The organism is Undibacterium sp. TJN25 (genome assembly GCF_049339885.1).
In the GTDB taxonomy this organism is placed as follows: domain Bacteria; phylum Pseudomonadota; class Gammaproteobacteria; order Burkholderiales; family Burkholderiaceae_D; genus Undibacterium.
Map to the genome: position 1 here is coordinate 172,680 of NZ_JBMPPM010000008.1, position 57,671 is coordinate 230,350.

General features: G+C 56.8%; 45 protein-coding genes and 1 tRNA gene (1 of these 46 only partly in view). 21 read left to right on the forward strand and 25 right to left on the reverse strand.

Features of this window, described 5'->3' with window-relative positions:
• The 4 genes from ACO0LO_RS20435 to ACO0LO_RS20450 form a co-directional block, all read left to right on the forward strand.
• Nucleotides 1-919 carry the 3' portion of an efflux RND transporter periplasmic adaptor subunit gene (locus tag ACO0LO_RS20435; protein WP_422966844.1) on the forward strand. 308 nt of this gene lie to the left of the window's left edge, so only the last 919 of its 1,227 coding nucleotides appear in the window; the start codon falls outside the window, past its left edge; the stop codon is at nucleotides 917-919.
• A gap of 3 nt (nucleotides 920-922) precedes the next feature.
• Complete coding sequence (locus ACO0LO_RS20440; protein ID WP_422966846.1) at nucleotides 923-4,063, forward strand: efflux RND transporter permease subunit; 3,141 nt, start codon at nucleotides 923-925, stop codon at nucleotides 4,061-4,063.
• Between the two features lie 329 nt (nucleotides 4,064-4,392).
• Nucleotides 4,393-5,922, forward strand: coding sequence for an alpha/beta hydrolase family protein (locus ACO0LO_RS20445; protein ID WP_422966848.1), 1,530 nt, complete (start codon nucleotides 4,393-4,395; stop codon nucleotides 5,920-5,922).
• Nucleotides 5,923-5,940: 18 nt separating this feature from the next.
• Nucleotides 5,941-6,621 carry an OmpW/AlkL family protein gene (locus ACO0LO_RS20450; protein ID WP_422966850.1) on the forward strand — a complete coding sequence of 227 codons (681 nt, stop codon included), beginning with the start codon at nucleotides 5,941-5,943 and terminating at the stop codon, nucleotides 6,619-6,621.
• A 105-nt stretch (nucleotides 6,622-6,726) separates the two neighbouring features.
• On the opposite strand, the gene ACO0LO_RS20455 is transcribed toward ACO0LO_RS20450, so the two are convergent.
• The 4 genes from ACO0LO_RS20455 to ACO0LO_RS20470 form a co-directional block, all read right to left on the reverse strand.
• The gene (locus ACO0LO_RS20455) at nucleotides 6,727-8,991 is read right to left on the reverse strand and encodes an AsmA family protein (RefSeq protein ID WP_422966852.1); all 2,265 of its coding nucleotides are present in this window, start codon (nucleotides 8,989-8,991) and stop codon (nucleotides 6,727-6,729) included.
• Nucleotides 8,992-9,113: 122 nt separating this feature from the next.
• Complete coding sequence (locus tag ACO0LO_RS20460; protein ID WP_422966854.1) at nucleotides 9,114-10,094, reverse strand: diguanylate cyclase; 981 nt, start codon at nucleotides 10,092-10,094, stop codon at nucleotides 9,114-9,116.
• Nucleotides 10,095-10,275: 181 nt separating this feature from the next.
• Entirely contained in the window at nucleotides 10,276-11,139 is an 864-nt protein-coding gene (locus ACO0LO_RS20465; protein WP_422966855.1) for an HDOD domain-containing protein, read from the reverse strand.
• The gene (locus ACO0LO_RS20470) at nucleotides 11,136-11,456 is read right to left on the reverse strand and encodes a hypothetical protein (protein WP_422966857.1); all 321 of its coding nucleotides are present in this window, start codon (nucleotides 11,454-11,456) and stop codon (nucleotides 11,136-11,138) included. Before ACO0LO_RS20470 ends, ACO0LO_RS20465 begins: the two co-directional genes overlap by 4 nt.
• 281 nt (nucleotides 11,457-11,737) lie before the next feature.
• Here ACO0LO_RS20470 and ACO0LO_RS20475 point away from each other — a divergent pair, with 281 nt between their 5' ends.
• A complete protein-coding gene (locus ACO0LO_RS20475) occupies nucleotides 11,738-12,391 on the forward strand; it encodes a DUF1345 domain-containing protein (RefSeq protein ID WP_422966859.1) in 654 nt (217 codons plus the stop codon).
• Nucleotides 12,392-12,527: 136 nt separating this feature from the next.
• Nucleotides 12,528-13,766, forward strand: a complete 1,239-nt coding sequence (locus ACO0LO_RS20480) for a nucleoside recognition domain-containing protein (protein ID WP_422966861.1) — start codon at nucleotides 12,528-12,530, stop codon at nucleotides 13,764-13,766.
• Nucleotides 13,767-13,785: 19 nt separating this feature from the next.
• Here ACO0LO_RS20480 and ACO0LO_RS20485 read toward each other — a convergent pair whose 3' ends face one another.
• Nucleotides 13,786-15,018, reverse strand: a complete 1,233-nt coding sequence (locus tag ACO0LO_RS20485) for a citrate synthase (protein WP_422966863.1) — start codon at nucleotides 15,016-15,018, stop codon at nucleotides 13,786-13,788.
• A 105-nt stretch (nucleotides 15,019-15,123) separates the two neighbouring features.
• Here ACO0LO_RS20485 and ACO0LO_RS20490 point away from each other — a divergent pair, with 105 nt between their 5' ends.
• The 3 genes from ACO0LO_RS20490 (at nucleotide 15,124) to ACO0LO_RS20500 (ending at nucleotide 18,181) form a co-directional block, all read left to right on the forward strand.
• The gene (locus ACO0LO_RS20490; protein ID WP_422966865.1) at nucleotides 15,124-16,521 is read left to right on the forward strand and encodes a CoA transferase; all 1,398 of its coding nucleotides are present in this window, start codon (nucleotides 15,124-15,126) and stop codon (nucleotides 16,519-16,521) included.
• 266 nt (nucleotides 16,522-16,787) lie between these two features.
• On the forward strand, nucleotides 16,788-17,588 hold the full coding sequence (locus ACO0LO_RS20495; protein ID WP_422966867.1) for a substrate-binding periplasmic protein: 801 nt from the start codon (nucleotides 16,788-16,790) through the stop codon (nucleotides 17,586-17,588).
• 143 nt (nucleotides 17,589-17,731) lie between these two features.
• Nucleotides 17,732-18,181: a hypothetical protein gene (locus ACO0LO_RS20500; RefSeq protein WP_422966869.1), complete on the forward strand. Its 450-nt coding sequence runs from the start codon at nucleotides 17,732-17,734 to the stop codon at nucleotides 18,179-18,181.
• Nucleotides 18,182-18,183: 2 nt separating this feature from the next.
• Here the strand turns inward: ACO0LO_RS20500 and ACO0LO_RS20505 are convergent, their stop codons facing one another.
• From ACO0LO_RS20505 to urtA, 10 genes are all read right to left on the reverse strand, one after another.
• Entirely contained in the window at nucleotides 18,184-19,506 is a 1,323-nt protein-coding gene (locus ACO0LO_RS20505) for a TRZ/ATZ family hydrolase (protein ID WP_422966870.1), read from the reverse strand.
• A gap of 102 nt (nucleotides 19,507-19,608) precedes the next feature.
• On the reverse strand, nucleotides 19,609-21,306 hold the full coding sequence (ureC, locus tag ACO0LO_RS20510; protein ID WP_422966872.1) for an urease subunit alpha: 1,698 nt from the start codon (nucleotides 21,304-21,306) through the stop codon (nucleotides 19,609-19,611).
• Nucleotides 21,303-21,608, reverse strand: coding sequence for an urease subunit beta (locus ACO0LO_RS20515; protein ID WP_422966874.1), 306 nt, complete (start codon nucleotides 21,606-21,608; stop codon nucleotides 21,303-21,305). The genes ureC and ACO0LO_RS20515 overlap by 4 nt, the downstream gene beginning before the upstream one ends.
• A 9-nt stretch (nucleotides 21,609-21,617) precedes the next feature.
• Nucleotides 21,618-21,920: an urease subunit gamma gene (locus ACO0LO_RS20520; protein WP_422966876.1), complete on the reverse strand. Its 303-nt coding sequence runs from the start codon at nucleotides 21,918-21,920 to the stop codon at nucleotides 21,618-21,620.
• Nucleotides 21,921-21,964: 44 nt separating this feature from the next.
• Nucleotides 21,965-22,858, reverse strand: coding sequence for an urease accessory protein UreD (locus ACO0LO_RS20525; RefSeq protein ID WP_422966878.1), 894 nt, complete (start codon nucleotides 22,856-22,858; stop codon nucleotides 21,965-21,967).
• 7 nt (nucleotides 22,859-22,865) lie between these two features.
• Nucleotides 22,866-23,564, reverse strand: coding sequence for an urea ABC transporter ATP-binding subunit UrtE (gene urtE / locus ACO0LO_RS20530; RefSeq protein ID WP_422966880.1), 699 nt, complete (start codon nucleotides 23,562-23,564; stop codon nucleotides 22,866-22,868).
• Between the two features lie 50 nt (nucleotides 23,565-23,614).
• Nucleotides 23,615-24,529, reverse strand: coding sequence for an urea ABC transporter ATP-binding protein UrtD (gene urtD / locus ACO0LO_RS20535; RefSeq protein ID WP_422966882.1), 915 nt, complete (start codon nucleotides 24,527-24,529; stop codon nucleotides 23,615-23,617).
• Complete coding sequence (urtC, locus tag ACO0LO_RS20540; RefSeq protein ID WP_422966884.1) at nucleotides 24,526-25,680, reverse strand: urea ABC transporter permease subunit UrtC; 1,155 nt, start codon at nucleotides 25,678-25,680, stop codon at nucleotides 24,526-24,528. The genes urtD and urtC overlap by 4 nt, the downstream gene beginning before the upstream one ends.
• Entirely contained in the window at nucleotides 25,677-27,287 is a 1,611-nt protein-coding gene (gene urtB, locus ACO0LO_RS20545) for an urea ABC transporter permease subunit UrtB (RefSeq protein WP_422966886.1), read from the reverse strand. The genes urtC and urtB overlap by 4 nt, the downstream gene beginning before the upstream one ends.
• Nucleotides 27,288-27,522: 235 nt before the next feature.
• Nucleotides 27,523-28,776 (reverse strand): urea ABC transporter substrate-binding protein, encoded by a 1,254-nt coding sequence (gene urtA, locus ACO0LO_RS20550; protein ID WP_422966887.1) that lies wholly within the window; start codon nucleotides 28,774-28,776, stop codon nucleotides 27,523-27,525.
• Nucleotides 28,777-29,141: 365 nt separating this feature from the next.
• Between urtA and ACO0LO_RS20555 the strand changes: the two genes are divergently transcribed.
• From ACO0LO_RS20555 to maiA, 3 genes are all read left to right on the forward strand, one after another.
• Nucleotides 29,142-31,733: a DUF349 domain-containing protein gene (locus tag ACO0LO_RS20555; RefSeq protein WP_422966889.1), complete on the forward strand. Its 2,592-nt coding sequence runs from the start codon at nucleotides 29,142-29,144 to the stop codon at nucleotides 31,731-31,733.
• Nucleotides 31,734-31,859: 126 nt separating this feature from the next.
• Nucleotides 31,860-32,552 (forward strand): fumarylacetoacetate hydrolase family protein, encoded by a 693-nt coding sequence (locus tag ACO0LO_RS20560; RefSeq protein ID WP_422966891.1) that lies wholly within the window; start codon nucleotides 31,860-31,862, stop codon nucleotides 32,550-32,552.
• Between the two features lie 12 nt (nucleotides 32,553-32,564).
• Nucleotides 32,565-33,221 carry a maleylacetoacetate isomerase gene (gene maiA / locus ACO0LO_RS20565; protein WP_422966893.1) on the forward strand — a complete coding sequence of 219 codons (657 nt, stop codon included), beginning with the start codon at nucleotides 32,565-32,567 and terminating at the stop codon, nucleotides 33,219-33,221.
• 133 nt (nucleotides 33,222-33,354) lie between these two features.
• Here the strand turns inward: maiA and ACO0LO_RS20570 are convergent, their stop codons facing one another.
• Nucleotides 33,355-34,005, reverse strand: coding sequence for a response regulator (locus tag ACO0LO_RS20570; RefSeq protein WP_422966895.1), 651 nt, complete (start codon nucleotides 34,003-34,005; stop codon nucleotides 33,355-33,357).
• A gap of 432 nt (nucleotides 34,006-34,437) precedes the next feature.
• On the opposite strand from ACO0LO_RS20570, the gene ACO0LO_RS20575 reads away from it, so the two are divergent.
• A complete protein-coding gene (locus ACO0LO_RS20575) occupies nucleotides 34,438-37,980 on the forward strand; it encodes a PAS domain S-box protein (protein ID WP_422966897.1) in 3,543 nt (1,180 codons plus the stop codon).
• Here ACO0LO_RS20575 and ACO0LO_RS20580 read toward each other — a convergent pair.
• Both ACO0LO_RS20580 and ACO0LO_RS20585 read right to left on the reverse strand, forming a co-directional pair.
• On the reverse strand, nucleotides 37,977-39,416 hold the full coding sequence (locus ACO0LO_RS20580; RefSeq protein WP_422966899.1) for a diguanylate cyclase domain-containing protein: 1,440 nt from the start codon (nucleotides 39,414-39,416) through the stop codon (nucleotides 37,977-37,979). The genes ACO0LO_RS20575 and ACO0LO_RS20580 overlap by 4 nt on opposite strands.
• Nucleotides 39,417-39,675: 259 nt before the next feature.
• A complete protein-coding gene (locus ACO0LO_RS20585; protein WP_422966901.1) occupies nucleotides 39,676-40,617 on the reverse strand; it encodes a bestrophin family protein in 942 nt (313 codons plus the stop codon).
• A gap of 132 nt (nucleotides 40,618-40,749) precedes the next feature.
• Here ACO0LO_RS20585 and hpaR point away from each other — a divergent pair, with 132 nt between their 5' ends.
• Complete coding sequence (gene hpaR / locus ACO0LO_RS20590) at nucleotides 40,750-41,253, forward strand: homoprotocatechuate degradation operon regulator HpaR (RefSeq protein WP_422966903.1); 504 nt, start codon at nucleotides 40,750-40,752, stop codon at nucleotides 41,251-41,253.
• Between the two features lie 27 nt (nucleotides 41,254-41,280).
• Here hpaR and ACO0LO_RS20595 read toward each other — a convergent pair whose 3' ends face one another.
• Together ACO0LO_RS20595 and ACO0LO_RS20600 are read right to left on the reverse strand one after the other, a co-directional pair.
• The gene (locus ACO0LO_RS20595) at nucleotides 41,281-42,486 is read right to left on the reverse strand and encodes an MFS transporter (protein WP_422966905.1); all 1,206 of its coding nucleotides are present in this window, start codon (nucleotides 42,484-42,486) and stop codon (nucleotides 41,281-41,283) included.
• Nucleotides 42,487-42,568: 82 nt separating this feature from the next.
• Nucleotides 42,569-43,318: an SDR family oxidoreductase gene (locus ACO0LO_RS20600; protein WP_422966907.1), complete on the reverse strand. Its 750-nt coding sequence runs from the start codon at nucleotides 43,316-43,318 to the stop codon at nucleotides 42,569-42,571.
• 165 nt (nucleotides 43,319-43,483) lie between these two features.
• Here ACO0LO_RS20600 and ACO0LO_RS20605 point away from each other — a divergent pair, with 165 nt between their 5' ends.
• Nucleotides 43,484-44,038: a TetR/AcrR family transcriptional regulator gene (locus ACO0LO_RS20605; RefSeq protein WP_422966909.1), complete on the forward strand. Its 555-nt coding sequence runs from the start codon at nucleotides 43,484-43,486 to the stop codon at nucleotides 44,036-44,038.
• A 92-nt stretch (nucleotides 44,039-44,130) separates the two neighbouring features.
• On the opposite strand, the gene ACO0LO_RS20610 is transcribed toward ACO0LO_RS20605, so the two are convergent.
• Both ACO0LO_RS20610 and ACO0LO_RS20615 read right to left on the reverse strand, forming a co-directional pair.
• Nucleotides 44,131-44,400, reverse strand: coding sequence for a hypothetical protein (locus tag ACO0LO_RS20610; RefSeq protein WP_422966911.1), 270 nt, complete (start codon nucleotides 44,398-44,400; stop codon nucleotides 44,131-44,133).
• A 60-nt stretch (nucleotides 44,401-44,460) separates the two neighbouring features.
• Nucleotides 44,461-45,390: a LysR family transcriptional regulator gene (locus ACO0LO_RS20615; protein ID WP_422966913.1), complete on the reverse strand. Its 930-nt coding sequence runs from the start codon at nucleotides 45,388-45,390 to the stop codon at nucleotides 44,461-44,463.
• Nucleotides 45,391-45,617: 227 nt separating this feature from the next.
• Between ACO0LO_RS20615 and ACO0LO_RS20620 the strand changes: the two genes are divergently transcribed.
• Both ACO0LO_RS20620 and ACO0LO_RS20625 read left to right on the forward strand, forming a co-directional pair.
• Entirely contained in the window at nucleotides 45,618-46,964 is a 1,347-nt protein-coding gene (locus ACO0LO_RS20620; RefSeq protein ID WP_422967044.1) for an MFS transporter, read from the forward strand.
• A 112-nt stretch (nucleotides 46,965-47,076) separates the two neighbouring features.
• Nucleotides 47,077-47,745 (forward strand): DNA-binding protein, encoded by a 669-nt coding sequence (locus ACO0LO_RS20625; protein ID WP_422966915.1) that lies wholly within the window; start codon nucleotides 47,077-47,079, stop codon nucleotides 47,743-47,745.
• Between the two features lie 127 nt (nucleotides 47,746-47,872).
• On the opposite strand, the gene ACO0LO_RS20630 is transcribed toward ACO0LO_RS20625, so the two are convergent.
• On the reverse strand, nucleotides 47,873-49,261 hold the full coding sequence (locus tag ACO0LO_RS20630; RefSeq protein WP_422966917.1) for an SIR2 family protein: 1,389 nt from the start codon (nucleotides 49,259-49,261) through the stop codon (nucleotides 47,873-47,875).
• A gap of 455 nt (nucleotides 49,262-49,716) precedes the next feature.
• Between ACO0LO_RS20630 and ACO0LO_RS20635 the strand changes: the two genes are divergently transcribed.
• Nucleotides 49,717-50,325: a hypothetical protein gene (locus ACO0LO_RS20635; protein ID WP_422966919.1), complete on the forward strand. Its 609-nt coding sequence runs from the start codon at nucleotides 49,717-49,719 to the stop codon at nucleotides 50,323-50,325.
• A 194-nt stretch (nucleotides 50,326-50,519) separates the two neighbouring features.
• Nucleotides 50,520-51,434 (forward strand): hypothetical protein, encoded by a 915-nt coding sequence (locus ACO0LO_RS20640; protein WP_422966921.1) that lies wholly within the window; start codon nucleotides 50,520-50,522, stop codon nucleotides 51,432-51,434.
• Nucleotides 51,435-51,662: 228 nt separating this feature from the next.
• Here ACO0LO_RS20640 and ACO0LO_RS20645 read toward each other — a convergent pair.
• Nucleotides 51,663-51,737, reverse strand: a tRNA-Arg gene (locus tag ACO0LO_RS20645).
• A gap of 256 nt (nucleotides 51,738-51,993) precedes the next feature.
• On the opposite strand from ACO0LO_RS20645, the gene ACO0LO_RS20650 reads away from it, so the two are divergent.
• Nucleotides 51,994-53,886 (forward strand): ATP-binding cassette domain-containing protein, encoded by a 1,893-nt coding sequence (locus ACO0LO_RS20650; protein ID WP_422966923.1) that lies wholly within the window; start codon nucleotides 51,994-51,996, stop codon nucleotides 53,884-53,886.
• A 167-nt stretch (nucleotides 53,887-54,053) separates the two neighbouring features.
• Nucleotides 54,054-55,727, forward strand: coding sequence for a hypothetical protein (locus ACO0LO_RS20655; protein WP_422966924.1), 1,674 nt, complete (start codon nucleotides 54,054-54,056; stop codon nucleotides 55,725-55,727).
• Between the two features lie 96 nt (nucleotides 55,728-55,823).
• Here ACO0LO_RS20655 and murJ read toward each other — a convergent pair whose 3' ends face one another.
• Nucleotides 55,824-57,377 (reverse strand): murein biosynthesis integral membrane protein MurJ, encoded by a 1,554-nt coding sequence (murJ, locus tag ACO0LO_RS20660; protein WP_422966926.1) that lies wholly within the window; start codon nucleotides 57,375-57,377, stop codon nucleotides 55,824-55,826.
• Nucleotides 57,378-57,671: the final 294 nt, after the last annotated feature.

Below are 57,671 nucleotides of genomic sequence, written 5' to 3' on the forward strand. Positions count from 1 at the left end.
GGTGCAGGAAGGTATGCCTGTCAAAAAAGGGCAGGTCATCGCCCGTTTCGACGGCGCCGACCTGCGCGCCCGTTTGACGACGCAGGAAGCGCTGGTGGATGAAGCCAAGGCAAAATTGTCGTTGGCGCAGAAAAACCGCCAGAATAATGAAACCCTGTTGCAGCAAAAATATATTTCACAGAATGCATTTGATACGATGCACAACGGCGTGGAACTGGCACAGGCCAGTTTGAAATCCGCGCTGTCGCAGCGTGAGGTCGCGCAGATCGCAGTTACAGATACGCTGATCAAGGCGCCCGTGGATGGCATTGTCAGCAAGCGCAGCGTGCAGGCCGGTGAAAAAGTATCGCCTGATAGTGCTTTGTTTACAATCGTCAACCTGTCGCAGCTGATCCTGGAGGCACAGGTGCCTTCCAGTGAAATTCCGCGCATCAGGATAGGCCAGACCGTCAGTTTCAATGTGGATGGCTTTAATAACCGCGGTTTCAGCGGCAAGGTAGCGCGCGTGAATCCGGCAGCCGAGGCCGGTTCGCGCTCCATGCTCGTGTATATCGAAGTTAACAATACAGACGGCGCCTTGAAAGGCGGCATGTTTGCCAAAGGCAACCTGACGCTGGAGAAAACCGGCGCCTTCCCTGTCATGCCGCTGAGTGCCATGCGCCTGCAAAACGGCAAGGACGTTGTCTACAAGGTTGTCAACAACCAGATCGAGCAGCAGCCCGTGCGGCTGGGCCTGCGTAATGAAGACGAAGGTATCGTGCAAGTGCTGGAGGGCTTGCAGGCCGGCGCCCAGGTCATCTCCGCCAAGCTCGATGAGATCAAGCCGGGCAGCAAGGTGACAATGCCGAAATTGCCGTCAGCGGCGGCCGTCGCCGGTTCGGCATCTCCCGTAGTTCCCGCGTCTTCGACAAAGGGTTAAGCCATGTGGATCACTAAAATCAGCATACAGAATCCGGTCTTCGCCACCATGCTGATGGTAGCGCTGGTGGTGCTGGGCCTGTTTTCCTACCGCGGCCTGGGGCTGGAACAGATGCCGGACGTGCAGTCGCCGGGTGTGTGGATGGAAGTTGCCTATCCGGGCGCGTCGCCGGAAATCGTCGAGAATGACCTGACCAAGCCGCTGGAACAGGTGTTGAACACGATTAGCGGCGTCAAACGTATCCTGGCCAGCTCGTACGAAGGCCGGGTCGGCATCTGGACTGAATTTGAGCTGACTGTCAGCCCTGATAAGGCAATCCAGGAAGTGCGCGACAAGGTAGCGCAGATACGCACGGGATTTCCGAAGGAAGCCAAGGAGCCTTTGATCGTCAAAGGTGGCAGTGACGGTAATGAACAGCCGGTAGTGCAGCTGTCGATCAGCTCTAAGACCCGCAGCCTGCGTGAGTTGTCGACGATGACGGACCAGATCATCAGCAAGAAGCTGCAGGGGGTGCAGGGTGTGGGCAGGGTGGACGTGCGCGGTGCGGTAGTACGCCAGGTGCAGGTGTCGCTGAACCCGGACCGCATGTCGGCCAATAATGTCGGCGTCAATGAAGTGCTGACGGCGATCCAGTCGACCAACCAGAATATGCCGGCTGGCCTGATTACCCAGGGCTCCAAGGATCAGCTGGTGCGGCTGGAGGGCAAGATCTCCGACCCGCGCGGCTTCAACAAGATCATCGTCGCCCGCCATGCCGGGGCGCCGGTTTATCTGGAGCAGGTGGCGGATGTATCGGATGGCGAGCGCGAGGAAACTTCGATCTCGCGCGTCAACGGCCAGCGTGCGATTGGCGTGGCTATTACCAAGATCCAGGACGCGAATATCGTCAAGGTCGGCGACGGCATCATGGAGGCGATCAGCGACCTGCGCAGCCGTCTGCCCAAGGACGTGAACATCGTCGTCAACTATAACAATGCCGACAACGTCAAGAAATCGCTGGCCGGCGTCAAGGAAACGATACTGGAGGGCGCAGGCCTGACAGTGCTGATTGTTTTCCTGTTCCTGCATTCATGGCGCAGCACGATCATCACTGGCCTGACATTGCCGATTTCGGTGATTGCAACCTTCATCGCGCTGAAGGCGTTTGGCTTTACGCTGAACTTTCTCACGCTGATGGCGCTGTCGCTGTGCATAGGCTTGCTGATCGACGATGCGATCGTGGTCAGGGAAAACATCGTGCGCCATCTCGGCATGCGCAAGGATCACAGGCGCGCGGCGGAAGACGGAACCAACGAGATCGGCCTGGCGGTGATGGCGACGACTTTTGCGATTGTTGCGGTGTTCGTGCCGGTGGCTTTCATGGATGGCATGATAGGCCGCTTCTTCTTCCAGTTTGGCGTGACGGTGACCGTTGCGGTGCAGGTGTCGCTGTTTGTCAGCTTCACGCTGGATCCTATGCTGTCTTCGGTATGGCATGACCCTGTCGAGAATCGCTTTAAACGCCTGCCGTGGCTGAAAAAAATGATGGACGGCATGGAGCATGGGCTGGACAAGGTGCATGTGTTGTACGGGCGCATGCTGGAAGGCGTGCTGGCGTGGAAAAAAACTACGCTGCTGGTGGCGTTTGCACTGTTTGCCGGCAGCTTTTTCCTGTTGCCGATGATAGGCACTGAATTCACGCCCGACACCGATGACAGCCAGATTTCACTGAACCTGAAGACGCCAGTAGGTTCCAGCCTCATCTATACGGATGGCAAGGCGCACCAGGTGGAAGAGTCGCTGAAGGGCATGCCTGAGATTGTGTCGGTCAATACCAGCATTGGCATTGACGGCGAACGCAATACCGCCCAGGTGGCGCTGAAGCTCACTGATCCGCGCGTGACACACAGGAAATCGCAGAAGGAACTGGAAATGGTGATACGCCAGCGTCTGAAAAATATACCAGGCATAGAGTTGGGCGTAGGTTTCAACAAGCCGATTTACGTTGCGATCCTCGGACCCGAAGCGGACAAGCTGCAGGAAGTGGTGAACAGGATCATCCTGAAGATGGGTGCTATCAAGGGCATCGCCGATCTGGAAAGCAGCCTGACAGGCGCCAATCCTACCGTGCTGGTCAAGGTCAACAATGAACTGGCGAACGATCTCGGCCTGTCGGTGCAGCAGATCGGCTCGGCGTTGCGTCCTTTCGTTGCTGGCGATACGCTGGGTCAGTGGCTCGCGCCTGATGGGCAGAACTATGAAATCAATGTGCAACTGCCCAAATCAGGCCGCCAGAAGATATCCGACCTTGGCGAGCTGTCGATTGCCAGCGACAGGCTGGATGCTACCGGCAAGCCCATCATGGTGCCGTTGCGTCAGGTCGTGCAGTTTATTCCCGGCACCAGCCCGCGCGTGATCAAGCGGCAGGATCTGGAGCGGCGCGCTGCAATCTACGCCAACGTCGAAGGCCGCCCGGCCGGCGACGTGGGCGGCGACGTGCAGAACCTGATCAAGACCATAGAGCTACCGCCCGGCTACCGTTTTGATGTCGGCGGACAGACCAAGGACATGCAGGATTCTTTCAGCTCGGCGGTGGCGGCCCTGGGGATTGCAGTGATCTTCATCTACCTGATCCTGGCCTCGCAGTTCGGCAGTTTCCTGCAGCCGCTGGCGATCATGACGTCGCTGCCGTTCTCGCTGATCGGCGTTTTGCTGGCGTTGCTGGTAACGGGAAGCACGCTGAACATCTTCTCCATTATTGGCTTCATCATGCTGATGGGGCTTGTGACCAAGAACGCGATCCTGCTGGTGGATTTCATCAACCAGTCGCAGAAGAAAGGCATGTCGCAGCATGATGCGATCATGGCCGCCGGACAGGTACGCCTGCGGCCCATCCTGATGACCACGCTGGCGATGATCTTCGGCATGCTGCCGATGGCGATAGGCCTGAGCGACGGCGCCGAATCACAGGCGCCGATGGGCAGGGCGGTGATAGGCGGGATCATCACCTCCACCATGCTGACGCTGCTGGTGGTGCCCATCGCCTATTCGTATATGGACAAGCTGGGCTTATGGGGCAAGAAATACTTCGGCGGCAAAACCCACGTTGCGCCTGTCACTTCTCCTGGTTCCGGGGCGGCGCATACCGAGGCGGATGCCGCTTGACGAAAAGCAACAGATCGGTAAGAATCGCAGCCCGTTTGGTCGTTCTGCCGGTTTGCTGTAGCGATGCAGGAAGGATTCTGCAATGAAAGGCCGGGGTTTGCAGGTAGTTGATTTGAAATAGCTATTTCATTTAAATGATATGTTTGCTTGCCCTGAAACGCACTACCGGCGCTGCCCGTAGTGCGTTGTTTTTTCCAGAAGGTTTACTCTAGAATTGTATGGAATTGTATTTTTCACTATGCGCCATATTACTCAAATGACATACTAATGGATAAGTTTTAGAACGACCGTTCCATTACTTGCATAAAATCTATCATAGGAGACAAAAGATGCGTCAATACACCCTTGCGCTGGGCGTGCTCTCAGCTGCTGTTTTGACCGCCTGCGGCGGCGGAGACGGTACTCCCGGCCCGACACTGGACACCACACTGGCGCGCGGCTCGCTCGTTGCGAACCCGCCTAACCTGGTGCCTATCCCGCAGGCTGACGGAACGGCTGTCACCAAACTCGATCCGGTTGTGTTCAAGGCCATGCTCGAAGCCGGCCAGCCGGGCATTACCCAGGTTACCGGTGTGCCGAAATGCGCGATCACCACCTATTACATGAAGTACGGCACTGTCGGCGGCGCCAACGAAGCGACCGATGCGACCGGCGCCATCATGGTGCCGTCAGGCACCGATCCTGCCTGCGCAGGCCCGCGCCCAGTCGTCCTGTATGCACACGGCACCACGGTTGAAAAATCTTTCAACATGGCTAACCTTCGCGACAACGCAGAATCCTCACTGGTTGCTGCGATGTATGCTGCACAGGGCTTTATCGTTGTTGCTCCGAACTATGCCGGCTACGACGTTTCCTCGCTGCCTTACACACCTTACCTGAACGCTGAACAGTCCGCCAACGATATGGTGGATTCGCTGCGCGCCGCGCGCAAGGCATTCGCGACCATTGGCGCTTCCGATTCCGGCAAGCTGGTCATCGCCGGTTACTCGCAAGGCGGCCACGTTGCGATGGCAACGCAACGCGCAATGCAGACTACTTACGCCAGTGAATTCAAAGTGACGGCGCTGGCCGGCATGTCCGGCCCGTATGCGCTGGGCTTGCTGGGCGACACCGTGTTCAGCGGCGCTCCCAATGCCGGCGGCACGGTATTCATCCCGCTGATCACCACCAGCTGGCAGAAATCCTATGGCGGCCTGTATTCCTCGCCTAGCGACATCTATGAAGCCAAGTATGCGACAGGTATCGAAACGCTGATGCCAGGCCCGTTGACGCTGACCGGCCTGTTCACGTCGGGCAAATTGCCGCAGACCGCGCTGTTTGCAAAAGATTCGCTGCCAGGCCCTGCCACACCGGCATTTGCTGCTTTCTTCGGCGACGGCAATCTGGTCAAGACTAGCTTCCGCAATGCCTATCTGGCGGATATGCAGGCTAATCCTTGCGGCGCCAATCCGGCAGATCCTCTGAACTGCACACCGGCCAGCCCTTTCCGCAAAGACGGCCTGAAAAACGATCTGCGCAATTATGTACCTAACGTTCCTGTGATGATGTGCGGCGGCAATGGCGACCCTACCGTGTTCTTCGCGAGCACCCAGGCTACCGCCGGCTTCTTCCTGGCCAAAGGCTATCCGGCTGCAGGCCTGACGGTACTGGATGTGGATTCCGCTCCTACCAGCGCTGCCGATCCTTTTGCCGCAGCCAAGGTAGGCTTCGCCCAGGCTAAGGCTGGCGTGATTGCTGCTGCCACTGCCGCCGGTCAAAACCCTGCAGTTGCGGTAGCTGGCGCTTACCACGCCACACTGGTGCCACCGTTCTGCAATGCAGCGGCGCGTGGGTTCTTCCAACAAGTTCTGGCACGTTAAGGCGAGGATAAAAAGATCATGAAAAAAACACAAATCGCTATTGCTTCCGTGCTTGCGCTGGCTTCCCTGTCAGCACTGGCGGATGAAAATTTCCCTAATACCGTCCGCATCGGTTACGCGCACATCGCCGTTCACTCCGACGCGCCCAGCCTGTCCAGCAACGGCCCGGATTTCCTGACGCCGCAGCCTGCCGGCCTGACGGTGGAAAACGCCAATACCGTCTACATCGGCTATACACGCAGGCTGACAGCCAACGTGGATATCGATCTGGCGCTGGGCATTCCACCTGAGCACAACAACCGCGGCACGGGCACGCTGGCGCCATTCGGCGTCATCGCCAAGGTCAAGCAGCGCGCGCCGACGATGTTCGTCAATTACTACTTTGGCGATGAAGCGAATGCTTTCCGTCCTTTCGTCGGCCTGGGCCTGAATTACACCCAGTTCTACGATGCGCGTTCGACGCCTTCCGGCGATCTGGCTGCCGGCGGTCCGACCAAGATCAAGCTGCAGGATTCTGCCGGCTGGGCTGCGCAGGTTGGCGCCAAGTACAACATTACCAACCGCTGGTTCCTGCTGGGCTCCATCGCAACGGCAGACGTCAAGTCTCCGCTGACGGCAACCACAGGCAGCATAGAACGCAAGACCATCATCAACTTCAGCCCTGTCGTGTTCACGATGACAGCTGGATATAGTTTCTAAGAGCTTTTTAAAAAGCTGAATCGACGCTGTTGTTAAAACGGGATCCGGAGCAAGCTCCGGATCCCGTTTTTTTATGTGCAAGGCATTTTTATGCGGAGCATATGCCTACCTGCCGAGCAAGCCTTTCAACTTATCCTGCAGTTTGCTTTTCAGTTCCTGTTTCTTTTCATCCAGCACGGGTTTCGCTTTTTCGGCAATCGCGGATTTCAGCGCATCGCCGGCAATCGCGCTCCACTGTATGTTGTAGCCCAGTGCGGTCAGAGGGCCGCTGATGTGCACCGGTACCGTGATGTTTTTCAGCTGCGCCAGCTCTGCGCCGCCTTGCCCGGCGGCCGTATTGACGGCAATGACGTTGGCCGTGTAGTCCAGGCTGCCGTTGACGACGTTCAGCGTACCGTTGCCTCCCGCCCGCAGGAACGGGGATTTGAGTGAAAGATCGTCGCTTTTCCCTATGCCGTCCTGAAGATGCATGGATGCCGACAATGAGGAGAAATCGGTTTTCTCCGCGGTGCTGGCAGCTTGGTGTTGATCTGATTTTGCCAATATCCTGTTCTTGAAATCGCGTAGCGATTTAGCCAGGTTGATGCCCTTCACCGCGCCGTCATGCAGTTCCGCGGATATGTCCCCCTCCAATGCCCGCTTCATTGCACTGGCGGTTGTACCCGCGGTATTCAGGTTCAGCACCAGCTTGCCGCGCCCTTCAAGGATGTCATGGCCCAGCGCATCTTTCAGCAAGGGATTGACGCTGACGTCCGTCAGTGTCGTGCGCAGTGCAAAGTGGTTGGTGTTGGCGTCAACGACGGCGCTGCCGGAGAGTGCTCCCTGGTACAGCCGGGCGGACAGCGGCGCCATTTCCAGCTTGCCCTGGCTGGCTTTGAGCGGCAAGGACACATCGCTAAACCTGATCTTTTTCAACTGCAACTGGCCGATCTGCACATTGCCGTTCAACTGCAGGGTTTTCAGCGCCGACAAGTCCAGAGGTTTTTCCGGCTGCGCTATTGCTGGTGGCGCCGATGCGGGTATTTTCTCCGCCGCAGCGGGTGCCATATAGCGGTCCAGGTTCAATCTGTCTATCGCCAGTTCAAACTGTGTGCCGGCCCGGCCGAACTGCGCCGCGGCGAAACTGCCGTTGATGGTGCTGTCGTCAAAGCGACTGTGGAGACTGCCGGCCAGCGTCTGCTTTTTAAGATCTATATCAAGCTTGCCGGTCACTGGCAAGGCTAGCGTTTTTTGCGGCATGCCGGGATCTTCCACTTTCAGACTGGCATTGATATCCGGCAAGCTGGCATAGCGCAGCCCGGGCTGGGCGCGCACCGTGCTTTCTATCTTGCCCGAGATGGTGCGCGCGCCTTGCTTTTGGCTTAGGTTCAGTGCCAGGTTTTTTATCGTCAGTTCCCGCGAGGTGCCGCTGATGCCGCTGAGCTGGTAGCCCAGCTCCAGACTGCGTGTTCCGCTTAGCGTAAAATTGCCTTTGACTGTATCGCCGCCAGCGCTGTTCTGGTCTATGGCGAGCCTGGGCGCTTCCAGGTTCAGTTCCGCCTTGTCTTGCCCCAGTGGGGCCTTGGCAGTCAACGCCAGGCCGACTACTGTCAGCGCAGGAGTTTTCCCGTTATATTTCAGGTCGTCTGCCTTGGCGACGATGTCGAAAGCCTTGCCGGCATCGTTATCCATGCTGCCTTTTGCAAACAGATCCAGATTACTGAGTTCTGCCATGCCTGTTTCCAGATCAAACAGCAGACCGGTTTGCGCGGTGATTTTTCCTTGCAGCGCCGGTTGCCGGAAATCCAGTTCGGTAGAAAATTTCAGTTCCGTCGCGACCTTGTCGGTCAGCCTGCCGCTGCTGAAATCCAGCTTGTTCAGGCTGCCCGATACGTGATTGACGGTATCCTCAATGTGGATGGTGGCGCCGGTCAGCGCGATGCCCTTGATGTCGAATTTCATTGCATCGCCGGCTGCTTCGTCCTTGTGCAGCAGGTCGTCTGCATTGCCGGATGCCGCATCATCTTCTGCATGCCGTTCCAGCGTCAGTTCCAGCCCGTCTATCGCTATGCTGTCGAGTACGATCTCTTTCCGCAGCAGGGGCAGCAGCGCCAGCGAGATGTGCGCGGATTTCAGCATGGCGAAGCCGGCCTCGCTGTCGCGCGCGGACAGGCTGGTTTTGCCTAGGTCCACGCCCAGGCTGGGGAACACGCTGAGTTTGATGTCACCGTCGATGCTGAGCGTGCGCTGCTTCTTGTCTTTGACGAGCTGGACGATACGGGTTTTGAACTGGTTGGCATCGAAGCCAAATGCCAGGTAGCCGAGCAGCGCGCCGAATAGCAGCGCCAGCAGCAACAGCGAGAGTCCGATGATCTTGACGAGCTTGTTCATGGCAAGGACCGGGTAGCAGGAAGCTAGGCCCGCAGCGGCGTGCAGGCACGAATGGCATTTACTCTACCATAAGCCGCCGACTGGCTACCTGGAACTCTTGTAAGCTGCCTTGCAAAGATGTTTCAGGTTGCTACACGGTTGCGGCCGGCTTCCTTGGCACGGTACAGCGCCGCATCGGCAGCGGCGATCAGGGCCTTGCCGTCTTGTCCGTCGCCGAGCGTTGCAAGGCCGAAGGACGCGGTGATGTGCGGCAGCGGCTTTTGCATGTCGGCAAAGACCCGCGTCTTGCGCAGGCGGGCGCACAGCCTTTCTGCTACTGCCAGGGCCGGCTGCTCGGCCGTATTGGGCAGGATGACCATCATTTCCTCGCCGCCGTAGCGGGCGGCAAAGTCGCTTGGGCGCAGGCCGGCATTGAGCACCTTGGCGGCGCTTTGCAGCGCATCGTCGCCCAGCAGATGGCCGTGTTCGTCGTTGAACCGCTTGAAATGGTCCAGGTCCACCATGATGATGCTGATCGGCGTGGCCGTTGCATGTGCACTGTCTATCAGACTGGGCAACTGGTTGTTCAGCCAGGCGCGGTTATGCAGGCCGGTCAGGCCGTCTATCATCGACATCTGGCGGTAGAACTCGCCCACTTTCTGGCGGTTGCGGATTTGTGCATTGGCGGCGCGGATGCGGAAAGACAGCAGCTGCAGCAGGTTGCGCGCCACGCCGTTGGACTCATCGATCAGGCGCCACATGGTTTCCGCTTCAATCACCAGTAATTCGCTGTCGAGGATGGCGGCAATGGTAGCGGAATGGATTTCCTCATCCAGCACCGAGATTTCGCCGACGCACTCGCCCGGCAGGTACTGGGTGATGGCGTTCTCGATCAGGTTGGTATTGTCCAGCCCGAGGTCCAGCTTGGTGATGCCCAGCGCGCCCTGCAGCACGATGTACAGACGCGCGCCGGAGCTATGGACGTCCAGCACGACCTGTCCCGCCTTGGCCTTGACGACGTCACACTTGCTGAGGATATTGCCGATGACCCCAAGGTTGTCGTCTGTGATGTCCCGGAATAAATGGATGTCGCTGAGCTTGTAGTTGGTATTGCCAAAGTGCATCAAGTGTTCCAAAGTCGCCTCTTCCACTACAAATAAAATGATTGCCGCCTCTCACTTGATTACTATAACGAAAGCTTGAGCCCCTGCACAGGGGCTTTGCGGCATCATGTATTTATTTATGTCGGATTTGACAATACTTAACACCACGCTCAACTTTTAATGCTGAGCGTGGTGCGGGTTTTTACTGCACGATCTGGTTCAGCGCATCGAAGCGCATTTCGGTTTCATGGAAGATCGCATGATAGTCGGCTTCCCCCAGCGCCACGATATTCCAGGCAGCTTCGGAGACGACTGGCATCAGGTCGTCTTCCAGGCCTGCCAGGTCCAGTGCGTGTACGATGGCGTCGGCAATGTGAATGATGGCAGCAATAGGGCTCAGGTCTTCAATGCCCGGTTCGGCGTAGCCAAGTATCGCGTCCTGGATCGCTTCCGAGAAGTTCCAGTGCGCCGCCAGCGCCTGGCCTGCCTGCACATGGTCCACGCCCATCACCTTGCGTTCTGCCTCCAGCAACTGGCAGTCATGCTGCTTGCGATAGCTGAGCACTTCCTGGTACTGGTCCGGGAAACGGGTAACCAGCACCAGCCGGCCTATCGTATGCAGCAGGCCCGCAGTGAACGCGAAGTCGTGCTTCATGTGCAGCGTGCGGGAAATCAGTTCGGCGCAGACGGCAGTGGCGATGTTCTGTTGCCAGAATGCCTTGAAATCGAAGCCCTTGCAGCGCGATACCGGGAAGCTGGTCGTTAGTATCGTCATCCGTATCAGGTTCTTGACGTTCTTCACGCCCAGCATGGCGACCGCCTGCTGCAGGGTGACTACCTTGGAATTGGAGCCAAAATAAGAGGAATTCGCCAGGCGCAGCGTTTTTGCGGCCAGCGACTGGTCCATTGATACTTTTTCGGCGATCTTGTCCAGGCTGAGGTCATCGTCGTCCAGGTTGTTCAGCATTTCCTGCGCAACGGCGGGCAGTGTCGGCAGATCCCGGATCTGGGCGATTACTTCATCCAGCGATATCTGGTGCTGCTGGTCGGATGGTGGCAGGTTCATTCCGCCTCCGCCCTGCGGTAATTGCGCACATAGTCATGCAGGAGGCTGGTGGGCGCAGGGTAAGGGCCCTGGCGAAACAGCACGTCCAGCCTGTCGGCCTTTTGCTGATAGTCGACAATCTGTTCTTGCTCCGACAGGCTTTCCTGCGCAATGGATAATTGCGGAATCGCATGCTGGCCGATGGACTTCAGCATGCCGGCCGTCAGCGTCGTGCCCGCCGGCAGCAGGATGTAACCCTGCTTGTCCAGCAGATCGTCGGCCAGGGTCATGCCCGGACTGACTTTGGAAATTGGCAAATAACGATGCCGGTTTATCATGATGATCTCGAATAACGTGTATATAAACACTGTATAAAGAACAGTGTAATAAAAGTTTGCCATGATTGTACGGCTTTTTCCATTTGCGCCTATATAGAGATGTTGCTTAATGTTATTTTTGTTAACCTTATCAGGAAATCTGGACGTTCTTTGCGCCGAATGCGTGCGCTTTCCCGCTGACGCAGTGGCGATAGCCCGTTACAGTAAGCATCGTACGCCGTCTTTCCTTCTTTTAACCCCATAAATACTTACTTAACCCTCCAAGGCGCAATCCACTGCTTATGATTTCCGTCCCGCAAGTCTTCCATACTCGTCCGCGCCTGATATTTACCTTTTTGCTCGGCGTTGCCATTGTGTTCATTACCCCCGCAGCCTGGGGCTGGGTTTCGCGCGCGCTGTTGGGCTGGAATGTGGCTGTCTGGTCCTACATTGTGCTGGTCGCTTGGCTGATGAGCTGCGCCAACCATGAAAGCGTGCGTCAGATTGCGGAGAGGGAAGACGAAAGCGCCTATGCGGTGCTGGGTATTTTGTCCACTGCGGCGACCATCAGCCTGGTCGCCATCATTTATGAGCTGGCGCAGCTGAAGGGCCAACCGGCGGACGTGCGCGTGATGAAGTATGTGTTTACCGGGATTACAGTACTGGGTTCCTGGTGCCTGCTGGGAGTGATCTTTACCTTGCATTATGCGCTGCTGTATTACCAGTCGGACGATGCCTGCCGGCCGTTGCGCTTCCCGGATGACGAAAGCCAGCCGGACTACTGGGATTTCCTGTATTTTGCCTTTACGATCGCCGTTGCGGTGCAGACATCCGACATCGCCGTGACTTCGCGTGAAATGCGCAAGACGGTGCTGGCGCAATCCGTGCTGGGCTTCCTGTTCAATACCGCGATACTGGGATTCTCGATCAACATCGCGGCCGGTCTGGTTTCCTGAGGCCGGGCGCCCGTTTCAGACGCCGGCAGTGCGGTCGGGTATGACGGGAATATATACACCGCGCTGCAAAATTCATACGGTCACCTCACTGTTTCATGTTACAAACTAGCATCTTTGGACATACTCGTGCGGCGACATGGTACTTAATTACATCTGGACGGCATTTTTCCTGGTCGGTTTCATTGCTGCGCTCGGGCAGTGGATTTTCCTTGGCGATGTCGAAGTATTCAAGCGCATTGTCGACGGCACCTTCGATTCCGCCCGCATCGGCGTCATGGAAATTGCGCTGCCGCTGGCAGGGGTGATGACGCTGTGGCTGGGCATCATGAACATCGGCGAAAAGGCCGGCGCGATCAACCTTCTGGCGAAGATCATTGCGCCGTTTTTTTCCCGGATATTTCCCGGCGTACCCAAGGATCATCCGGCCACCGGCCACATGGTGATGAATTTTTCCGCCAACCTGCTGGGGCTGGACAATGCGGCAACCCCCTTCGGCCTGAAGGCGATGGAGAGTCTGCAAAGCCTGAACCCAAACAAGGAAGAAGCCACCGACGCGCAGATCATGTTCCTGGTGCTGCATACGTCCGGCCTGACGCTGATCCCGCTGGCGATCATTGCGCAGAGGGCGGTGCTGGGCGCGCGCGATCCCTCCGACGTCTTCATTCCCTGCATGATCGCGACCTATGTCGCTACTTTCGTGGGCCTGGTAGCGGTGGCGATCAAGCAGCGCATCAACCTGCTGAACGGCGTCGTGCTGGGCTGGCTGGGCGGCATTACCGCTTTCATCGTCGGCCTGGTCTGGTACCTGAGCGAATACATGAGCCGCGCCGAGATCGAAGTATTTTCCAAGGTCAGCAGCAACCTGATCCTGTTTTCCATCATCGTGGCCTTTATTACCGGCGCCATGCGCAAGAAGGTCAACGTGTATGAAGCTTTCATCGAAGGCGCCAAAGGCGGTATCCAGACGTCGCTGACAATCATTCCTTACCTGGTGGGCATGCTGGTCGCCATCGGCGTGCTGCGCAATTCCGGGGTGCTGGGGTTCATTGTGTCCGGCTTTAACTGGGTGTTTGTCCACATGGGTATCAATACCGACTTTACGCCGGCGTTGCCGACGGCACTGATGAAGCCGCTGAGCGGTAGCGGCGCCAAGGCGATGATGGTGGATACGATGAAATCCTATGGCGTCGATTCCTTCGTCGGTCGGCTGGCGTGCATCTTCCAGGGTTCCGCGGATACCACCTTCTACATCGTTGCGCTGTATTTCGGTTCGGTCGGCATCAAGAAGACACGCTACGCAATCTCCTTCGGCCTGCTGGCGGATTTCGCGGGCGTGGTGGCGGCAATTTTCGTGGCCTACCTGTTCTTTCACTAGTAAGCCGTCCCAGCCTTGGCTAGCTCAAAGTATCGAAGGTTCCGACATATCTCGCCCGTGGCCTGATCAACCGGCCGTCGGCTACCTGCTCCATCGCATGCGCTATCCAGCCGGCGGAACGTCCCAACGCAAACAGCACCTGGCTTGCCGCCTTCGGCCAGCCGCACGCCAGCTCCAGTGCAGCCAGCCCAAAGTCCACGTTCGGATGCAAGCCCGTCACGCGCTGCCCGGCGTCGGCCACCGCAAGTAGCGCTGCTGCCTTATCCTGTACAGCAAAGTGCGGCAGCATTTCCAGCAAAAGCCTGCCGCGCGGATCTCCATTTGGGTATAGCGGATGCCCAAACCCGGACAGTACATGTCCGTAGCCGGGCACGGCCCCGGCATGCTGTATCCGTTCCGATAAAAACCTGGGCACGTCATCCTGTTCCAGCGCGGCCTCCAGCAAGGCCCGCACGCGCAGGCTTTCTCCGCCGTGACGCGGCCCGGACAAGGCCGCCAGGCCTGCAGTGACGGCAGCATACAAGCTGGCGCCGGTAGAGGCGACGCAGCGTACCGTGAATGTAGAGGCGTTCAGTTCGTGATCAGCGCACAGCACCATCGCCATACGCAGCAGGCCGGCATCTTTTTCATCCAATTGCCAGGCCTGTGCCAGTTGCTGGTGCAGCGGCACATCGCTGATGGCGCTGCCGGCCAATGCTGCTGCCAGCGCCTGCATCAATGTCGCGCCGGAACGTACCATGGCCGCCTCAGTACGGCCCCAGGTATGCTGCAAGTGCGGCGCGATGGCCGGCAGCAGCGACATTGCGCGGTCCAGCGGCGGCAGCTTTGCCAGCGGCGCCTGCAAGGCTTGCCACAGCTTGGCCGGTACAGTCTGTCCGCCTTTTTCTTTACGGAATAAATCTTCCTCCCTGCATTCCCACAATAGCTGCGCGACCTGTTCCAGGCTCGCATGCTGCGCTAGCACGCCGGCATCATGGCCGCGGTACAGCAACTTGCCGTCCGCGATCAACGTAATGCGCGACTCCAGCACCGGTACGCCCCAGTCTATCGCGCGTTCGGTGGCACGGCCTGCCCGTTTACTGTCGGTATTGCGGGCTGCCAGCCGCAATACCTCTTCCTGCAGGTAGCGTTTGCTGCGCACGCCGTCTTCCTGCATCGAGTGCAGCAGGCCGCGGCTGACATAGGCATATAGTGTAGGCAGGCTAATGCCGAGCGCACTTGCAGCTTCGGCGGCGGACAGGGTTTTCTTCATGCGTAGTAAGAAAATAAATATTTATATTGATCGGTTCAATCAATATTGACGCTAAATGGATGCAGTCAATAGACTACTCCATATCTTCAATAAACGGAGGACGCGATGGATGCGCATGCAGCACTGCAATCATTCTGGCAACTGGGCGGCGGCGACGCTTCCGCGCCCGCCATGGTCAGTTTTACGGAGGCGGACACGCAGCTGCCTTCGGTCTTCCAGGTAGGCCCGCTGGCATCGGCAAGCATTGCTGCGCAGGCGCTGGCCGCGGCGGAATTCTGGCGTCTGAGGACAGGGCAGCGCCAGCAGATCCAGGTTCCCATGCGCAAGGCGCTGGCCATGTTCCGCAGCGAACGCTACCTGACGGTGGATGGCAAACCGCCGGCGGAAATACGCAACCCGTTGACAGGCTACTTCCAGGCGGGCGATGGCCGCTGGCTGCAATTGCATACCAATTTCCCGCATCACCGCGACGGTGTGCTGAAGGTATTGCGATGCGAGAATTTCCACAGCGCGGTAGCGGCTGCGATCAGGGAGTGGAGTGCGGCCGAACTCGATGAGCGCCTGGCGCAACAGGGCATGTGTGCCGCCCTGATACGCAGTCCGCAGGAGTGGCAAGCGCATCCGCAGGCGGCGGCCATCGCCGGCTTGCCGCTGCTGGAAATTATCCGCATGGGCGATGCGCCGGCAGAGCCTCCGCGGCAGGCAGGCGAAACATCTGCCGCGCGGCCATTGTCCGGCGTGCGGGTGCTGGACCTGTCGCGTGTGATCGCTGCACCGGTTGCCGGCCGTACGCTGGCGCAGCATGGCGCCGAAGTGCTGGCGATCAGCGCGGCGCATTTGCCGGATATCGCGCCGCTGGTGATCGATACGGGGCGCGGCAAGCGATCTGCACAGCTAGACCTGCGCACCGTGCAGGGCCGCGAAAATCTGCGGGAATTGATAGGGGGCGCAGATATATTCTTGCAGGCCTACCGGCCTGGCGCGCTTGCCGGGCTGGGATTTACATCGGAGGAACTATGCGCATTGCGCCCCGGGCTGATTCAGGTCAGCCTGTCCGCCTATAGCCATGCCGGCCCCTGGGCAGGGCGGCGCGGCTTTGACAGCCTGGTGCAATCTGCTACCGGCATTGCGTACACAGAGGGCCGGGCTGCCGGCTTGGCGGAGCCTGGGAAGCTGCCATGCCAGGCGCTCGACCATGCGACTGGCTACCTGGCGGCGTTCGGTGCGATGACGGCACTAAAACGGCGCGCGGAAGAGGGCGGCAGCTGGCTGGTGAGAGTGTCGCTGGCACAGACCGGAAACTGGTTGCAAAGCCAGGAGCGCCTTTTGCCCGGCCAGCCCACTGCGGAGCTGACGCAGCAGGAAATAAACGCGTCGCTGCACGTGATGGAGTCGCCCTTCGGCCGGGTTAGCGCAGTGGCGCCGGTGGAGCAGATGAACCTGACCCCGCCGGGGTTTGACAAGCCGCCGGTTCCGCTGGGCACGCATGCCGCTGCTTGGTGAGTTGTAGGGCAAGCGCCTGACCGAGGCCGATACGGGCAATGCGGGCGTTCACGGCCGCCTCCGGCCGGTATGCATATTATGTGGTGATGCCTAAATTGAAATACCGTATAAACAATAAATAATGCTCCTGGCGGCTCTCGATAGTAAAAGCGCATCGCCGCTGTCGAAAATTGCTTAAAAAATGGGGGAAAATTGTTACTGATTTATAAAACCAGAAAATAGGCCTTCTTATTCTGTTATTTTGTCAGTCCTGTGCATATGATTTATTGCATAAGGAAAACAAAATTCGCTACTCCACCTTCACCAGACTTGTCATCGGGGCGTCCGCACTATGGGCCGCCATGGCGTTTGCTGCCCCGCCGAAAGTCAATATGCTGGTGGGAGAAATGAAAAACGAGCAAGGCAACCCTATTCCACTATTGAAGGAATGGCGACGCATTTTCAACGTGGTAGAGCAGGACATCGGCGTAGAGTTCGACATACGCATCTACCCTTGGCCGCGCGCCCTCGCCAACGCGCGCGACGGCGAGGGCCTGGTTTTCGGGCTGGCAAAAACCAGGGAACGCAGCCAGGTATTCCATTTTACGGAACCGGTGTTCGCCAGCTATGTATGGCTGGTGACGCGCAGCGACAGCGCATTTCCTTTCAGCGGCGTGGCCGATCTGAAGGGCCGATCAGTGGGCGTAGTGCGCGGCGTCAGCTATGGGGACGAATTCGATCAGCAAAAGAACAAGGTATTCCGGCTGGAGGAGGATAACGCCTCGCTGTCTTCCCGACTGCAAAAACTGGCGCGCAGACGCATGGATGTCATGCTGTTCAGCCACAGGGAATCCAATCCCGACGAAGTCGCTGCCCTTATCAATCGCTTCATCGCCGACCAGATGAATGATCAATCCTTGGCTCCGGGCACTTCGTTCACGGTGTTGCGCAAACCCTTGCAGACGGTGGATATCTATTTTGCGATCAAGGCGGACAAGGACGACGGCATCATCGATAAAATGAATGTGTCCATCCTGCGCGCAAAAAGATCGGGCGATATTTCACGCATCCTGCGGGATACGAATTAATGTTCCCAACCGGCGCCGGCCACCCGGCGCCACGATTCCCGACACACTCCATCGGCTGCTTATCCGCTGCTTATCCGCTGCTTATCCGCTGCTTGTCGTATACTCTAGGCGGTGATCACGCAGTCAGCGAGCCTGCGCGTTCAATGAATTTCACAAGGGGCGATATGTCGATGACGGAAAAGCAGGCGCTGGCGCAGGAATGGAGCACGCTGCAAAATAATTACGAACACTACGAAACCAGCGGACTATGGCTGAAGCTCGCCGGCGTCGGCCTGTTTATCCTGGCGCTGGTGCTGGGGCTGAACATGCTGCTGACCGCAGTCGTGCTCTGCGTATTGTGGCTGCAGGAGGGAATCATGAGGACCTTCCAATCCCGACTGGGAGAGCGCATCTTGCGTGTGGAAGGATTGCTGAAGCGCGGCATGCAGACGGAAGGCACCGCTTTCCAGCTGCATTCCGAATGGCTGGCATCAAGGAAAGACACTTCCGGCTTGCTGATGGAGTATGTCAACAGCGCCTTGCGTCCGACCGTGGCTTTCCCGTATGCGGTGCTGCTATTGACCGGGTTTGCGATCTATCTGCAAGCTGGCTAAATTTATGAGGCGAGCTGACCGGTAATCCGCTGCTGCCACCAGCGCGCTTTGTCGCCCAACTGCCCAAGGTGCAGCGTCGTCAGTTCCCGGTCTTGCATCAGGCATTTGCCGGCAACCCATACATGGCTGACCTGTTCGCGGCCGGCAGCATAGACAACCTGCGATACAGGGTCGAACAGCGGCTGCGTTTCCAGCGCTGACAAGTCAATAGCGATCACATCCGCCTGCTTGCCCGCCACCAGGCTGCCGATACTGTCTCCCTTGCCGAGTGCCCGCGCTCCGGACAGAGTTGCCATTTCCAGCGCCGCGGCGGCATTCAGCGAAGTCGGGTTGCCCGATTCCGCCTTTGCCAGCAATGCCGCCATGCGAAGATCTCCCAGCAGGTCTATCTTGTTGTTGCTGGCGGCGCCGTCCGTGCCTATGCCGACATTGACACCTGCCGCCTGCATTGCGCTGATGCGCGCAAATCCCGAGGCCAGCTTCAGGTTGCTGGCGGGGTTGTGCGCCACGTGCACACCCTGCGCTGCCAGCAGTGCCAGCTCTTCATCATTGGCGTGCACGACATGCGCTGCAATCAGCTGCGGCGTCAGCAGGCCCAGCTCGTGCAGCCTTTGCAAGGGACGTTTTCCGTATTGCTTCAGGCTGTCTGTTATTTCCTGGCCGGTTTCGTGGATATGGCAATGGATGCCGAGTCCATGCTGCTCCGCCAGCCGTATGATCTTGCGGAAGGTCTCATCCGCTACTGTATACGGCGCATGCGGAGCCAGCCTGAAGTCCACGCCTTGCTGGCCGACAAACGCTTCGTGCGCGGCAAGCGACTTGCGGAGGTATTCGTCGGCATCCTGCGCATAGCCGGTGGGAAATTCAAGGATGCTGCAGCCGACGACAGTGCGCATGCCTGCCGCTAGGCCGGCGCGCGCGACGGCTTCATGGTGAAAGTACATGTCATTCACGGTGGTGGTGCCGCCGCGTATCATTTCGGCCATTGCGTGCATGCTGCCGTCGTAGACGAACTCATCCGATACGTGTTTCTTTTCCGCCGGCCAGATATGATGGTTCAGCCAGTTCATCAGCGCCAGGTCGTCTGCCAGACCCCGCAGCAGGCTCATCGCAGAATGCGCATGCAGGTTGACGAAGCCTGGCAACAGCGCGTGTTCAGGCAATTCCAGGTGTCTTGCATCGGGATATTGCCGGCGTGCCTGTTCGCCGGGAAGCAGGGCGGCGATTTTATCGCCCTCGATGACCAGCGCATGGTTATGCAGTACGGTGGCGCGGGGCTCAACCGGGATCAGCCACTGGGGGTGGAGGCAGATGGTGTCGGACATGGAAGTAAGCTCAGGTTTCAATGTCCAATTATAGCCGGTCTGCAGTGTGCCCTGCAGGCCGGCTCCGGCAACTTAGGTCAACTTAAATCGGCTTAAGCTGACTTAGAAAAGGAAATAACGCTGCGCCATCGGCAATACCTTGGCCGGTTCGCATACCAGCAATTCACCGTTGGCCCTGACTTCATAGGTTTCCGAATCCACTTCCATTTTCGGTGTCAGGCTATTGTGGATCATGTCCTTCTTGCGGATGTTGCGCGTATTCCTGATCGGGATCAGCGTCTTGCTCAGCTTCAATTGTTCGCCCAGTCCCGCATCGAATGCCGCCTGCGATACGAAGGTAAAGGATTTCTTCAGGCCGCCGCCGAAGGCGCCGAACATCATGCGGTAATGCACGGGCTGCGGAGTCGGTATTGATGCATTGGGGTCGCCCATCTGCGCCGCGGCGATCATGCCCCCCTTGAGTATCATCGACGGCTTGACGCCGAAGAACGCCGGTTTCCACAGCACGATATCGGCAATCTTTCCGACTTCGAGCGAGCCGACCGCATGCGCAATGCCGTGCGTAATCGCCGGGTTAATGGTGTACTTCGCGATATAGCGCTTGGCGCGGAAATTGTCGTTGCGGCTGTTGTCTTCCGGCAGTGAGCCGCGCTGGCTTTTCATCTTGTCCGCGGTTTGCCAGGTGCGCATGATGACCTCGCCGACCCGGCCCATGGCCTGAGAGTCGGACGACATCATCGAGATCGCGCCCAGGTCGTGCAGGATGTCTTCGGCGGCAATGGTCTCGCGACGGATACGGGATTCTGCAAAAGCAATGTCTTCGGCGATGGAGGGATCCAGATGGTGGCACACCATCAGCATGTCCAGATGCTCGTCCAGCGTGTTGACAGTATAGGGACGGGTAGGATTGGTCGATGACGGCAATACATTGGATTCACCGACCGCGGCGATTATGTCCGGAGCATGGCCGCCACCCGCACCTTCGGTATGGAAGGTGTGGATGGTGCGGTCCTTGAACGCAGCCAGCGTATGTTCCAGGAAGCCCCCTTCGTTCAGCGTGTCGCTATGGATGGCGACCTGCACGTCCATTTCGTCGGCCACGGTCAGGCAGTTGTCGATGGCGGCCGGCGTCGTGCCCCAGTCTTCATGCAGCTTCAGGCCAATCGCGCCGGCATTGACCTGCTCCTGCAAGGGCAGCGGCAGGCTGACGTTGCCCTTGCCGAGAAACCCCAGATTCATTGGAAAGGCATCGGCGGCCATGATCATCGAATGGATGTGCCAGGGGCCGGGTGTGCAGGTGGTCGCTGCAGTACCCACCGCCGGGCCGGTGCCGCCGCCCAGCATGGTCGTGACGCCGCTCATCAGCGCCTCTTCTATCTGTTGCGGACAGATGAAATGGATATGAGAGTCGATACCGCCCGCTGTAACGATCATGCCTTCGCCGGCGATGATTTCGGTTGCCCCGCCGATGGCCATATCTACGTGGGACTGGATATCCGGGTTGCCGGCCTTGCCTATCTTGGCTATCAGGCCGTTTTTCAGGCCTATATCGGCCTTGACGATACCCCAGTGATCCAGGATCACGGCATTGGTGATTACCGTGTCCATCACTTCAGCATGCGGTCTTTGCGACTGGCCCATGCCGTCGCGGATGACCTTGCCGCCGCCGAACTTCACTTCTTCGCCATACACCGCAAAGTCCTTTTCAATTTCAATGAACAGACCGGTATCCGCCAGGCGGATACGGTCGCCGGTGGTGGGGCCGAACATTTCTGCATACGCTTGCCGCGAGATTTTCATAGCGCACCCATCACTTTGCCGTTAAAACCATAGACCTTGCGGTCGCCGGCCAGCGCGACCAGTTCCACCGTACGCTGCTGGCCCGGTTCAAAACGTACCGCGGTACCGGCGGCGATATTCAGGCGCATGCCATAGGCTGCCTGGCGTTCGAATTGCAGCGCGGGATTGGTTTCAAAAAAATGAAAATGGGAGCCAACCTGTATGGGCCGGTCGCCGCCGTTGGAGACCGCGACCGTCACCGTCGCGCGGCCGACATTCAATTCTATGTCGCCGGGTTCTATCAGCATTTCGCCTGGAGTCATGATGTCCGCCTAAGGAATGGGGTGATGGACGGTCACCAGCTTGGTGCCGTCGGGAAAAGTCGCTTCTACCTGGATGTCCGGTATCATCTCTGGAATACCGTCCATGACATCGGCGCGGGTCAATATCTGCGTGCCTTCGGACATCAGTTCGGCAACGCTCTTGCCATCCCTGGCGCCTTCCATGATGGCGGCGGTAATCAGTGCCACGGCTTCGGGGTAGTTCAGCTTGACGCCACGGGCTTTGCGGCGTTCCGCAAGCAGTGCGGCGGTAAAGATCAGCAGCTTGTCTTTTTCACGGGGAGTCAGGTCCATGGGTTTTCCTTTTTGTCCGGGTACTGCTTTTTACTTCGGTGTGTTCAGGTGTTCCAGATTCTCGGCGCAACCGCTGCCATGCCTATGACAGTGGGTCGCAGATGCCGCCATACGGCTGTCATCCAGTGCTTTGCTACTTCGCTGGAGTTGCCCAGGTACCGGGCCACGACCAGGGACTTCAGCTGGCTGGCGCCGGTCAGCGCGCCTTGCTCGCTGTCCTGCACCAGCTGATGGGTTTGCTCGCGCAGCAGGCTCAGGGTAGCGGCATCCAGGCTGTTGCCGCTTGCGATCACGGTCGCGCATACGGTTTTCCCCGCCAGCGCCAGCGGACTGCCCATCGAAGACGTGCCGCCCGCCAGGCTGCCCTGCTCAAACCAGATCAATCGGCCTTCACGACGGATTTCACTGTGCTGCATGATCTTGCCGCTGCGGTAGGTTTCTCCGGATGCGGTTCGGCCGAAGCACAGTATATCGCCGCCGATGTAGCGGGCGTCGCGCGCCAGGTGTATGGACTGGTGCAAATCAACCCTGGCGTCATCAAAAAAGATGGTTTCCTGCGGCAGCCATTCCAGCTTTGCGCCGTCGGCAACTTCCAGCTGCACGCGCTGCTGCGACGTGTAGCCATTGCTCCGGTACCATTTGGCGGCGCCCGGCGTTGTGATCAGCGCATGGCTGCCTTCGCCTGCGCGCGCCCTGATGTCAAGTATGTCGCCGCCGACCACGCCGCCCGGCGGGTGAATGATGATCGCATGGCAGGTCTGGCCGCCTTCGGGGTATAACGGTTTTTGCACGCGCAGCGGGCCGCTGTGCAGACGCTCGGTCAGCCGGGTCGTGCCCTGGTCGTTGCTAAAGCCAAGCTGCAGGCTGGCCTGCCAGTGCGCTTTGGCGGGAGCGGGGAGGTCAGGCAGGGAATCTGGGGGAAGCTCAGTGCGCGTCATGCCAAAACTATACCGCCAAGTGACGCCTCACGTCATCACTATCCATCAAATCTTGTGCGCCGGAGGCAACGACCTCGCCGCGCGACAGCACCAGGAAGCTGTCGGCCAGCGCGCGCGCAAAGTCGAAATACTGTTCGCATAGCAGGATGCCCATGTCGCCGCGCTGGCGCAGCAGCCGTATCACTCGCTCTATGTCCTTGATGATGGACGGCTGTATGCCCTCGGTCGGTTCGTCCAGGATGATCAGCTTGGGCTCCGCCAGCAAGGCCCTGGCAATCGCCAGTTGCTGCTGCTGCCCGCCGGACAGATCGCCGCCGCGCCGGTGCAGCATTTCCTTCAGTACGGGAAACAGTTCATAGACCTCGCCCTTGATCGTTGCTGCTTTTTTGCTGGGCAGCGTCGCCATGCCCATACGCAGGTTTTCTTCCACGGTCAGCCGCGCAAAGATTTCGCGGCCCTGCGGCACGTAGGCAATGCCGCGGCGAGCGCGCTGGTGCGGCGCCAGTTTGCTGATATCCTGGCCGTCCAGCGACACGCTGCCCCGGCTCAGCGGCAATACGCCGGTCAGGCATTTCAGCAGCGTCGTCTTGCCGACGCCGTTGCGGCCCAGCAGGGTGACGCATTCTCCCTTTTTGACGGACAGAGAAATGCCGCGCAAGGTATGCGAGGAGCCGTAGTGCTGGTGGATCTGTTCTACTTGCAGCATGGTTTTTCCTGATTTTTATCTGTCTGGCGAGTCTTGGATTTGCAGTTTGTTCAACGGCCCAGATATACCTCGATGACGCGTTCGTCGGCCTGGACTTCCTGCATCGTGCCCTGCGCCAGTACGGAACCTTCATGCAATACCGTCACTTTTCCTTGCTGCGCGATTTCGGTCACGAAGCCCATGTCATGCTCGACGACCATGATGGAGTGCTTGCCGCGCAATTCATTCAGCAATTCGGCAGTGCGCGCCGTCTCGGCGTCGGACATGCCGGCGACCGGTTCATCCAGCAAGATCAGCTGCGGTTCCTGGATCAGCAGCATGCCGATTTCCAGCCATTGCTTCTGGCCATGTGACAGCAAGCCGGCAAGCCGGTTTTCCTGTCCGTTCAGCCGTATCAGTTGCAGGATGGCGTCGATCTTGCCTTTCTGTTCGCTGTTCAGGCGGGCGAACAGCGTGGTCTTGACGCGCTTGTCCATCTTCATTGCCAGTTCCAGGTTTTCGAATACCGTATGCTGCTCGAATACGGTAGGGCGCTGGAACTTGCGTCCTATGCCGGCGTGGGCGATGTCGTATTCGGTCATCCGCGTCAGGTCCATTGTCTGGCCGAAGAAGGCGGTGCCGGAACTGGGCCGTGTCTTGCCGGTAATGACATCCATCATCGTGGTCTTGCCGGCCCCGTTCGGGCCGATGATACAGCGCAGTTCACCGACTGAGATGTCCAGTGTCAGCTTGTTGATGGCCTTGAAGCCGTCGAAGGAGACCGTGATTTCTTCCAGGTAGAGGATGGCGCCGTGGCTAGTATCCACACCTTCCTGCTTGACACGGCCGTAGGAGACACCCTGGTCGCCGGTCTGGCCGTCATAGGTCTGGCCCGGTTGCAGAACCGGGGAGGCCAGGGGCGCAATAGGTACGGAGGGTAAAGGGGGTACCGACGGTACGGGTGGTACGCGTGAGATTTCCGTCATGCTGTTTCTCCGCTGGGGCCTGCCGTTTTTTCCAGGCCGGTATCGTCCTGGCTGGCGGCCATTTTCTTCCTGTATCTGAGTTTGGCAATAACACCGAGTATGCCCTGCTGCATGAACAGCGTCACCAGGATAAAGATCAGGCCCAGCGCATATAGCCACAGTTCAGGGAAGGCGGCGGTGAACCAGCTTTTCAGGCCGTTGACGGTAAAGGCGCCGATGATGGGGCCGAGCAGGCTGCCGCGGCCGCCTACTGCTGCCCAGATCACCATTTCGATTGAATTGCCGGGTGACATTTCTGACGGATTGATGATGCCGACCTGCGGCACATACAGGGCGCCGGCGATGCCGCATAATACTGCGGACAGCGTCCACACGAAGAGTTTGAACCATAGGGGGTTGTAGCCGATAAACATCAGACGGGATTCCGAATCACGCACTGCCTGCAGCACACGCCCCAGCTTGGAGGTGACGATCCAGCGGCACAGCAGCAGGGAGCCCAGCAGCAGCAATAGCGTAATCAGGTACAGGCCGGCCTTCGTTCCGGGGGCGGTGATCGTAAAGCCCAATATGCGCTTGAAGTCGGTGAAGCCGTTGTTGCCGCCGAAGCCGGTATTGTTACGGAAAAACAGCAGCATGAACGCGTAGGTCATTGCCTGCGTGATGATGGAAAAGTACACGCCCTTGATGCGCGAACGGAAGGCAAAGAAACCGAACACAAAGGCCAGTACGCCTGGCACCAGGATTACCAGCAGCATGCAGTACCAGAAATTGTCGGTCATCGCCCAGTACCAGGGGTAGGTCTTCCAGTCCAGGAAGACCATGAAGTCCGGCAAATTGCTTTGATATACGCCGTCGCGGCCGATGGCGCGCATCAGGTACATGCCGTGCGCATAGCCGCCCAGCGCGAAGAATACGCCATGTCCCAGCGACAGGATGCCGGTGTAGCCCCACACCAGGTCCAGCGCCAGCGCTGCCATTGCATAGCACATGAACTTGCCGATCAGCGCGATGGTATAGCTAGAGATATGCAGTGCGTGGCCTTCGGGGAACGTCAGATTAAGTATCGGCAACAGCAACAGCACCGTGGTGCAGATCAGGATGCCGGTCCATGCCGGACGGGAAAACAGGGAGTTGTTCATCAGGGGATTCATTCCACGCTCCTGCCTTTCAGCGCAAACAAGCCTTGCGGGCGGCGCTGTATGAAAATGATGATGAAGACCAGGATCACGATCTTTGCCATCACCGCGCCGGCGACCGGCTCCAGGAATTTATTGACTTCACCCAGGCCCAGCGCCGCAATCACGGTGCCGGCCAGCTGGCCTACACCGCCCAGCACCACGACCATGAAAGAATCGACGATGAAGCCTTGCCCCAGGTCGGGACCGACATTGCCCAGCTGCGACAAGGCTACGCCGCCCAGTCCCGCAATGCCGGAGCCGAGGCCGAAGGTCATCATGTCTATCCTGCCCGTAGACACCCCGACGCAATCGGCCATGCGGCGGTTTTGCGTGACCGCGCGCACGAACAGGCCAAGCCGGGTCTTGTTAAGGATCAGCCATACGGAAAACACGACAAACAGCGCAAAGAAAATGATGATGATGCGGTTGTAAGACAGCACCAGCGAACCCAGCACGGTGATGCCGCCGGACATCCACGAGGGATTGGACACTTCCACGTTCTGCGCGCCGAAGATGGTGCGCACCAGCTGCATCAGGATCAGGCTGATGCCCCAGGTACACAGCAGGGTTTCCAGGGGGCGTCCATACAGCCAGCGTATGACCGTGCGTTCCAGCACGATGCCGACTGCGCCGGCAACGATGAAGGCCGCCGGCAGGGCGACGATCAGGTAGGCATCGACCGCGCCTGGCATGAACTTGCGGAACGCCATCTGGCACGCATACGTCGTGTAGGCGCCTATCATCAGCAGTTCGCCGTGGGCCATGTTGATGATGCCCATCAGGCCGAAAGTGATAGCCAGGCCCAGGGCGGCCAGCAGCAGCACACTGCCCAGCGAGATGCCGTAAAACAGGTTGCCGACAAATTCCATGCGGCTCAGCCGCGAATCGATGGCGCTCAATGTATTGACTACTTCAACGCGTATGCCTTCATCCGGTTCGCCGTAGCTGCCGTCGGGATTCTGGGCCAGCATTTTTTGCAGGATGGGCTTCAGGCTGGCGTTATTGCTGTCCACCAGCGACTTGACCGCAGCCTTGCGCTGCGCCGCATCCGGCGATTGCAGGTTGGCAGTGGCGATCACCATTTGCAGGATGGATTTGATCTCGGGATCGTTTTCTTTCACATAGGCCTTGGTGACCAGCGGCAGCTGTTCAAGGCTGGCGTCTTTCAACAGCTCCTTGGCAGCGGAAAGGCGCGCCGCTTTTTCCGCCGAAAATAGTTTGAGGCCGGACAGCGCGCTGTCTATCGCGCCGCGCAAGCGGTTATTGATGCTGATCGCTTCCGCACCTTCCGGCAGCGCAGATGTTTTACCTGTTGCCGGATCGTAGGCTTTGTCGTCTTCGACTACATACACGGGGCTGTCGGGTTTTGCCGGGTTCGCATACAGGGATTCGTTCTTTAACGCATTCAATACTTTGGAGGCGTCTTCATTCGCCAGGGCTGCGATGGCGTTGACGGCCTCTATGCGGGCGTCGGGATCATCGCCGGCCAGCGGCTGCAGCAGCTTCGGCTCTATGGCCGCCTGTGCGCTGAACGCGAGGGAAAACAATAACAGGGCAAGGCTTTGTCTGATGATGTTCATAGTGGGCGCAGTGACGCTGGTAAGCGTGAGTCGGGCGCGAACCGACGAATGGCGCAATTGAGGAATGCTTTGCGGATTTTTCCCGCGTGCGTAGCAGTACAAAGCCGGCACATGACGGATCCATGCGGAGCCGCGATGTGCCTGCTAACGTCCTGCGTAAGTTCAGCGGCGCGGTGCCGGCCCGGTTGCCTGAATGGCTGCCGATGCCGGGTCGGTACTGCGCCGATACTGCCGGTTACAGCTTCTGTTTGCTTTCGTTGCCCGGGATGTAAGGGCTCCAAGGCTGTGCGCGAATGGTCGTTTTGGTTTTGTAGACCACGTTGAACTGGCCGTCTGCCTTGATCTCGCCGATCATGACTGGTTTGTGCAGGTGATGGTTGGTTTTATCCATCATCAGTTCAAAGCCGGAAGGTGCTTTGAAAGTCTGGCCGCCCATTGCCGCGATGACCTTGTCCGTATCCGTGGACTTGGCTTTTTCTACGGCCTGTTTCCACATATAGATGCCGACATAGGTTGCTTCCATCGGGTCGTTGGTGACGACGGTATTCGCATTAGGCAGTTTTTTCGCCGCAGCGTAGTCCTTCCATTTTTTGATGAATTCGGTATTGACCGGATTTTTGACCGATTCAAAATAGTTCCATGCAGCCAGGTGGCCGACCAGCGGTTTGGTATCCACACCGCGCAACTCTTCCTCGCCCACAGAGAAGGCGACAACAGGCACATCGGTCGCTTTCAGGCCGGCATTGCCGAGCTCTTTATAGAAAGGCACGTTGGAATCGCCGTTGATGGTGGAGATCACAGCAGTCTTGCCGCCGGCAGCGAATTTTTTGATGTTGGCAACGATGGTCTGGTAATCCGAATGGCCGAACGGTGTGTACACTTCATCGATGTCGGTATCCTTGACGCCCTTGCTATGCAGGAAAGCGCGCAGGATCTTGTTGGTCGTGCGCGGATAGACATAGTCAGTGCCCAGCAGCACGAAACGCTTGGCGCCGCCGCCTTCCTTGGACATCAGGTATTCGGTGGCAGGGATGGCTTGCTGGTTAGGCGCTGCGCCGGTGTAGAACACATTCTTTTCCAGTTCTTCGCCTTCATATTGCACAGGGTAGAACAGCAGGCTGTTCAGTTCCTTGAAGACCGGCAGCGTCGATTTGCGCGATACCGAAGTCCAGCAGCCGAAGACGACCGCAACTTTATCCTGCGTGATCAGCTGGCGGGCTTTTTCTGCGAACAGAGGCCAGTTGGAGGCCGGATCAACGATCACCGCTTCCAGTTTCTTGCCCATCACGCCGCCCTTGGCGTTGATCTCGTCTATCGTCATCAGCGCCACATCTTTCAATGAGGTCTCCGAGATGGCCATGGTGCCGGACAGGGAGTGCAAAATGCCGATCTTGATCGTGTCTTCAGCCAGGGCCTGAGTGACCCAGCCAGACGTTGCCAGTGCCATTGCGCCGAGTGCTGTTGCTTTTAGTATGGTACGACGGGACATGATTTCTCCAAATAGTGATTAGGACTTATTGACCAATTACTGCGGGATACGGTGAGCTGCGATGTGGCGATACTTCCGCTAAGAGAAATAGCAGATTGCGTGCCAGCGGCAGCCGGACTTGAAAAGGGCGGTTAAAGGCCGAATTGGAGGCATATACGGGGAGCCGGCATACGGCGAACAGAGAAAAACGGCGAATTAAGTGCGGATTTTTCCCCGATTTCGTGCGAAAAAACGGTTTTGAGATTATTTGTTAGATAATGGTGCAAATGCTGCGCCGGTTTGTTTCCTGTAAATAAAGAAATCCGGCGGAGTTAGGGCAGGCCTTCCTGCTATGATGCTTGTTTTGCTTTTTCCACCGGTACGCCATGTTCGATTTCCTGTTCAAAAGAAAACCCAAAACTGTCCCTCCGGCCACGGCCGCCCATGCACCCAGCGCCTCGCAGCTTGCCGCGCAGGATGCAAAGAAACAGCAGTCCGAACAGGCCAGGAATGCGGCGCTGGCGAGGCTGGAAAATATTGCCCAGGACGAGGCCGCCGTGACGGCCTTTTTGCTGGCCTGCGACTTCGCCGACGGCCGCCTGAAGGCCGCCCACTATATATATGGCGAGGTGGCGTTGAACCAGGTGCTGGCGGCAACGCGCAATACGGACAGGCGGGTGGCAAAGCTGATGCAATCCAGGCTGGATGTCATCCATGCCGCGGGCAGGCAGCGCTCTGCCGCGCAGGCGTGTATCGCAGCCGCCGCACAAATGCAACAGACGGCGCATCTGATGGCCAACCAGGTTGTGGAGCTGGACAAGCAGGCTGCGGCCGTAAAAGAGTTCCCACAGGAGCTGAAGCAGGAATTCGATGCGCTCAGGGCACAGCTGGAAAACAGGTTGCAGGCGCAAACCGCTTTGCAGCGCAAGGTGCTGAACCTGATCGCCAGACTGCATGAGATGGCCGGTGTGGACGCCGCAAGACTGGAACCGGAACAGGCGCAGCATGCACTTGGCATGTTGCAGGGTGAGTTCGACAGCGGTCTGGCGCAGCCCGAAGCGGTATCACTGCCGAAAAACCTGGCGCAGGAGTTCGCGCAGGAAATAGCCGAATTACGCAAGACGGTGGACGCGCAGCTGGAGATCGCGCGCAAACAGGCAGAAGAGCACGCGAGGGCAGAGAAAAAGGCCGCGGACAAGGCGGCCTCCATCGCTGCAGCTGCCGCGGCATTGTCCGCTCAGGCAAGCCAGGTGGCCGACGAGCTTGCCGCCAGGGCAGAAACTGCATCGAGTGATGCCGGCCCCGTCGATGCTGACGGTGCGCCCGCTGAAACGGCTGTCCCCAGGGAAGCCAGGGAAAAGAAAAATTTGAAAGACAAGCCGGCATTGGCCGTGGTCAGCGTCGAAAAAATCCTCGCCTCCATCAACGGCATGGAGGAGGCGCTGGCGCAGGGCAGTGTCCAGGCTGCGATCAAATTTGACAGGGAATTGCGCGCCATCGACACAAAGGCGTCCGGCTTGCCCCTTGCAGAACGCGACAGGCTGTTGCGCGTGCGCAGCGAGCTGGGCCATTTGCAAGGTTGGGCAAAATGGGGCGGCGGTGTTTCGCGCGACGAACTCGTCAAAACGGCAGAAGAATTGCCTGTGCAAAAGCTGGAACCGAACGAGCTGGCCAAGCGGGTCGCCGACCTGCGTGAACGCTGGAAATCGATGGAAGCGGTCAGCGGCTCGGCCAGCAAGGACGTGTGGGAGCGCTTTGATGCTGCCTGCTCGCTGGCGTACGCGCCTGCCGCCGCCTACTTCCAGCAACTCGGAGAGGAGCGCAAGGCGAATCTGGAGACAGCCGATGCCATGATTGCCGAACTGCGCAGCCATGCCGCGCTGCTGGAGCAGCAGCCCGTTGACTGGAAGGGTATCGTTAACCTCGGTGTGCAGGCGCGCCAAAAATGGCAGACGCTGGGACCGGTGGACCGTAAGCACAGGCCAAGGCTGGAAAGCGAATTCGACGCAGCCTATAAGATACTGTGGGCTCCGCTGGAACAGCGGAGGAAGCAGGAGATCGCAGATCGAGAAGCCATGATCGCCGAAGCGCAGGCGCTGAGCCCTGACCAACGCTCCGTTGTCGACGAAGTGCGTGCCTTGCAGGCCCGCTGGCAGGAACAGGCCGGCTCCGTGCCGCTGAAGCGCAAGGACGAGCAGGCGCTGTGGGAAAAATTCCGTGCTGCCTGCGATGCGATATTCGCGCAGCGCAGGGCAGCATCTGAAACTGCAGACAGCCAGCGCAAGGATAACCTGCAGGCGAAAGAGACAGTCTGCGCCGGGCTGGAGCAGGCCCGGGATGCCTTGGACAGCGATCAGGCGATCCGGCAATTGCTGCAGCAGAGTGCCGCGGCCTGGCGCGACATCGGCTATGTGCCGAGAGCGGACGAAGCGGCGATTGAGCAGCGCTACAAGAATGCGGTAAGCGCGCTAGAAGCAGCAGCGGCCCGCCTGCTGCGCGAAAAAGACAAGCTGGCGAACCAGGCGTTGCAGCAGAGGATAGTTATCTGCCACACGCTGGAAAAAATGCTGGTGCTGGACACCGCCGATGAAGCCAGGGTAGCGCAGCTGTCGGCTGAATGGGCGGGTCTGCCGCCGTTGCAGGCCAAGGCGGATGCGGCGATGCAACGGCGCTTTTCTGCCATCGTCAAAGCTTTGCAGGAGCAGGATCAGGCATACGTCGGCACATTGCGGGATAATGCAGACAGGTTTGACCAGGCCTTGTTGCAACTGGAAGTCGTTGCCAGCGTGGATAGTCCGGAAGAATTTTCGCGCGAGCGGCTGCAGATGCAGGTCAAGGTATTGCAGTCCTCCCTGCAGTCGGGCAGCAGACAGCCCGCCGTGGGTGAGCAATTGCGCAATGTCTGCGCGCTGCCGGCGCTGACGAACGACAAGCAGATGCAGAGGCTGGCTAAAATCCTCGCGGCCAGCACGGTCTGACCGCTTGACCGCTGTGGGCAAGGCTGAAGAGGGAACCGATTGCCTGTACACGGGTCTGAATCCGGGCAGGGTTTTCGCTTGCAGCTAAGCTTGAGGCCCTGCGCATCTGATATGAAAGGAAAAATAATGAGCTATGTATTCCCCCCGGTCACCGCGACCGTACCTGTTGCCGGTTCCGATGCGCTGTTCCCGGTGCACCGGATCTACTGCGTGGGCCGCAATTATGTTGACCACGCGATAGAGATGGGCCACACCGGCCGCGAAGCGCCGTTTTTCTTTATGAAACCGGCGGATGCAGTATTGCCTGTGGCGGAAGGCAAAACGGGTGAGATGCCTTATCCGAGCATGACCAAGGACCTGCACCACGAGATAGAACTGGTGGTCGCAATCGGCAAATCCGGCAAGGATATTTCGGTGGAAGATGCCGCTTCCTATATATGGGGCTATGCAGTCGGCCTGGATATGACCCGGCGCGACTTGCAGGGCGAAGCGAAGAAGCAGGGCAGGCCCTGGGATACCGGCAAGGGATTCGACTATTCGGCGCCGATTTCCTCACTGTATCCGGTAGCGCAGACCAAATTGATCACCGAAGGCAATATCCACCTGGATGTCAACGGCGAGCAGCGCCAGGACAGCGATATCCGCAAGCTGATCTGGAACGTTGCCGAAACCATTTCCTACCTGTCCAAATTCTACGAACTGCAAGCCGGTGACCTGATCTTTACCGGTACGCCGGAGGGTGTCGCTGCCGTAAAAACCGGCGATCTGCTGGAAGGGCGAATTTCCGGACTGGGGTCGTTGAAAGTACAACTGGTATGACAGGGAGCAGGCATGAAGCTGTATAGTTATTTTCGCAGTTCCGCATCTTACCGGGTACGCATAGCGCTGAACCTGAAAGGCCTGGAGTACGATACCGTTCCCATCCATCTGGTGAAAAACGGCGGCGAGCAATACTCGGACAGTTATCGCGCGATTAATCCGGATGCACTGGTGCCGTCCTTCATGGACGAGCATGACGGTAAAGACGTGGAGATCACGCAGTCGCTGGCCATTATCGAATACCTAGAAGAAACCCACCCGCAGGTTCCGGTGCTGCCGCGTGGCCCTGCTGACAGGGCCTACGTCAGGTCGCTGGCGTTGTCTGTTGCCTGCGAAATTCACCCGGTGAATAACCTTCGGGTGCTGCGCTACCTGAGTACGACACTGGGCGTGAACGAAGAGCAAAAAAATGCCTGGTATCGGCACTGGTGCGAAGCAGGCATGGCGGCACTGGAGCAAAGGCTGGCGTCGGACGCGCGCACCGGCCGTTTTTGTTTCGGCGATACTCCCACGCTGGCCGACTGCTGCCTGGTTCCGCAGGTTTTCAATGCACTGCGTTTCAAGTGCGACATGAGTGCCATGCCGGTCATCATGCGCATCAACGAGGCTTGCCTGGAACTGGATGCTTTCTCCCGCGCATCCCCAGGGAGCCAGCCGGACTCGGAATAAAGCGCAAGGCCTTGCTGCTACATCAGGCATGCACGAAATAAAAAAGGATGCCGAAAAAACGGCATCCTTTTTTTATTTGATAACTGAAACTGCTTGAGACTAGTAGGAATAGATTGCCTGCTGCGGCTTTATCCTAATTAGGCAGTCCCTCGGGCGAAGGCGGGTTACCTGACAAGGTATCGCTCAGCACCGATATCAAAATAGACCTGGTCAGTTTGGATTTGGTGGTGTAGCCGTCTATTGCAAATTCGTGATTGACCTGTTTCTCAGGCGCATACCCAGGCTGGCCGGTGCGCAATACGATACGCAGATTGTTCCTGCCCAGGTCGTTACGGATAATGCTGACCAGCTTCAGTCCCGCATCCACTGTTTCCATCACCACGTCCAGCAATACCAGGGCCAGATCCTGGTTGGCTTCGATGACGGAACGGGCTTCGCGGGCGGAATAGGCGTGCAAGAATTCCAGCGGCCTGCCATGTATCTGTACGCCGCTCAGCGCGAGCAGCGTGGTTTCATGTACGTTGATGTCGTCGTCGGCGATCAGGATCTTCCACGGAGCAAAGCTCGTTTTGGTTTGCTGGTCCTGGCTGTCCTCTTCCAGAAAATCAATGATGTCATCATCATTCTGGCCATGACTGCATGTCGACAAGTCGTCTTCGGAAAAATTGGACGAAAACCCGATATCCCCGACATATACCCTGGACCTCGACAGTTCCTGCGGCGCCGTATATTGATGGAATATGCGCTCAATCAAGCCGGGCGTTTTACTGTGGTGAGGCTTCATCAGTTATCTCCCTGTTGCTTGGATTAAATTTTTTTGCAATTTAATCTTATGTGAACCTGAAGTGATAATCAAGAGCACGGGTACCTATTTTGTTAAAAATTGACAACTTAAGTTGACAGTTTTTGTTTGACTCAAATAAACATCGCTTAGTTCAGTGTACTCTTAAATTCATGCCAAACACGTGGCAATGTGTAAATGCGTGATGGTAGTATGGGAATAGTTGGCCCATCTTCGTCCGGATGCGCATGCCTGCAGAAAAATGCGCATTTATCCGGCCGGGAACGCGCCAATCACTATGAGCGATGTGGATATACCGCCGCTGCGGATAAAAACGATAGGACTTGAGCCGACATGCTGACTTTGTAAGTCCTGCATGAGCGTTATCTCTTTGTCCGGGAAGTCGTTGCAACAGGTGCTGGAGCCGGGACTTACATGCCATCTTTTTCTTTGCATACCGTAGTCAGCATGTCGATCGCGGCATCTGCGCTGGTGATGCTGATCCTGTTTTATTTGCAGCGGCAGCAGGTCAACCGGCGTGCTACCGGATATTGGGCGCTGGCTTATGCCTGCCTGAGCCTGCGCCTGTGCTGTACGCTGGCAGGAGAATATGGCTACGGTTCTTTTGCCATGGCAGTGGACCTGTTCCTGTTGGGCTTCGTGCTCAGCCTGTGGCTGGGCGTCCGCGCCTTCAATGGTGAGCCTGTAGAAATCCGGCGGCCTTTATTTTTATTTGCCGGGTTCTCTGCATGGATAGGATTTTCCCATCTGGCCGGCATTCCCTTCGTCTGGCGCGCAATGCCTACGCATTTTTTCGCAGGCGGCATGCTGTTGGCGAGTGCCTTGCGCTTTTGGCGACATGACCGCCTGGCCGGCAATTCCGGCTATTCCGTGCTGGCCAGCCTGATCGGGCTGCGCGGCCTGCATCTATTTGACTATCCCTTTATCAGAAACGTCGAATCGCTGGCCTTGTTTGGGTTTTCACTAGGGGCGCTGCTGGATTTTTCCGCAGGCATGATGCTGCTGGTGGCGGCCACACTGGACCAGCAAAGGCAGACCGCGCGTGCGCTGGCCTTGCTGGATCAGGAGATGAACACCCGCAAAAAAACGGAGCAGACGTTGCATGACCGCGAGCAGCTGTTTGAGAAGGTCTTCCAGCTGGTTCCAGACGTACTGGTCGTGTGCAAGGAAAAGGGTGGCCAATATGTGGAAGTCAACCGCCATTGGGAACCCCTGACCGGTTACTCGCCGCAAGAGACGCTGGGTCGCAATTCCGCTGACATGGGCCTGTGGGTGGACCTGGCGCAGCGTGACGCCATGGTGACGGCGATGAAGAGCCTGGGAGAGTTCTGGGGCCTGGATGCCACGCTCAGGCATAAGGATGGGTATCACTATTTCGTTAAGGTCTCCGGCGTGCGCGTGCATGTCGGCGACGAGTCCTTCGTCTCCTATACAGTACAGGACGTGACGGCGGCGCGCGAGGCGGAGGCCTATCGCAGCCGGGTAGAGAGCCAGCTGCGCGAACGCGAGAAGCGTTTCGTCAAGATGTTCGATCTGGTACCGGAGATCATCAGCATTGCCAGCGTGCCCGATGGCATCCTGGTGGACGTCAATCGTAACTGGGAAGTGGTGCTCGGCTATAGCCGGGCCGAATCGATAGGCCGCAGCGCCGTCCACGACCTGGGCCTATGGCCCGATCCTGCGCACAGGGCCCAGCTAATGCAGCGGCTGGAGAATGAAAATTTTGTGCGCGGCTACGACACGGTGTTTCGCAAAAAGAACGGTGAGATCGCCCAGGTAGAGACTTTTTGCACATTGTTCGAGACCGACGGCAAGCGCTTCATGCTGGCAGTGGTACGCGATACGACGCAGCGGAACAATAATGAACAGGCCCGCTTGCGTGCCGAAAAAAATCTGCGCGACAGTGAGCGCCACCTGCGCGCAGTGCTCAATGCAATGGGTGAGGGCGTCATCGTCTGCGACCGGGACGGCCATGTGGTGCTGACCAACGCCGCTGCGGCCGCCATCCATGAGACCACGGAGCAGCAGATGTCCTTGCTGCATGACGCCAGGCTGTTCGAATTCCTGCGGGAAGACGGCAGTCCGCTGGATCAGCAGGAACTGCCGATATGGAAGACCTTTCAGTCCGGCGAATCGCAGCGCAATGTCACGCTGGGGTTGAGGCTTGCCAAGGGCGGCGTCAGGTGGCTGTATGTCAGCACCGACCCGGTTTTTTCAGAGGAAGACCCCGGGCATGTGGAACAGGTTGTGATTGCGATGGTGGATATCAGCCGGCAGAAAGAAGCGGAGGCACTGTTGCGCGAACGCGAAGCGGTGCTGGCGACGGTATTCCAGCTTGTGCCGGATACGCTGACCATCACCAGCCTCGCGGACGGGCGCTATGTCGATGTCAACCGCAACTGGGAGCCGCTGACCGGCTATACACGCGAAGAGGTGCTGGGCTTCACGTCGGGAGAACTCAGCCTGTGGAGTGATTTCACGCAGCGAAAAGACCTTGTCCAGCGGGTGCTGGGTGACGGCGAAGTGCGCGGCATGCAGATTGATTTCCGGCACAAGGACGGTCACGTGATCCACTGCCGAATATCCGGCTCCAAGTTTTCCGCCGGGGATCAGACCTACCTGCTGCTGTCGGTACAGAACATAGGCCAGGAGCTTGCGACGGAACAAGCCAGGGTGCAGGCCGAAACCCTGCTGCGCCAGAACGAGCATAAGTATTCGACGATATTCCAGCTATCCCCGATCGCATTGGGGCTGGTTAATATCGCCACATCGGAACTGGTTGAAGTCAATGACGTATGGCTGGCCCAGTTCGGCTATGCGCGCAAGGATGTCATAGGGCGTACGGCAACCGAACTCGGATTCTGGGAAACTCCGGGGCAGCGTGAAAAAATGATCGCTGAAATGCGCACGCAGGGCAGGGTGGACCGCTTCGAACTGCGTCACCGTCACAAAGACGGACACGTGCTGATCTGCCTGATGTCGGCGCGGCTGTTCGATTCGGAGAACGGCAAGATGTTTATTTTTTCGCTGCTGGACGTCACGCGCCAGTATGCAATCGAAAAAGAAATCCGCGAAATGACCGCTCAGCTGGAGGCCAGGGTCAAGCTGCGCACGCTGAAACTGGAACAGGCCAACGCAGAACTGGCAGATGCGATGGAGTCGCTGAAGCATGCGCAGGTCGAGTTGGTGCGCTCTGAAAAAATGGCCGCACTCGGCTCGCTTGTGGCGGGCGTCGCGCACGAACTGAATACGCCGATAGGCAATAGCGTAACAGTCGCCAGTACGCTGGAAGACAAGACGCGCGAACTGTTGCGTGACATTTCTAGCGGCGGCCTGCGGCGCTCGACGCTGGACCGTTATCTGCAAAGCGCGACAACCGGCACTGCCTTGTTGATGCGCACGCTGAACGTGGCGCGCGAACTGATCAGCAGCTTCAAGCAGGTGGCGGTAGACCAGTCCAGCAGCCAGCGCCGCCGCTTCGATCTGGAAAAGGTGCTGGAAGAAGTGATCGCCACGCTGTCTCCCATGTACAAGAAAGGCCCGTTCTTGCTGGCTACCGAGCTTAGCCCCGGCATCATGATGGACAGCTTTCCGGGTCCGCTGGGGCAGATCATTACCAATTTCATGACCAACGCACTGGCGCATGCTTTCGAAGGCAGGAATAGCGGCGAGATGCGCCTTGCCAGCCGGCTGCGGGATGACGGGTATGCCGAAATTATCTTCTCGGACAACGGCGCTGGCATTCCGGAAGCAGACCAGAGGCGGGTATTTGACCCCTTCTTTACCACCAAGCTCGGACAGGGAGGTTCCGGCCTGGGCATGAATATCGTCTATAACCTGGTTACAGGCGTGCTGGGCGGGGAAATAAGATTGGATAGCCGTGTGGGCGAGGGTACGCGCTTTACCTTGCGGCTGCCTTTATCCGCGCCGCAGATGTCGCCGGACGATACGCTTTAGTCGTCTTCGCTGTACAGGTGATAGCCCTTGCGGCCCTTTTTCTTGACCTGGTACATCGCGATGTCGGCCTTGGACATCAGTTGCTCCGGATGGTCGCCATCGCGCGGATACAGGGCAATGCCTATGCTGGGCGTGGTGCTTAGCGTGTGCTGCTCTATCAGGTAGGGTTGCGATAACGCATGCAGGATTTTGTCCGCTGTCTCCAGCACATGCTGTTCGGACGTCATGTCCGACAAGACGAGGATGAACTCATCGCCGCCTATGCGGGAGATGGTGTCTATCTCCCGCAGCAGCCCGCGCAGCCGGTTGGCTACCATCTGCAACAGCAGGTCGCCGATGCGGTGGCCGAGCTTGTCATTGACTTCCTTGAAACGGTCCAGGTCGATGAATTTGACCGCCACCATTTTCTGGTTGCGCTTGGCCTGGCTCAGCGCCTGCACCAGCCGGTCTTCCAGCAGGCGGCGATTCGGCAGTCCGGTCAACGCATCATGGTTCGCCAAATGCCGTATGCGTTCTTCTGCCAGCTGGCGCACCTGAATTTCATGCTGCAACTGCTGATTGCTGTTGGCCAGTTCTGCCGTGCGCTCCAGTACCCGCAGCTCCAGTTCCAGGCGTGCCTGCATCAGCGCATCCTGGGCCTGCTTGCGCTCGCTGATGTCGTCCAGCAGCCAGACGGCGCCTTTCTCCAGCGCAGTCTGGTCTACGAGGTTGGCCGTCATGCTGCACCAGAACAGACTGCCATCCTTCTTTTTTTGCCGTACTTCGCGGATGAAACTGGTGCCCTTGGCGATGTCGCTGGTGATCTCCAGTTCAGGCTCGAATGAGTCCACCGTTTGCAGCAGCTTGCTGAATGATACATTGGCGAGTTCGCCGTGCCGGTAGCCGTAGATATGTTCCAGATGCTGGTTGCAAGTGACGATCAGGTCATCCTTGACGAAGGCGATGCCGATATGTGCGTTGGCCAGGATGGCCTGCTGCTCCAGCAGCAGTTGCCGTATCGCTTCGCTGGCGCTTCGCCTTTCGGTGATGTCTTCGGTGATGAAGATGGTGCCCTTGGAGTGGTCCAGCGGATCAATGGCATTGGCCATCATGCGGCACCAGAATGTGCTGTCGTCGCGGCGCTTCAGCAATATTTCGATATCCATGCGCTTGCCCGCGCCCAGCGTCTGTTCCGCCACCTTGCCCAGGTCGCGATAGGCTTCGATGGAGGGGTAGGCCAGTGTAGTCGGCTGGCCTATCAGTTCCTTGCTGGTCCAGCCGAACATTTCGCTGAAGCGCTCATTGCAATGCAAAAATACGCCGTTGAGCGTGAAGGTAATGCCCAGTGAAGCATTGTCCAGGATGGCCTGGTATTCCAGCAGGGTTTGCAAGCCCCCTTCGTTGTCAATGGGTGTAGTGGGCGTAATGGGAGTAGTAGGCGTGTCAGTATGGGCCATGGCTGTCAGGCAGAAGAACCGGTGCCGGTAAGATGCAGATGACGTGAAAGCACTGTGCAGGCAGGGGATGAACACCCTGGGAGGCTAAGTAGTTATACTGAGTTTGCCAGAGTTTGCGATGCGTGTGTAAGGAATTTACACTCTGCAATATTTGAATGCCGCCCGTGGCATTGCCATGCTGCAAAAGGCAAGAGCCTGTGCGGAAAACCCCGGCTTATCCTGCGCGAAAGACAGGCCGGATATATGTGGCGCCGTGACCTCAGGTCAGGCAGTAGTTGACGGCTTCCAGCGGCGCAGGCACGTAGTCATCGGCCAGCGATTCGCGCAGATTGATTTCCACGCCGCGGCAAATCGCCTCCAGCGCCAGATCGTTGATTTCGGAGCCGAAGGGCTCTTCAATCTCGTCCCCCAGCGCATCCAGGCCGAAGAAGGTATAGGCCACAATCGCCACCACAAACGGCGTCATGAAGCCTATCGTATCCACGAGGCCGAACGGCAGCAGGAAGCAGTACAGATACGCTGTACGGTGCAGCAGCAGCGTGTAGGAAAAGGGGATGGGCGTGCCGCGGATGCGTTCGCAGGATGCCGCCGCGCCTCCCATTGCAGACAGGGTTGCATCTATGCTGTTTGCCAGGCAGGGATCGAGCCGACCTTCGTCCAGGCACAAGCGTACATCCCGGCCCATGCTTAACATCAGCAGGTGAGGGATATTGGTCGACTTGGCCGTCTGTTCCCATTCCGTTTTCGTCAGCAGTGTGCTGATTTCAGGAGATGGCGCCGTGTTACGCAGCAGGTCTTTCAGTGCATAGGAAAAGGCGATGGCGCGGTACACCATGCGTACCCGGACATCGTCCAGGCCCAATGCCGCGGTGGCGGGTACCGGATGCTGTATCAGGCTCTGGCACTGGCGCGCCAGGTTGCGGCTCCTGAGCACCAGTTCTCCCCACAGCTTGCGCGCTTCCCAGTAGCGGTCGTACGCCGCGTTATTGCGAAAACCCAGGAAGATCGCTAGCGGTAAACCTATCATGCTGAAAGGGATGGTCGTCAGCGTAATCTTGATATTAAACAGGTCGCCGTGCGTCAGCGTGACCAGTGTGGCGATAACGGTATTCAATATCAGCGCCGGCAAAATCCGCGGAAGTACCGAGCCTCGCAAGGACAGGAACAGTTTCAGTCCTGACGGACGGTCACGAACGATCATGGCTACCTCGCTTCAATAATTTACTAATATGTGAGTAAATTAAAACACTAATATGTTAGTAAGTCAACGTGTATAATCAAGAAAAAATTTCATGATGTGAATGGCAATACCTTAACGGCAAGGAAAACAGCCTTGAAATACCAGATCACCTATCCCAATCTGCCGCAGCGTCTGTTGAAGGCGCGCGACTTCCTGATGTCGAATTTTCGCCCGGTACTGAACCATTATGGCGTAACGGAGCAGCAATGGCGCATCCTGCGCGTGCTGGGAGAGTACGGGCATCTGGAGCCGCGGGAGTTGTGCGACCTGTGCCAGATATTGAGCCCTAGCATGGCCGGCATGCTGGCCAGGATGGAAGACACCGGGTTAATCCATCGTGAGCGCGTGGCAGGCGACCAGCGCCGCGTGACGGTCACGCTGGCGCCGCACGGGGAATACCTGATGAGCCAGATTGGCGCGCTGATCAGCCTGCAATACCAGAATATAGAACAGGCTTGCGGCAAGAAAATCTTTGCAGAGCTGTTTGATGTGCTGGAAGAGTTTATCGGGCTGGAAAAAACGACCATTCGCCAGGTGGCACTGCCGCCGCTTACTGCTACGTCCGACGACAGGAAGGCCGCCAAAAAATCCAGATGAGACCGGCAGGCCCGGTCTCCGGCAATCTCAGTTGCGCGCGCGTGTCGTCCATAGCGTCAATACAAGCGCCGCCAGTTCACACAGACCGCCCGCCCAGCCCAGCTGGGCAACCGAGCCGTGGGTGACGATCAGCGAGCCCAGCGCAGCCCCGGACGAAAAGCCTATGTACATGAACGAGGCGTTGAGCGACAGCACCACCGGGGCGACCTTGATCTCACGGATGTTGAACAACCGCGCCTGCTGTGCCGGGAAAAACGCCCATGCCGACACTCCCCAGATAGCGATAGCCGCCAGCACCGTCACAAGCGCGCTGCCGGGAGCGAGGAAGGTCGCGCTCAGCGACAGGCTGATAAATGACAAAAGCAGGATCGCCAGGCTGGGGATGATGACTGCGCGCGGCCCGAAGCGGTCGCTCATCTTGCCGCCTATGGCGATGCCGATAACAGCGGCAACGCCCCACATGAACAGCACCAGGCTGACGTGGGAATCATCAATGGCGGTAACAGTGGTCAGGAAAAGCGTCAGGTACGTATAGACTATGTAAGCGCCGGTGGCCCACATCGTGGTGATGAGTAGAGCCAGCAGCACGGCGGGTTGCCTGGCAACGGCAAGGCGTTCCCTGAGGCTGGCAGCTGGTATGCCTGCGCCTATGCCGGGCCGCAAGCCTATCATCAAGCCCATGGCGGCAACCAGCGCCAGCAAACCAACCCCGGCAAAGGTCATGCGCCATCCAAAATGATTGCCGATGGCAGCCCCTAGCGGAACGCCGATGGCCACTGCAACGCTGGTGCCGCCGTTGACAATGGCGAGTGCGCTGCCGCGTTTTTCCGGCGCGACCAGCGCACCCGCAAGGGCGTTCGCATTGGGCACGTAAAATCCGGCAGCCACTGCCAGAAAAACACGGGCTTCCATCAGCGTCCAGTAGTCATGCGCATGCCACGCAAAGATATTGGCGAACGCAAATGCAAACATTGCCAGGATCAGCACCTTGCGGCGGTCATAACTACCAGCCAGTGCTGTCAACACGGGAGAACTCAGTGCATACGTCAGCGCAAAGACGGTGACCAGTTGCCCTACCGCGGCAATGCTGGCAGAAAAATCCTGGGCCAGGCTGGGCAACAGCGGTGCGATCATCATTGCTTCCGTGCCTATGGCAAAGGCGCCCAGCGCGAGCCAGTACAATGGCATTCTGGAAGATACGGCTGCAGGCGCAGCAAGGGTGGCAGTGCTCATGTTGATGCTCCTTTGAATGTCCAGCGGGTCTGCGGCTTGCCGGAAAGCGACTCGATACAGTTCCGGCAAGCAGGCCCAGGATTTATTGCGGCTGTTCCATCATGTCGTTGAACTGCGCGACAAAGGCGGCTTCATTCGGGCCGGGATTATTGCGCAGCATCTTCGCGCCTTCCACCAGCACTTCTTCGGTATCTGTGCCGAGCACCTCTATGGTCTCAGCGATGAATTGCGCCAATGGCATCGCGCGCGGTTCTTCATTGCTGTTCAGCAGGTCGGTCTGGACCCAGGGCGGCGCCAGTTCCAGCACTTTGACGGAACTGCCGGCCAGCTTGAAGCGCAGCGACTGCGTGTAGGAGTGCAGCGCGGCCTTGGTGGACGAATACACCGCGGACATTGCCAGCGGCACAAAGCCCAGTACGGAGGAAACATTGATGACGGTTGCGGCCTCCTGGCTTTTCAGGTGCTCTATCAGTGCGGAAGTCATGCGGACGGGGCCCAGCAGGTTGGTGGCGACGGTGGAAACCAGCAGGCCGTCGTCTATTGTTTCCGCCGCGTTGTCGATCTGCATGATCCCGGCATTGTTGATCAGTACATTCAGCGCTGGGTAATCCTTTAACAACTGCTGAGCGACCGCTGCGATACTGGCAGGGTCTTCTACATTCAGGATCACCGACTGCATGCCGGGGTTGGCACGGGTAGTTTCATCCAGATGCCCCTGGCGCCGGCCTGAGATGATGACCTGGTTGCCCAGTGTATGCAGCGCCTCTGCCAAGCCGCGCCCTATGCCTGAACCACCGCCTGTAATAAAGATCGTATTTCCGCTTAATTTCATTTTTTGCTCCGTAGTGAATTTGAATGACTGCTTAGTTTCATGGCACGTTCAACAGCCTTGGATGGCTTAACATCAGTAATGAACTAATTGGTTCATTATTCGTCAAAAGGATTTTGAGCGCAAGAAAATATTGAACCAAATAGTTCAATGAGAGATAATAGGCAAATGGGACGACCAAAAAAATTCAGCCGCGAAGGAGTATTAGAGAAGGTCATCCCGGTCTTCTGGGAGCACGGCTTTGCCGGCACCAGGCTGCCAGACCTGGAACTCGCGTCTGGTGTGAATAAATCCGGGCTGTATTCCGAGTTCAAGGACAAGGAGGACCTGTTCCTGGCCAGCTTGAGCTATTACCTGGAAAACCGTGGCGGCAGAGCCTTGCTGTTTGCCGAGCCTTTAGGCTGGGATAATATCGACCGCTTCCTGCGCATGGCGGATGGGGGCTTTGACGGCAAGCGGGGATGTTTTTCGGTCAATTCGATGCGCGAGTTTGCCGATCTCCCGACGGAAGCTCAGAAAATCGTTGCAGAGGGGCGTTCCCTGATCAAAGCACTGTTAATTGACAATATCCGTGCGGCGGGCCCAAAGGCGCCTGCCGAAACCATTGCAGAAATGGTGCTGGTCTTCTTTTCGGGGATATGTATAGAGCAGAATCTGGACGAGGCGGAAGAGACTTCGTCGCGCAAGATTGATAATTTTATGCAGGTGGTGCGTAGTTTATAAAGGCTAGGGAGATGCAGGAGATGCAGGAGATGCAGATAGCGGGCGGTTTTGCCACGCCTTAGCCAAGCTAAGTCTAAACGAGTAGAAGCCTCTTAAACTTCCGAACTTCCCGCATGTCCCCGGCTTGATCTCCTTGCCACATCTATCGCCAGCTTGGCTTCCGTCAGCGCATCGCCGTCTGCGCAGCCGCGCAGATACACGATAGATCCGACTTCCATCAGCGAACCCAGCTCTTCATCTGACAGTTTATGGGCCAGCTCGCTTAGCTTTCTCGCCCACAGCCCGGCCAGTTCCATGTTGGAGGGCATCCTCCCCTGGTATTCAGAAGACATAATTCTTCGCAACATTTCGACGCTGTTCATCAATTCCTCCGCTAGAGTAATGATTTTGCATCAAATGTTTCGTAATGTATCTGGATTTAACTATTGTTCAAGATTTGTTGTTTGGCGGATAGATTCAGGAAGCCGCGCGCAGATATCCCGAAGGTGGCCACGCAGCCAGCGATGGGCAAGGTCGGCATCCAGCCGCGGATGCCACAGCATCGAGATTGTCAGTTCGGAAACTGCAACCGGCAGCGCAAAGCTATGCATGCCTGTGCGCAGGATGCCGGTATGGCGCTCGGGAACACTGGCGATCAGGTCGGAAGCCCGGGCCAGCGCCAGTGCTGTTGAAAAGCCGTCGACAACGGTGACAAGCTCCCGTTTCAAGCCCAGGGACTGCAGGGCTTCATCCATGGGTCCCTGAACCGTGCCCCTGCGTGACACATAAATATGCTCGCCGGATGCATAACGTACTGGCGTCATTTTGCCCCGGCTTAATGGATGGCCTATCCGCACTACGCCAATGAAGCGGTCCCTGAACAATGCCTGAGTACGTATTTCCGGGCTGGTTTCCATCCCTATCACGCCGGTTTCCAGGTCCACGCTACCGTCGCGCAGCGGCGTACTGTCCTTATTGGGTTTTTGCATGAAGCGCAGGCGCACACCGGGGGCTTCGCTGCTCACGCGGGCAATCAACTGGGGTCCGAAGTTTTCTACAAAACCTTCACTGGTGCGCAGTGTAAATGTGCGGACCAGCTGCTTGAGGTCGAGTTTTTCAGCGGGACGCAGTACGGCCTTGCCTTCCTGTACAAGGCGGCTGACCTGTTCGCGTAGTTCCAGCGCCCGAGGCGTGGCAACAAGGCCGCGTCCAGCCCTGACCAGTAAAGGATCGCCAGTTGTTTCCCGCAAGCGCGCTAGTGCCCGGCTCATGGCCGAAGGGCTTAGCCGCAAGCGCCGGGCTGCGCGCGCGACGCTGCCTTCCGCCAGCAGCACATCCAGCGTGATTAGCAGGTTGAAATCCGGAATAGACATGCGGTGACTTTAACATGGCCCACATCATATGTGGCGTCTGGTGCAGCTATAAAGTGTAAATGCTGCGCCTTCCGCCATGCCGCTAAACGATATATCGTGGAATGAATGTCATCAAGGAGTTCATTTTGAAACTTGTTTTTCCCTCTGGCGCCGGGGCCAAGGCCGCGATCGCAAACGCAGAGCGCACTCCGCCACTACGCTGGGCGCTGGCCAGTCTGTCCCTTTCCATGCTGATGCCGTCGCTGGATACCAGTATCGCCAATGCAGGCTTGCCGGTCCTGGCGCAAGCTTTTGCTGCGTCTTTCCAGGCAAGCCAGTGGATCGTCCTCGCCTATCTGCTTGCCATCACCACGCTGATTGTCGGCGCAGGACGTCTTGGCGATCTGGTCGGCCGCCGCCGCTTGCTGCTGGCGGGTATCCTGCTGTTTACCGCCGCTTCGCTGCTGTGCAGTATCGCTCCCACCTTATGGTTCCTGGTTGCCGCCCGCGCAGTGCAGGGGCTGGGCGCTGCCGCCATGATCGCGCTGACCATTGCGAGCGTGAGCGAAACCGTTCCCAAAGAAAAGACCGGCAGCACGATGGGTTTGCTGGGGACCATGTCCGCGCTAGGCACAACACTGGGGCCATCGCTAGGCGGATTCCTGATCGCAGGTTTCGGCTGGCCTGCGATCTTTGTTGTCAATGTTCCGCTGGGTTTGCTGAATTTTTACCTGGCGCGCCGCTACCTGCCCGCGGATATCCGCACACCCAGGACGGGGCGGGAAAGTTTTGATCATGCAGGCATGCTGCTGCTCGGCGCCACGCTCGCGGCGTATGCGCTGGCGATGACAAGCGGGCACGGCCGCTTTGGCCTGTTCAACATGGCCTTGTTGCTGGCTGCTGCCATCGGGATGGGCTTTTTTGTGCGCACGGAGGCAAAGGCTGTATCGCCATTGATCAGATTGTCGATGTTCCGTCACCCCGCCCTGAGTGCAAGCCTTGCCATGAGCATGCTGGTCTCCACGGTCATCATGTCCACGCTGGTGGTGGGTCCGTTTTACCTGTCCCGCGCGCTCGGCTTAGGCACCGGCATGGTAGGGCTGGCCTTGTCCGCGGGCCCGCTGGTTTCTGCGCTGGCCGGCGTACCGGCCGGCCGTATGGTGGACCGCTTCGGCGCACGGCGCACGGGGATTACCGGACTTACCGGCATGGCGGCAGGATGCCTGGCCTTGTGTTTTATAGGAGCTTCGTTCGGTCTGGCGGGATATCTGCTTCCCATCGTTTGCGTCACCGCCGGCTATGCCTTGTTCCAGGCGGCGAACAACACGGCCATCATGAGCGATATTCAGGCCAGCCAGCGCGGCCTTATTTCAGGCATGCTCAGCCTGTCGCGCAATCTCGGACTGGTCACCGGCGCATCTGTCATGGGAGCGGTGTTTGCGCTGGCATCAAACGCAGCCGACGTCACAACCGCGCCGCCCGAGGCCATTGCCGGCGGCATGCGGATCACGTTCGCAGTGGCTGCGATACTGATCATTGCTGCCCTTGCCATTGCGACCACGATCCGCCGCCGCAGCAGCATTGTTTCAGGATAAGGCACAGAAAAATAAAGTTGCCTTATGGTAATAATGTCCTGTGTCGTGTAGTATTTCACCGCAGATAGCAACAAACATCAACAGTGAATTCCACTCCGTATTGAAGACAGCAATGACACGTCAAGCACCCACATTCGATGAAGTTGCAACCGCCGCCGGCAGCTTGCACAACGACGGCAAGCAGGCCGGCATCGAAGCCATTTCCGGCCTCCTCGGCAATGCATCCGCTGCCGGCATCCACAAGCATCTGACTGCTTGGCGCGCCAGCCACGCCAAGCCTGCCGAAGCGCCCAGACTGGATATCCCCGAGCCTATAGTCAACGCCCTCGGTAACTGGGTTCGGCAATTTGCGGAAGAGGCCAGCGCCGGCGTTCGCGAAGCGCTTGCGCAAGCGGAAAGCGACGTGCAGGCCTTGCTCAAGTCAGGCGAGCAGCTGGAGGCCGAGCGTGACCAGGCCCTTGCCACCGTGGCCGAGCACGGCGAGAGCATTGAGCGGCTAACAGTTGAACTGCGCAACGCGCGCCATGTCGCCACCGAAGCGCTGGTCGGCAAGGCAAAAGACCAGTTGGCCATCGAGGGCAAGGACAGCCAGCTGGCGGATCTGCGGCTGCAGATCGAGCGTAATGTCGCAGCTTCTGCAGCGCAATCCGATGCGCGTCTTGCTGCCGAGATGGAACTGATAGGAGCCGTCACCGCGCGCGATAATTTTGAGGCAGAGCTCAGGGAGCTGCGTGGCCAACTGGATGTTTGCCGTGCCGAGCGCAATACATTGCGGGCTTAGCTAAAAATAAAATCGTTCCAACCTAACCGCAAGCGAAAACCAAATCCATCTTTTAGATTGACTGGTTTATCGTGCGCTATTTTTCTAAGCTGTCATGTGAGGCTATTCTTAATATTCGGTGCTATCGCTACTTTTTTACAGCCGGCGGTTGGCAATCTTTTGCCAGTGTATATTCTTCCCCAGATTGGACCTTTGTTAGCAATGTTATCGCCGCATCTGAGTATTTTCGAGTAAAGCTGTTCTCGCCACGTCCGGTTTTTAATTTGCAGTGATACGTATTATCAAATGACCGGATGTCAACGCCAGCATGTTCCGTTATGACCGCAATCAGCTTATTCACGTCGTTAAACCCTCTCAGGCCTAATTTGTCAGCTAACATAGTTGGCGTATACGGGTAGTTAGCATTCATATTAGAAGGTGAATCTAATAATGTGACGCCTAACAAATTTCCAAAAGTTTCAGATGACTCAATTGCGTGTTCCAATGTCTGGTAATTCACTTCGACATTCCTTGATGGAATATCGCGCCGCACTAAATTCACTGTTCTTGCCATGAGTGAGCGGAGAGCTTTTAAATTTACTTTTTCTAAGTTTCCGTGTGATCCAAATGCCTTAAATACCCATTCAAACGATTTAGCGGAAATACTTTTAATACGCACCTCGACCTCGTCGCCGACCAGTAAAACCCTTTCTCTTGGTGGCATTGAGTCAGGTGTTAGCGTGTCATCCCACTCCAAGATGTAAATATTAGGGCTGAGCGCAAGCGATGGCCTGAACATTCGGCTTATATCGTATAGGACGTTTTTAATGTTTGGATCTTGAGCTGAATAACCCACGAATAATAGTGGGTGCTCGGCAAAATACGTCAGCAGTTTTGCGCTTAGATATTTTTTATCGTTTTCAAATTCGTTATAGTCCTCTCTGGTCAGAACGAGCGAAGACGCGTCCGAAATACAGCCGTGAATTTTAAAGATTTCACCGATTGATAGATATGCGCGTTGCAAAATCTTTTGCCCGATAATTTTTTCATACTCGGGGAATAAAGGCTCAAGTAACTGGTCGTAGTTCGTAGTAATTATCGCATGAGGATCTATCGCTTTAAGAGCAGCTATCTCTGCGTCTAATTGAGGTGAGCCATACGAACCTTTGACTGGTCCAAGATTGTTTAACAGTTGTGTTGCTGCATATTTTATGAAAGCGTTGGTGGGTGTATTTCCATTAAAGTATTCTGGTGGAAAGTTAGGCTTGCCTTTCCCCCAGGCCCATTCTTGATAGTAAGTGGCAAATACAGAACCAATATCGATCGGGTCTGGGTCTTTTTGCTTGTAATATCCGTAGTCTTTATCAATTAGGGGACACTGTTTTGCAAGCGCATCTAGCAATTGATCCCAGTTCGGGGCATGAGAGTATCGTTTAGAAAAGCCTGATCCGATGAACAGTATCGGCTGGCAGCCAGCTAAGGAGAGGACGTTTTCGATATCTGCAGTGATTTCAGCTTGATACTGTGCATAGGCCATTGGATTCCCTATTTTGCGGATGGAATGCCCAAGATTATCCGGAAATGCTTCACTCGTAAAGAAATTGCAACATATTGCGGTTCGATGCGGTGTGTGCTTGATAGAAATTGCCGAGGCCAAATAACTTCAGCCGGAACAGCTTAAAAAGGGTTGGGTAACGCTAACTCGTATTGGTATTTGGCTAAGAGATAAGTTCCTGAAATTTGCTTTCTCCCCAGTTCTTTACATCAATAAAGCGCATACGACGCTAGAACAGCCATGTTGCATTATTGACGATTGAATGTCAGTCAAAATCGATGTTACCTTGACGCAAGAAAATTCTTTTTCTAAGTGAATGTCATGCGTGCGCTAATCATACTTGGACCGACTATGAATGTAGAAATTTTTGCCCTAACATTTTAAAGGCGCTTATCGGTAGCTTTGCCGGTGCCGGGCTTGCACTTTTTGCGAACTGGTTGCTGCGTCAAAGCCAGCGAGAAGACGATCAGATTGCCGCAGGAAATCTTGCAATTTTAACGCTTGCAAGAATGATTAATTCATTTCTCATATACAAAAAAGCAGTGCTTAAAATGAGAGCGGAAACACTCAAAGTGAATCCGGACTTACCAACTTGGATGCAAATGCGGCGAACTATGCACGAGTTCGATGAAACGTTAGTCATCAATTTCGACTCATTAGCATTCCTATTCCGTCCGCGAACTAGTCAGGTGATGAATCACTTAGTAATTGCCCAAGGTAAATATAAAAACCTTGTAAGTTTACACAAGGCTCATTTCGCATTTATGTTAGAACTGCAGGAAGCGCTTGCAGAATTAGCTGGCGATGATCACAAGGATATAGACATTGAACATGCTCTCAAACGAGTGCCAATACGTCTACAGAGCAGCGTAGAAATAACTAACATTGCCCTGATGGATGCGTTCAGAACGGATGAACAGTTGATGTTAGACGCTCTACGGGAATTCGGAACGTCGCTTCGGTCGACGCTTGGAGTCGGTCGGTTGGTAACAATTGAAATTCCTGAGCACCTGCTAACATCGGTTGACCCGTCACTGCATGTGTGAATGAGATGGCTAGGAACACAATTGAGCGCCAATAAATACGCAAACGGGAAGCCATGGAAACTCTCCAACATAAATAAGATTTCTACAAATGAAGTTACCTATATCGTAATAAGCTAACGCTACCATGTGGCCACGTAACGCCGTTCACAGAAGAAATTTTCGTTTAAGCAGTGATCAAACCCTGGAGAATTCCTTTGCAACTCGTAAATGATCTTATTGAGTTATTAAGTGATCAAAACGCATCCCTTACTGGAGCCCTATTAAAAACCAATGTTCTCCTTTTTAAGATCGGGCATAAAGAACTTACGGAGTGGGTGAAGTTTGAATTGTATGGTTACCCGGAGGGGCATCAGGTGCCGGGATACCGCCGTGTAAAGGGTCGTCTTCTAGGCAGGATCTCCAACATAGGAGGAACATACCCTTCTCATCCTCTGCCACTGGGGCACCTGCCGCGTGAAGTCGTAGACATCCTGGAGACGTCGCCGATAGGTTGGTCTATTGCTGCGCTGGAAAGCATGCTTGCCCAAAAAACCGACAAAAAAAAGTTTGCTGCGCCGCTTCCTTTGGAATTTAATGCAGACCTGGGACAGACCTTGACTAACGGATATGTCATTGAAAAGGCTTGGTTGGAGATCGAAGTTGCGAGCATCGAACAGATTTTGATAAATGTGCGGGCACGATTGCTTGATTTTGTATTGAACTTGCAGAACGAAATTGGTGCAACCACTACGGATGACGAAATGACGAAAAAGGCCCAGTCGATTGATGCCCCTACATTGTTTACCAACAGCTTCGGGAATTACACAACCGTCATCATCGGCAACCATAACAGCCCGTATATAACCATTACGGTGACTAAAGGGGATTTTGCCCAGTTAGAGAATCAGTTGAAACAGCACCATGTTGAGGACGGTGACATAGCTGAACTCAAGGACGCTATAGATTGTGATAAAGATGCGCCGGTAGCGGGAAATAAGAAATTCGGTCCATCGGTCGAAGGATGGTTTAAAAAGATGATGGGCAAGGCTGTCGACACGTCTTGGCAGATTGAGATCGCAATTGGAGCCAATCTTCTTACCAATGCACTGCAGAAGTACTATGGATTGTGATCTGGGCCGCGCCTTAGTGCAAATATCATGCGCAATCGGGTCAAAACTGCGCGGCGCGTTACAGTGGTTGCACGGTGCCAAAAATCGTGCAATTTTGCTTACTTAGCGGTGCCAATATTCTCGCAAACGGGTGACAAAACTGACGCCGCGCTACAGGGAAATGGGGACGCGTTAAGTCATGGATTTTATGGATTAAATGGCGTTTTGTGCGGTAGGCAGAAAAGAGGGTGGTCCCTCCGACAAGAATCGAACTTGTATCCCACGCTTAGGAGGCATGTGCACTATCCATTGTGCTACGGAGAGACTCTAGGATATTTGCATACCCTGGAAAGTCTGCCATCTTACCCTACCTGTAATTCTCCACTCAAATAAAATTTAACAAAAAATGCTGAAAAAGCAAAAAATCCCTCATTTTTTTGCCCTAAGGGCAAGCCGTGGGCGTCATGCTTATGTGCACTTGCGGAATAAATAGGTGGGAAATGCGGCTTGTCGGTACAATACGGCCTTTCCCATCCAAATTACGCTCTTTGTTGACGTATTAACCGGTAATTAAGTATTTATGGCAGTCATTTCTCTTAGCGATGCCCAGTTGGCCTTTGGGCACGTGGCCTTGCTCGATCATGCGGAATTTTCACTGGAAACCGCAGAGCGCGTCGGCCTGATCGGCCGCAACGGCACCGGCAAATCCTCACTTCTGAAAATCATCGCCGGCACGTCCAGGCTGGATGACGGCCTGCTGGTGATGCAGCAGGGCCTGAAGATTGCCTATGTGGAGCAGGAGCCGCAATTCTCCGCCGATCTTCGCGTGTTCGATGCAGTGGCGTCCGGCATGGGAGAAATGCAGGCATTGCTGAAGGAATATGAAGAACTGACAGGCCAGTTCGGCGGCGACAATGACGATGCGCTGATGGAACGCATGCATGACATCCAGGTCAAGCTGGATGCGGCTGACGCCTGGAGCCTGACCAACAAGGTGGAAACCACGCTGGACAAGCTGAACCTGAAAGCGGATGCGATCATGGGCACGCTGTCCGGCGGGATGAAGAAGCGCGTGGCGCTGGCCTGCGCACTGGTGAGTGCGCCGGACGTGTTGCTGCTCGATGAGCCGACCAACCATCTGGATTTCAGTTCCATCATGTGGCTGGAGGGTTTGCTGCGCGACTTCAAGGGCAGTGTACTGTTCATCACGCATGATCGCAGTTTCCTGGACAATGTATCGACGCGCATCATCGAACTGGACCGCGGCAAGCTGACTTCCTACCCTGGCAATTTCACGACTTACCAGACCCGCAAGGAAGAGCAGCTGGAAGTGGAAGAAGTGGAAAACGCCAAGTTCGACAAGTTCCTGGCGCAGGAAGAGATCTGGATACGCAAGGGTGTGAAGGCGCGCCGCGTGCGCGACGAAGGCCGTGTGAAGCGCCTGGAAGACTTGCGCGTACAGCGCAGCGTGCGCCGCGACCAGCAGGGCCAGGTCAAGCTGGACGTTTCCACCGGCGAACGTTCCGGCAAGATTGTGGCGGAGCTGGAAAACGTCAACAAGAGCTTCGGCGACAAGCTCATCGTGCGCGACTTCAGCGCGATCCTGATGCGTGGCGACAAGGTCGGCCTGATCGGCGCCAATGGCGCCGGCAAGACTACCCTGCTCAAACTGATCCTCGGAGAAGACCAGCCTGACAGCGGCACCATCAAGCAGGGCACCAAGCTGCAGATCGCATACTTCGACCAGATGCGCGCGCAGCTGAATGAAGATGCCAGCCTGGCAGACACGATTGCACCGGGTAGCGACTGGGTGGAAATCAACGGCCAGCGCAAGCACGTGATGTCCTACCTGAACGACTTCCTGTTTGCGCCGGAACGTGCGCGCTCACCGGTAAAATCGCTGTCGGGCGGCGAGCGTAACCGCTTGCTGCTGGCCCGCCTGTTCGCCAAGCCGGCCAACGTACTGGTGCTGGATGAGCCGACGAATGACCTGGATATCGACACGCTGGAATTGCTGGAAGAACTGCTGGAAGACTATAAGGGCACGGTTTTCCTGGTCAGCCATGACCGCACCTTCCTGGATAACGTGGTAACGCAAGTGATTGTGTCGGAAGGCGAAGGCCAGTGGCGCGAATTCATCGGCGGCTATACGGACTGGGAGCGTTATCGTCCTACGGTAGCTGCGAACAAGCCTGCGGCGAAGGTGGAGGCCAAGACTGAGGTGAAAGCCGCGCCGGTTGCCGCCGCGAAGAAAAAGCTCAGCTACAAGGAACAGCGCGAGCTGGATGAATTGCCGAAGCTGATTGCGCAACTGGAAGCAGAGCAGAAATCCATCACCGAGCGCCTGAATGACGCCGACCTGTACAAGAAGGGCGCCGATGAAGCGAAGAAGCTGAACGAGCGTTTTGCGCAACTCGATGAACAGTTGCTGGAAGCACTGGAAAAATGGGAACAGATTGAGGGCAAGAACTAGTTCGTATCAGTTAAGCTTCACATCGACAACAGGCAGGGAATGCGAATTCCCTGCCTGTTTTTTTATTTGCGAAATGTTATTGAAATGCTTTCTTTAAAACCTTATTATTGAGATAACTGTTGGTTGGTAAGAAATATTGCCAGTCTAATCTTAGTTCCCGGAATCCTATGATCTATCATCACATTGAATGCAACGAGTGCAGCTATGTCGGCGAATATAGCCCTTATCCATATCGGTCGCGTCGCAGGGTGTACGACTTGGGGCCAAGTGCGGTAGTGCCTGTGACGGAGCGGATTTCATGGTGTTACGATTGCGGGCGCTTAGTGCGGGTAGAAAAGCTGATATCGCAGGACGGCATCTCGGCAATGCTGGCAGACTATGCGGAGACCGTAAAAACCGGCGGAAATGGCCTGCGCGATGACCTTGAGTTTGCCGGAGAGGTGCTACACAGCGAAGCGCAATGGAGGGCCTTCGCGACGGAGAGGGAAGCAGGCAAATGCAGATGCATCCGTTGCGGCTCCACAAACATTGAGACAGAAGCCGAATTCAACTATTTCTCCACCGGCAAAATCGATTCATTCCGGCATCCCGGTTGTGGCGGAAAGCTGCGCGTGATTAAAACCGAGGATGATCTCCACATTTCCAGGAAAAATTTCTATCCGGAGCGCCTCCCTAGAGCCATCTTTTCAAAGAATGGCTTGATAAAAATGGTGGAAGAGCGGCCTGGAATTGCGGATTCCACACCAGAAGATACGGATACAGTACGGCAGGCGCAACAGCCGGAAGCTGACATCTACTTGCGGCCAGGAGCCGAGCAAATATCCCGGCTTGTCAGCAGATTGAGGGAAAACAATGCCTATTCGCTTGAAGCAAATGATGAATTGCTGGATGAACTTGCCAGGACGATATCTGCATGGAACATGGATGCCAGGCGTTTGCGGGTAGATCTTGCAGAGAAAGGAGTTCGGCACGAACTTAGCGAGACCGTATACACCGGCGGATTCACTATACTTCTGTTGCTGATCTCTGCGAAAAGATTCCAGCAAGGCTCGCGTTTGCTGGAAGTGATGCAGGCGTCCTTTGCCGATATTCCCGGACGAGCCGGCAAGCTTGCCGAGTTTGAACACATTACTCAAAGCCATCATGCCGAGCTTAAAGAAACGCAGGACCGAATAGAGGTCACGGAGCAGAAAAAGCAGGATGACAGGCAAATTTCAGAACCGTTTAACAGCGTAGCGGACGCCCGCAAGAAGGTGCTGGTATTGGAAATCAGCGCCGGGATTTTTTGGAAAGACAAGTTCCGTTTGTATTCGACAGAAATAGAATGGAAAGATCAGCGCATCGCGCTTGATGACATTCAGTGGATTATTTGGGGAGGGGTTCCGACCTTTGACAAAAAAGGTTCCGTCATAAAAATGGATACGCACATTCGCGTAGGAAATGCAGAACGCTCACTTGATATTCAGGGGTTCAGCGGAAGCAAGGCAGGGAAAGTGATCGACAGTCTGCGCCAACCTTTAATGAGTCGCTTGATGTGGGTAATGATAACGGAAATCAAGTCAGGGAAACTGCTTCCGTTCGGTGACGCGCGGGTAAATGATCTCGGTGTCTACCTCACCAGACGCGAGCAATTCGGGGCGCTTCCCGTTCATTGTGTGTGGGCAGATATCAATGTGGCGTATCAGAATGGAGATTTGCATATTTCCTCCAAGAGCGATCCGCGTACCTATGTCAACATTCCTTTCATCCGTATAAAAAATGCGCACCTGCTGGAAACGGCGGTCGTCCATGCCCTAAAAAAAGGCATGCAAAAAATCAGTGACCTGCTGTTGGCCAGCTAGCTTTGGCTCGCGTTAGCGTTAGCGTAATGGCAGCCGTTAGATGCAAAAGGCAAAGATCAGGGATCTTTGCCTTTTTTAATTCCCGGTTTGCCTGGCCTACACCTTGGCGACTTTCCTGAAATCTCGCGGCCTGAAGCCCATGATCAGCAGGGCGCCGAAGTATGCCACGCCGCAGCTGGCCAGCACCAGCGCCAATGCCAGCAGGCGCTTGACCGGTGTTGCCTGCATCGCGATCCAGTCAAAATGTTCTGACATGATCAGGGCGACGCCTGCCATGACGAGCAAGGCCGCCGCCAGCTTGACGAGGAACATCAGCCAGCCTTTTTGCGGCGTATAGATGCCCTTTCTTTGCAGGCCGATGTACAGGAAGCCGGCATTGATGCAGGCTCCCAAGCCCACGGACAATGCCAGACCTGCATGCGCGAGTTTGGGTACAAACATATAGTTCATCAGTTGGGTGGCGAGCATCACGCCTATCGCGATCTTGACCGGTGTCTTGATATCCTGTTTGGCGTAAAAGCCGGGCGCCAGGATCTTGACCACGATCAGGCCGATCAGCCCCGCGCCGTAAGCGATCAGCGCCTTTGCCGTTTCATGCACCGCCTCCGCGCTGAATTGATGGTAGTGGAATAGCGACGCGGTCAACGGTAAGGACAAGGTTGCCAGGCCGACCGCGGAAGGCATCGCCAGCAGGCATGTCAGGCGCAGGCCCCAGTCCAGCAGCGCGGAGTATTCTGCATGGTCGCCGTCTGCGTTTGCCTTTGACAGGCTGGGCAAGAGTATCGTGCCCAGCGCCACACCCAGCAGCGCGGTCGGAAACTCCATCAGGCGGTCCGCATAACCCAGCCAGGAAATACTTCCCTCCTGCAGGCGTGAAGCAAGGTTGGAATTGATCAAGATGCTGATCTGCGATGCCGATACGGCGAAGATTGCCGGCCCCATGTTGATCAGCACGCGCCGCACGCCGGAATCGCGCAGGGCAGGAAGAGGGTTGATGTTAATTGCAGGCATCATGCCTATCTTGACCAGGGCGGGAACCTGTATCGCCAGCTGCAGCACGCCGCCGACGAATACGGCAATCGCCAGCGCGTAGATAGGTTCTTTCAATAACGGCGCCAATAGCAGGGAGCCGGCGATGGATGACAGGTTCAGCAGCACAGGCGTGAACGCGGGTATCTTGAATTCGCGCCAGGTATTGAGTATGCCGCCTGCCAGGGCTACCAGCGACATAAAGCCGATGTAAGGAAACATGATGCGGGTCATGACGACGGCCAGGTCGAAAATCTGCGGCTTGGAGTGGAAGCCGGTTGCGATCATATAAACGACGGCCGGCGCGGCAAGCACACCGACGACGCAGGTGATCACGAGCACCCAGGTCAGCAGCGTCGCTACATGGTCCACCAGACTCTTGGTCACCTCATGGCCCTGCTGGGACTTGTATTGGGCCAGGATGGGCACGAAAGCTTGCGAGAACGCGCCTTCGGCAAAGACGCGGCGCAGCAGGTTGGGGATGCGGAAAGCAATATTGTAGGCATCTGTATGGCCAGAGGCGCCGAAAGCGCTGGCGATCAGCACATCGCGGAACAAGCCGGTAATACGCGACAGCATCGTCATGCCACTGATGGTGGCTAGTGTTTTTAGTAAGTTCATGGAGCGGCATTATAACGGTTGGGCCAGCGCGCTGAATGTCGCCTTTTGTAAAAGCTGCAAGCAGGTGTAGGCATGTCCGCTGCCAGGAAGGGTATGCTCGACGAGGGCGGGGCAGGGGGACGGCTCGCTCCGGGCACCCCCTGTCAGCCCATGCTCGCGGCCTGGCAATGGCAAAACGCTGTCATTTGCACAAGCAATCCATAAAAATCCACTGGAAAATATACTGTCTTTCATGCCAGGAGACGCGCCGAGGAGGTAAACTCCTGCTTATCCCACTGGCGGTCAATCCGCGCG

What these genes read in the sequence shown, in the direction of transcription:
- ACO0LO_RS20440 (WP_422966846.1), top strand. Translation starts at nt 923, where the DNA reads ATGTGGATCACTAAAATCAGCATACAGAATCCGGTCTTCGCCACCATG.
- ACO0LO_RS20445 (WP_422966848.1), top strand. Translation starts at nt 4,393, where the DNA reads ATGCGTCAATACACCCTTGCGCTGGGCGTGCTCTCAGCTGCTGTTTTG.
- ACO0LO_RS20450 (WP_422966850.1), top strand. Translation starts at nt 5,941, where the DNA reads ATGAAAAAAACACAAATCGCTATTGCTTCCGTGCTTGCGCTGGCTTCC.
- ACO0LO_RS20455 (WP_422966852.1), bottom strand. Translation starts at nt 8,991, where the DNA reads ATGAACAAGCTCGTCAAGATCATCGGACTCTCGCTGTTGCTGCTGGCG.
- ACO0LO_RS20460 (WP_422966854.1), bottom strand. Translation starts at nt 10,094, where the DNA reads ATGCACTTTGGCAATACCAACTACAAGCTCAGCGACATCCATTTATTC.
- ACO0LO_RS20465 (WP_422966855.1), bottom strand. Translation starts at nt 11,139, where the DNA reads ATGAACCTGCCACCATCCGACCAGCAGCACCAGATATCGCTGGATGAA.
- ACO0LO_RS20470 (WP_422966857.1), bottom strand. Translation starts at nt 11,456, where the DNA reads ATGATAAACCGGCATCGTTATTTGCCAATTTCCAAAGTCAGTCCGGGC.
- ACO0LO_RS20475 (WP_422966859.1), top strand. Translation starts at nt 11,738, where the DNA reads ATGATTTCCGTCCCGCAAGTCTTCCATACTCGTCCGCGCCTGATATTT.
- ACO0LO_RS20480 (WP_422966861.1), top strand. Translation starts at nt 12,528, where the DNA reads ATGGTACTTAATTACATCTGGACGGCATTTTTCCTGGTCGGTTTCATT.
- ACO0LO_RS20485 (WP_422966863.1), bottom strand. Translation starts at nt 15,018, where the DNA reads ATGAAGAAAACCCTGTCCGCCGCCGAAGCTGCAAGTGCGCTCGGCATT.
- ACO0LO_RS20490 (WP_422966865.1), top strand. Translation starts at nt 15,124, where the DNA reads ATGGATGCGCATGCAGCACTGCAATCATTCTGGCAACTGGGCGGCGGC.
- ACO0LO_RS20500 (WP_422966869.1), top strand. Translation starts at nt 17,732, where the DNA reads ATGAATTTCACAAGGGGCGATATGTCGATGACGGAAAAGCAGGCGCTG.
- ACO0LO_RS20505 (WP_422966870.1), bottom strand. Translation starts at nt 19,506, where the DNA reads ATGTCCGACACCATCTGCCTCCACCCCCAGTGGCTGATCCCGGTTGAG.
- ureC (WP_422966872.1), bottom strand. Translation starts at nt 21,306, where the DNA reads ATGAAAATCTCGCGGCAAGCGTATGCAGAAATGTTCGGCCCCACCACC.
- ACO0LO_RS20515 (WP_422966874.1), bottom strand. Translation starts at nt 21,608, where the DNA reads ATGACTCCAGGCGAAATGCTGATAGAACCCGGCGACATAGAATTGAAT.
- ACO0LO_RS20520 (WP_422966876.1), bottom strand. Translation starts at nt 21,920, where the DNA reads ATGGACCTGACTCCCCGTGAAAAAGACAAGCTGCTGATCTTTACCGCC.
- ACO0LO_RS20525 (WP_422966878.1), bottom strand. Translation starts at nt 22,858, where the DNA reads ATGACGCGCACTGAGCTTCCCCCAGATTCCCTGCCTGACCTCCCCGCT.
- urtE (WP_422966880.1), bottom strand. Translation starts at nt 23,564, where the DNA reads ATGCTGCAAGTAGAACAGATCCACCAGCACTACGGCTCCTCGCATACC.
- urtD (WP_422966882.1), bottom strand. Translation starts at nt 24,529, where the DNA reads ATGACGGAAATCTCACGCGTACCACCCGTACCGTCGGTACCCCCTTTA.
- urtC (WP_422966884.1), bottom strand. Translation starts at nt 25,680, where the DNA reads ATGAATCCCCTGATGAACAACTCCCTGTTTTCCCGTCCGGCATGGACC.
- urtB (WP_422966886.1), bottom strand. Translation starts at nt 27,287, where the DNA reads ATGAACATCATCAGACAAAGCCTTGCCCTGTTATTGTTTTCCCTCGCG.
- urtA (WP_422966887.1), bottom strand. Translation starts at nt 28,776, where the DNA reads ATGTCCCGTCGTACCATACTAAAAGCAACAGCACTCGGCGCAATGGCA.
- ACO0LO_RS20555 (WP_422966889.1), top strand. Translation starts at nt 29,142, where the DNA reads ATGTTCGATTTCCTGTTCAAAAGAAAACCCAAAACTGTCCCTCCGGCC.
- ACO0LO_RS20560 (WP_422966891.1), top strand. Translation starts at nt 31,860, where the DNA reads ATGAGCTATGTATTCCCCCCGGTCACCGCGACCGTACCTGTTGCCGGT.
- maiA (WP_422966893.1), top strand. Translation starts at nt 32,565, where the DNA reads ATGAAGCTGTATAGTTATTTTCGCAGTTCCGCATCTTACCGGGTACGC.
- ACO0LO_RS20570 (WP_422966895.1), bottom strand. Translation starts at nt 34,005, where the DNA reads ATGAAGCCTCACCACAGTAAAACGCCCGGCTTGATTGAGCGCATATTC.
- ACO0LO_RS20575 (WP_422966897.1), top strand. Translation starts at nt 34,438, where the DNA reads ATGCCATCTTTTTCTTTGCATACCGTAGTCAGCATGTCGATCGCGGCA.
- ACO0LO_RS20580 (WP_422966899.1), bottom strand. Translation starts at nt 39,416, where the DNA reads ATGGCCCATACTGACACGCCTACTACTCCCATTACGCCCACTACACCC.
- ACO0LO_RS20585 (WP_422966901.1), bottom strand. Translation starts at nt 40,617, where the DNA reads ATGATCGTTCGTGACCGTCCGTCAGGACTGAAACTGTTCCTGTCCTTG.
- ACO0LO_RS20595 (WP_422966905.1), bottom strand. Translation starts at nt 42,486, where the DNA reads ATGAGCACTGCCACCCTTGCTGCGCCTGCAGCCGTATCTTCCAGAATG.
- ACO0LO_RS20600 (WP_422966907.1), bottom strand. Translation starts at nt 43,318, where the DNA reads ATGAAATTAAGCGGAAATACGATCTTTATTACAGGCGGTGGTTCAGGC.
- ACO0LO_RS20605 (WP_422966909.1), top strand. Translation starts at nt 43,484, where the DNA reads ATGGGACGACCAAAAAAATTCAGCCGCGAAGGAGTATTAGAGAAGGTC.
- ACO0LO_RS20610 (WP_422966911.1), bottom strand. Translation starts at nt 44,400, where the DNA reads ATGAACAGCGTCGAAATGTTGCGAAGAATTATGTCTTCTGAATACCAG.
- ACO0LO_RS20615 (WP_422966913.1), bottom strand. Translation starts at nt 45,390, where the DNA reads ATGTCTATTCCGGATTTCAACCTGCTAATCACGCTGGATGTGCTGCTG.
- ACO0LO_RS20620 (WP_422967044.1), top strand. Translation starts at nt 45,618, where the DNA reads ATGCTGATGCCGTCGCTGGATACCAGTATCGCCAATGCAGGCTTGCCG.
- ACO0LO_RS20625 (WP_422966915.1), top strand. Translation starts at nt 47,077, where the DNA reads ATGACACGTCAAGCACCCACATTCGATGAAGTTGCAACCGCCGCCGGC.
- ACO0LO_RS20630 (WP_422966917.1), bottom strand. Translation starts at nt 49,261, where the DNA reads ATGGCCTATGCACAGTATCAAGCTGAAATCACTGCAGATATCGAAAAC.
- ACO0LO_RS20650 (WP_422966923.1), top strand. Translation starts at nt 51,994, where the DNA reads ATGGCAGTCATTTCTCTTAGCGATGCCCAGTTGGCCTTTGGGCACGTG.
- ACO0LO_RS20655 (WP_422966924.1), top strand. Translation starts at nt 54,054, where the DNA reads ATGATCTATCATCACATTGAATGCAACGAGTGCAGCTATGTCGGCGAA.
- murJ (WP_422966926.1), bottom strand. Translation starts at nt 57,377, where the DNA reads ATGAACTTACTAAAAACACTAGCCACCATCAGTGGCATGACGATGCTG.